46 protein-coding genes are annotated in these 57671 nt (G+C 70.4%); 31 read left to right on the top strand and 15 right to left on the bottom strand.

Translation table 11 applies throughout. The features are described 5' to 3' along the window. The first annotated feature begins 96 nt into the window (after positions 1-96). Positions 97-891: a class I SAM-dependent methyltransferase gene (locus NZH93_RS36920; protein WP_259627925.1), complete on the top strand. Its 795-nt coding sequence runs from the start codon at positions 97-99 to the stop codon at positions 889-891. Here the strand turns inward: NZH93_RS36920 and NZH93_RS36915 are convergent. Both NZH93_RS36915 and NZH93_RS36910 read right to left on the bottom strand, forming a co-directional pair. Next, on the bottom strand, positions 875-1795 hold the full coding sequence (locus tag NZH93_RS36915; protein ID WP_259627924.1) for an AraC family transcriptional regulator: 921 nt from the start codon (positions 1793-1795) through the stop codon (positions 875-877). The two genes, NZH93_RS36920 and NZH93_RS36915, sit on opposite strands and share 17 nt — an antisense overlap. Positions 1796-1833: 38 nt before the next feature. Next, positions 1834-2334, bottom strand: coding sequence for a MarR family winged helix-turn-helix transcriptional regulator (locus NZH93_RS36910; RefSeq protein ID WP_259627923.1), 501 nt, complete (start codon positions 2332-2334; stop codon positions 1834-1836). Between the two features lie 93 nt (positions 2335-2427). Between NZH93_RS36910 and NZH93_RS36905 the strand changes: the two genes are divergently transcribed. After that, the gene (locus tag NZH93_RS36905; protein ID WP_259627922.1) at positions 2428-2850 is read left to right on the top strand and encodes a Rid family hydrolase; all 423 of its coding nucleotides are present in this window, start codon (positions 2428-2430) and stop codon (positions 2848-2850) included. A 379-nt stretch (positions 2851-3229) separates the two neighbouring features. After that, entirely contained in the window at positions 3230-5887 is a 2658-nt protein-coding gene (locus tag NZH93_RS36900) for an ABC transporter substrate-binding protein (RefSeq protein ID WP_259627921.1), read from the top strand. A gap of 106 nt (positions 5888-5993) precedes the next feature. Here the strand turns inward: NZH93_RS36900 and NZH93_RS36895 are convergent, their stop codons facing one another. Together NZH93_RS36895 and NZH93_RS36890 are read right to left on the bottom strand one after the other, a co-directional pair. Beyond that, on the bottom strand, positions 5994-7205 hold the full coding sequence (locus NZH93_RS36895) for a pyridoxal phosphate-dependent aminotransferase (RefSeq protein ID WP_259627920.1): 1212 nt from the start codon (positions 7203-7205) through the stop codon (positions 5994-5996). A gap of 53 nt (positions 7206-7258) precedes the next feature. Beyond that, positions 7259-8602 (bottom strand): amidase, encoded by a 1344-nt coding sequence (locus tag NZH93_RS36890; RefSeq protein WP_259627919.1) that lies wholly within the window; start codon positions 8600-8602, stop codon positions 7259-7261. A gap of 369 nt (positions 8603-8971) precedes the next feature. Here NZH93_RS36890 and NZH93_RS36885 point away from each other — a divergent pair, with 369 nt between their 5' ends. From NZH93_RS36885 to dcsG, 11 genes are all read left to right on the top strand, one after another. Next, positions 8972-15157 (top strand): non-ribosomal peptide synthetase, encoded by a 6186-nt coding sequence (locus NZH93_RS36885; RefSeq protein WP_308214285.1) that lies wholly within the window; start codon positions 8972-8974, stop codon positions 15155-15157. Between the two features lie 49 nt (positions 15158-15206). Continuing rightward, positions 15207-19676 carry a condensation domain-containing protein gene (locus tag NZH93_RS36880; protein WP_259627917.1) on the top strand — a complete coding sequence of 1490 codons (4470 nt, stop codon included), beginning with the start codon at positions 15207-15209 and terminating at the stop codon, positions 19674-19676. Further along, the gene (locus NZH93_RS36875) at positions 19670-21175 is read left to right on the top strand and encodes an amino acid adenylation domain-containing protein (protein WP_259627916.1); all 1506 of its coding nucleotides are present in this window, start codon (positions 19670-19672) and stop codon (positions 21173-21175) included. The genes NZH93_RS36880 and NZH93_RS36875 overlap by 7 nt, the downstream gene beginning before the upstream one ends. A gap of 23 nt (positions 21176-21198) precedes the next feature. Next, positions 21199-22386, top strand: a complete 1188-nt coding sequence (locus NZH93_RS36870) for an MFS transporter (protein WP_259627915.1) — start codon at positions 21199-21201, stop codon at positions 22384-22386. A gap of 402 nt (positions 22387-22788) precedes the next feature. Next, positions 22789-23547 (top strand): YqcI/YcgG family protein, encoded by a 759-nt coding sequence (locus tag NZH93_RS36865; protein WP_259627914.1) that lies wholly within the window; start codon positions 22789-22791, stop codon positions 23545-23547. Between the two features lie 39 nt (positions 23548-23586). Next, the gene (locus NZH93_RS36860; RefSeq protein WP_308214287.1) at positions 23587-24405 is read left to right on the top strand and encodes an arginase family protein; all 819 of its coding nucleotides are present in this window, start codon (positions 23587-23589) and stop codon (positions 24403-24405) included. After that, positions 24402-25244: a diaminopimelate epimerase gene (dapF, locus tag NZH93_RS36855; protein WP_259627913.1), complete on the top strand. Its 843-nt coding sequence runs from the start codon at positions 24402-24404 to the stop codon at positions 25242-25244. The genes NZH93_RS36860 and dapF overlap by 4 nt, the downstream gene beginning before the upstream one ends. After that, on the top strand, positions 25231-26208 hold the full coding sequence (gene cysK / locus NZH93_RS36850) for a cysteine synthase A (protein ID WP_259627912.1): 978 nt from the start codon (positions 25231-25233) through the stop codon (positions 26206-26208). Before dapF ends, cysK begins: the two co-directional genes overlap by 14 nt. A gap of 48 nt (positions 26209-26256) precedes the next feature. Then, on the top strand, positions 26257-27372 hold the full coding sequence (gene metX / locus NZH93_RS36845; RefSeq protein ID WP_259627911.1) for a homoserine O-acetyltransferase MetX: 1116 nt from the start codon (positions 26257-26259) through the stop codon (positions 27370-27372). A 25-nt stretch (positions 27373-27397) separates the two neighbouring features. Further along, positions 27398-28144 carry an SDR family oxidoreductase gene (locus NZH93_RS36840; protein WP_259627910.1) on the top strand — a complete coding sequence of 249 codons (747 nt, stop codon included), beginning with the start codon at positions 27398-27400 and terminating at the stop codon, positions 28142-28144. Then, positions 28141-29040, top strand: a complete 900-nt coding sequence (gene dcsG / locus NZH93_RS36835; protein WP_259627909.1) for a D-cycloserine synthetase — start codon at positions 28141-28143, stop codon at positions 29038-29040. The genes NZH93_RS36840 and dcsG overlap by 4 nt, the downstream gene beginning before the upstream one ends. Positions 29041-29047: 7 nt before the next feature. On the opposite strand, the gene NZH93_RS36830 is transcribed toward dcsG, so the two are convergent. After that, positions 29048-30487, bottom strand: coding sequence for an aminotransferase-like domain-containing protein (locus NZH93_RS36830; protein WP_259627908.1), 1440 nt, complete (start codon positions 30485-30487; stop codon positions 29048-29050). Between NZH93_RS36830 and NZH93_RS36825 the strand changes: the two genes are divergently transcribed. Then, positions 30486-31394, top strand: a complete 909-nt coding sequence (locus tag NZH93_RS36825; protein WP_259627907.1) for a DMT family transporter — start codon at positions 30486-30488, stop codon at positions 31392-31394. The two genes, NZH93_RS36830 and NZH93_RS36825, sit on opposite strands and share 2 nt — an antisense overlap. Positions 31395-31407: 13 nt before the next feature. Here the strand turns inward: NZH93_RS36825 and NZH93_RS36820 are convergent, their stop codons facing one another. From NZH93_RS36820 to NZH93_RS36810, 3 genes are all read right to left on the bottom strand, one after another. After that, positions 31408-31968 carry a DUF2510 domain-containing protein gene (locus NZH93_RS36820; protein ID WP_259627906.1) on the bottom strand — a complete coding sequence of 187 codons (561 nt, stop codon included), beginning with the start codon at positions 31966-31968 and terminating at the stop codon, positions 31408-31410. Then, positions 31968-33302: an SNIPE associated domain-containing protein gene (locus NZH93_RS36815; protein ID WP_259627905.1), complete on the bottom strand. Its 1335-nt coding sequence runs from the start codon at positions 33300-33302 to the stop codon at positions 31968-31970. Before NZH93_RS36815 ends, NZH93_RS36820 begins: the two co-directional genes overlap by 1 nt. 81 nt (positions 33303-33383) lie before the next feature. Further along, positions 33384-33956: a TetR/AcrR family transcriptional regulator gene (locus NZH93_RS36810; RefSeq protein ID WP_259627904.1), complete on the bottom strand. Its 573-nt coding sequence runs from the start codon at positions 33954-33956 to the stop codon at positions 33384-33386. Between the two features lie 117 nt (positions 33957-34073). Between NZH93_RS36810 and NZH93_RS36805 the strand changes: the two genes are divergently transcribed. Both NZH93_RS36805 and NZH93_RS36800 read left to right on the top strand, forming a co-directional pair. Continuing rightward, positions 34074-34808 carry an SDR family NAD(P)-dependent oxidoreductase gene (locus NZH93_RS36805; RefSeq protein WP_259627903.1) on the top strand — a complete coding sequence of 245 codons (735 nt, stop codon included), beginning with the start codon at positions 34074-34076 and terminating at the stop codon, positions 34806-34808. A gap of 29 nt (positions 34809-34837) precedes the next feature. Then, positions 34838-35461, top strand: coding sequence for an NADPH-dependent F420 reductase (locus tag NZH93_RS36800; protein WP_259627902.1), 624 nt, complete (start codon positions 34838-34840; stop codon positions 35459-35461). 18 nt (positions 35462-35479) lie between these two features. Here the strand turns inward: NZH93_RS36800 and NZH93_RS36795 are convergent, their stop codons facing one another. Beyond that, entirely contained in the window at positions 35480-36313 is an 834-nt protein-coding gene (locus NZH93_RS36795) for an SCO6745 family protein (protein ID WP_259627901.1), read from the bottom strand. A 229-nt stretch (positions 36314-36542) separates the two neighbouring features. Here NZH93_RS36795 and NZH93_RS36790 point away from each other — a divergent pair, with 229 nt between their 5' ends. The 6 genes from NZH93_RS36790 to NZH93_RS50950 all read left to right on the top strand — a co-directional run bounded on the left by NZH93_RS36790 (position 36543) and on the right by NZH93_RS50950 (position 44177). Next, on the top strand, positions 36543-37487 hold the full coding sequence (locus NZH93_RS36790) for a DUF1707 SHOCT-like domain-containing protein (protein ID WP_259627900.1): 945 nt from the start codon (positions 36543-36545) through the stop codon (positions 37485-37487). Positions 37488-37569: 82 nt separating this feature from the next. Beyond that, a complete protein-coding gene (locus tag NZH93_RS36785) occupies positions 37570-39264 on the top strand; it encodes a non-ribosomal peptide synthetase (RefSeq protein WP_259627899.1) in 1695 nt (564 codons plus the stop codon). Next, positions 39261-40904: an AMP-binding protein gene (locus NZH93_RS36780; RefSeq protein WP_259627898.1), complete on the top strand. Its 1644-nt coding sequence runs from the start codon at positions 39261-39263 to the stop codon at positions 40902-40904. The genes NZH93_RS36785 and NZH93_RS36780 overlap by 4 nt, the downstream gene beginning before the upstream one ends. Then, a complete protein-coding gene (locus NZH93_RS36775) occupies positions 40895-42001 on the top strand; it encodes a condensation domain-containing protein (RefSeq protein ID WP_259627897.1) in 1107 nt (368 codons plus the stop codon). The genes NZH93_RS36780 and NZH93_RS36775 overlap by 10 nt, the downstream gene beginning before the upstream one ends. Further along, complete coding sequence (locus NZH93_RS36770) at positions 41992-42999, top strand: MupA/Atu3671 family FMN-dependent luciferase-like monooxygenase (protein WP_259627896.1); 1008 nt, start codon at positions 41992-41994, stop codon at positions 42997-42999. Before NZH93_RS36775 ends, NZH93_RS36770 begins: the two co-directional genes overlap by 10 nt. Then, positions 42996-44177 carry a cytochrome P450 gene (locus NZH93_RS50950; RefSeq protein WP_259627895.1) on the top strand — a complete coding sequence of 394 codons (1182 nt, stop codon included), beginning with the start codon at positions 42996-42998 and terminating at the stop codon, positions 44175-44177. Before NZH93_RS36770 ends, NZH93_RS50950 begins: the two co-directional genes overlap by 4 nt. Before the next feature lie 45 nt (positions 44178-44222). Here the strand turns inward: NZH93_RS50950 and NZH93_RS36760 are convergent, their stop codons facing one another. After that, complete coding sequence (locus NZH93_RS36760; RefSeq protein ID WP_259628019.1) at positions 44223-45410, bottom strand: MFS transporter; 1188 nt, start codon at positions 45408-45410, stop codon at positions 44223-44225. A gap of 126 nt (positions 45411-45536) precedes the next feature. Between NZH93_RS36760 and NZH93_RS36755 the strand changes: the two genes are divergently transcribed. Genes NZH93_RS36755 through NZH93_RS36735 form a run of 5 tightly spaced genes read left to right on the top strand, consistent with a single transcriptional unit; the run spans position 45537 to position 50277 of the window. Next, positions 45537-46532: an ABC transporter substrate-binding protein gene (locus tag NZH93_RS36755; RefSeq protein WP_259627894.1), complete on the top strand. Its 996-nt coding sequence runs from the start codon at positions 45537-45539 to the stop codon at positions 46530-46532. Continuing rightward, complete coding sequence (locus tag NZH93_RS36750; RefSeq protein ID WP_259627893.1) at positions 46525-47616, top strand: FecCD family ABC transporter permease; 1092 nt, start codon at positions 46525-46527, stop codon at positions 47614-47616. Before NZH93_RS36755 ends, NZH93_RS36750 begins: the two co-directional genes overlap by 8 nt. Next, a complete protein-coding gene (locus NZH93_RS36745) occupies positions 47613-48380 on the top strand; it encodes an ABC transporter ATP-binding protein (RefSeq protein ID WP_259627892.1) in 768 nt (255 codons plus the stop codon). The genes NZH93_RS36750 and NZH93_RS36745 overlap by 4 nt, the downstream gene beginning before the upstream one ends. 36 nt (positions 48381-48416) lie before the next feature. Next, the gene (locus NZH93_RS36740; RefSeq protein ID WP_308214284.1) at positions 48417-49226 is read left to right on the top strand and encodes a Rossmann-like domain-containing protein; all 810 of its coding nucleotides are present in this window, start codon (positions 48417-48419) and stop codon (positions 49224-49226) included. A gap of 19 nt (positions 49227-49245) precedes the next feature. Beyond that, positions 49246-50277 carry a pyridoxal-phosphate dependent enzyme gene (locus NZH93_RS36735; protein ID WP_259627891.1) on the top strand — a complete coding sequence of 344 codons (1032 nt, stop codon included), beginning with the start codon at positions 49246-49248 and terminating at the stop codon, positions 50275-50277. A 244-nt stretch (positions 50278-50521) separates the two neighbouring features. Here the strand turns inward: NZH93_RS36735 and NZH93_RS36730 are convergent, their stop codons facing one another. Further along, entirely contained in the window at positions 50522-50959 is a 438-nt protein-coding gene (locus tag NZH93_RS36730) for a DUF2750 domain-containing protein (RefSeq protein ID WP_259627890.1), read from the bottom strand. A 336-nt stretch (positions 50960-51295) separates the two neighbouring features. Between NZH93_RS36730 and NZH93_RS36725 the strand changes: the two genes are divergently transcribed. Beyond that, positions 51296-51871 carry a hypothetical protein gene (locus NZH93_RS36725; RefSeq protein WP_259627889.1) on the top strand — a complete coding sequence of 192 codons (576 nt, stop codon included), beginning with the start codon at positions 51296-51298 and terminating at the stop codon, positions 51869-51871. Positions 51872-51894: 23 nt separating this feature from the next. On the opposite strand, the gene NZH93_RS36720 is transcribed toward NZH93_RS36725, so the two are convergent. Beyond that, positions 51895-53073, bottom strand: coding sequence for a cytochrome P450 (locus tag NZH93_RS36720; protein WP_259627888.1), 1179 nt, complete (start codon positions 53071-53073; stop codon positions 51895-51897). Between the two features lie 253 nt (positions 53074-53326). Between NZH93_RS36720 and NZH93_RS36715 the strand changes: the two genes are divergently transcribed. Next, the gene (locus tag NZH93_RS36715) at positions 53327-54064 is read left to right on the top strand and encodes a helix-turn-helix domain-containing protein (RefSeq protein ID WP_259627887.1); all 738 of its coding nucleotides are present in this window, start codon (positions 53327-53329) and stop codon (positions 54062-54064) included. A gap of 13 nt (positions 54065-54077) precedes the next feature. Here the strand turns inward: NZH93_RS36715 and NZH93_RS36710 are convergent, their stop codons facing one another. Beyond that, a complete protein-coding gene (locus tag NZH93_RS36710) occupies positions 54078-55037 on the bottom strand; it encodes an alpha/beta hydrolase (RefSeq protein WP_259627886.1) in 960 nt (319 codons plus the stop codon). 125 nt (positions 55038-55162) lie between these two features. Here NZH93_RS36710 and NZH93_RS36705 point away from each other — a divergent pair, with 125 nt between their 5' ends. Next, positions 55163-55777: a TetR/AcrR family transcriptional regulator gene (locus NZH93_RS36705; RefSeq protein ID WP_259627885.1), complete on the top strand. Its 615-nt coding sequence runs from the start codon at positions 55163-55165 to the stop codon at positions 55775-55777. 44 nt (positions 55778-55821) lie between these two features. On the opposite strand, the gene NZH93_RS36700 is transcribed toward NZH93_RS36705, so the two are convergent. Continuing rightward, positions 55822-56610, bottom strand: coding sequence for an FHA domain-containing protein (locus tag NZH93_RS36700; protein ID WP_259627884.1), 789 nt, complete (start codon positions 56608-56610; stop codon positions 55822-55824). Between the two features lie 72 nt (positions 56611-56682). Next, positions 56683-57671: hypothetical protein (locus NZH93_RS36695; protein ID WP_259627883.1), on the bottom strand; the 989-nt coding region annotated here is incomplete at its 5' end.

The following is a 57671-nucleotide window of genomic DNA, read 5'->3' as shown; positions in this document are numbered from 1 at the left end:
TGGCCGCCGGTCACCGGAGCATGGTCTCCGCGGCTGCCCAGCGGTTGCATGGACGCGTCGGAACTCGACCGGCGCGTATTCAGGAGGACAACCGCGGTGCCCGCACAACACGTCACACCTACCAACGTCATGAGGCTGCTGGCCGGACTGGTCGATCGGTTGCTCGCCCCCGTGGAAGGGCTGCCGAGCGGCTCCCACGTCATGCAGTTGGCCTGCGGCACCGGCGAGCTGAGCCTTGAGTTGGCCCGTCGCCGTCCGGATCTGCGGATCACCGCGATCGACGTCGATTCCACGGTGCTGGACGCCGGGAGGGCCGCCGCGGTCGAGCGGGACCTGTCCGTCGAGTTCCGGACGATGTCGATGGCCGGGCTCGACCTCGCCGATGGCGGCGTCGACGCGGTGATCTCCCGGATGGGGATGTTCCTACCGGGAACGGCTCCGTTCGACGTGGTGGCGCGAGAAGCCGCCAGGGTCCTGCGGCCCGGCGGGCCGTTGAGCATCGCCACCTGGAGCGATCTGGCAGGCAGTCCGTACACCCGGATCGGGCTCTCCGTGCTGCGCCGCGTACTTCCGGCGGGTGCGGTTCCCGACATGGAGAGCTTCTTCAGCGACTCGGCGCGGCCCGGCGCGTTCGAGGGGCACCTCGCGGACGCGGGTTTCCAGGACGTCGAGGCCGCGTGGTTCCGCTGGGACACCGAGTACCCGGACTTCGAGGCGTGGTGGCGGTTCGTCGCGGAGTTCGGCGCGCTCAAGCCGTTGTTCGACTCGCTGGACGCCTCCACGCGGGCCACCGCGCGTGACGTGATGGAGTCGACGATGGCGGAGCACGGGACCGGGTCGGGCGGGTACCGCCTGACGGCGACCGCGCGCGTCGTCACCGCTCGGCGCTGACGGGCAGGTCGTCCGACGATGGCCTGCCCAGTGCGCGGAAGCGGCCGGGAGGGACGCCGTACTGCCGACGGAAAGCGTGGCTCAGCGCGAACTCCGTGGAGTAGCCGACTCGGCGGGCGATCGAGGCCAACGGGGCGTCGGTCTCGCGCAGCAAACGTGCGGCGCAGGACAGCCGCCACCCGGTCAGGTACCGCTTCGGCGGCCTGCCGACCGCGGTGGTGAACCGGGCGACGAAGGCCGTCCTGGAGAGCCCGACGATCGCGCTGAGCTCCGCCACGGTCCACGGGTGGCTCGGGGCCGCGTGGATCCGGCGGAGCGCCTCGGCCATCGCCGGATCGGTGGTCTCCGGCGACTCCTCGCCGCGGTTGTCCGCCAGCCACTGCTTCAGCAGGTGGGTCAGCACCAGGTCGAGCAGCGCGGGCCGGGTGACGCCCGCGCCCGGACCGGTGTCGACGAGGTTCGCTCGCACCAGGTCGAACAGCGGCCGCAGGTGGGGGTGGCGATCGTGGTCGGGGGAGACGGCGATGACGTCCGGGAGCGAACGCAGGTAGGACGGCACCGGGTGGTGGTCGAGCCAGTACGCGCCGCAGAGGAACTCGACATCGGCCTGGGCGGGCTGGGGGAGGTGGTCCTTCGCGACGGCCCGCGGCAGGGCGGACAGCGTGGCCGGAGCGTGGCTCAGGCCGTGCTCGCCGCCCGCAGGTGTGAAGACGACGTCTCCCGGCGCCAGCCGTCGAGGTGGCTCGTCGGGCGTGAGCAGCCAGGCGTCACCGCTGATCACCCAGTGGAACCCGCTGCCCGCGAACGCCGGGTACCGCCAGCCCCACGATCCGGCCTCCCGCACCGTGCAGGCCTCCGCGCGCCCGATCCGGACGTTCGCGAGCGCTTCGCCGAGGACGTCCATGCGGCAACGCTACCGCCGGGGGAACGGGCGCCCCAGGATCAGGCGAGGTCCGCTGGTCGTACCCGCAGCTTGGCGGCGATCCGCGCCAGTGCTTCCTGGTCCTCGGTGGTGAGGAGGTCGAGGACCAGGTGTCGGACGGCGCGCACGTGGGTCGGAGCCGCGGCGGCGACCACCTCGAAGCCGCTGTCCGTGAGGGCGGCCAGGGTGTAGCGGCCGTCGTCGGGGTCAGGGGAGCGGTGCGCCCAGCCGCGCTGTTCGAACCGCTTGACCACGTTCGACAGGCGGGACAGCGAACCGTTCGCCAGGTAGGCGAGTTCGCTCATGCGGAGGCTCCGGCCGGGGGCCTCGGAGATGTGGCTGAGCGTCAGGTACTCGAAGAGCGTCAACCCGGAGTCGCTGTGCAGGGGGGCTTCCAGCTTTCCCGGCAGCAGGAGGATCAGCGACACCAGTCCGGTCCAGGCGTCCTTCTCCGCGGGCGACAGCCAGCGTGGCTCGTCTTCGCGCCCCGAACCGGGCTCCGGGGAAGCGGTGGTGGCCATGGCGGGACCCTACCTGGGCCATGATCACTTCACGCGTGAAGTTATTTCGTGCTAGCTTGACTTCAAGCATGAAGTGATCGAGGAGGGACTTCCATGGCTCAGCCGCAGTTCTTCGCCACCCCTGGGTACGGCGACACCCAGTTGGCGACCATGCACTACCAGCAGGCGGTCCTCGTGGGCGACCGGATCGACACGTCGGGCCAAGGCGGGTGGGATGACGACTTCACCTTCCCGGAGTCGCTGGAGGACGAGATCGTCCGAGCGTTCGACAACGTCGAACGCACCCTGGCCACCGCAGGTGCGACGTGGCGCGACGTCATCGCCGTCGACTCCTTCCACGTCGCGAGCGCGGCGGATTCCATCGGTGACGCCCACAACCGGGTGATGGTCGAGCAGTTCCGCGAGCGGATGGGCGACCGCGCCCCCATCTGGACCCAGATCGGTGTCACGGTTCTCGGTGCACCGGGGATGCGCGTCGAAATCCGCGTCACCGCCCTGGTGGGCCGCACGGACTGAGTCGTGCTGGAGCACCGGTTCAGCGGTGAGGGAGCGACCGCTTGGCTTCAAGCACGGTGATCCGGTGCCCGCATTCCTGCGTCCTGCTCCTGAGCGTAAATGGAGGGAGTTCTGGCTTACGGGAGTTTTAACCTGATCGGGTGATTTTTCGGCTGGTGCGCGGTTGTCGGGCCTGACAGTTGGTGACGAGTCGAAATACCCGCTGAACCGACCCTGACCTGGGCTTCAGGGGCTGTTCGCACTCGTGCTGACGCATTTTTGCGGTTTGTAACGGGTTGCCTCCTTTCGCGGATAGTGCTCACGACGAGCACTATGCTAAGGGGAATTCGTGGCGAATCCTGCGTTTCTCGGTGTCGGCGCGCTGCTAACGCTCGTGCGAATGTTGATCCGTCGCCCGCGGTTGTTCGAACGCGACGGAGACCTGGACCGGCGCGGTGACCTGCCGCTACCCCTTGTCTGCTTGATCCGCGAGCCAGGGGCGAATGGCTTCCTGCTCACCCTCGACCGCGCGCTGGCCGCCAAGATCCCCAAGTCGCCGCACGTCCTGGCCACCCCGGCCGACGCGGCCAAGCACCAGGACGCCGTGCTGCCGTTGCTGCACGCGCTGCACGAGAAGTTGCGCGGTGGGCAGTTCGGCCGCACCTCCTTCAAACGCTTCGACCACTACGAGTTGGCCCACCACCTGACCGCCGTGGGGCTCACGCCCAAGCAGGTCAAGTTCGACCGGCCGATCGAGGGCGTCCTGCGTTCCTGGGGGCGGCACCGCATGTTCGGTGCGGCGGACGAACTGGTCGACAAGGCAGGCGATCGCGCTCAGCTCCTGATGGCGTCGACCAAGTTCGTCGGCAGGCTGTTCGGGCTGTACTGGGGCCGCGACCGCGTGCCGGGCTTGGGCCGGGAACGACGGTGGTTCATGCGCCAGCCGTACATGGTCCCCCGCCACTCGTCGGACTTCTTCTCTTTCGCCGAACGCCTCACCGGGGATCGGCGGGACTCGGAGAACCCCGAGCAGTTGCGCAAACTGCTGGTGCACGCGTTCCTGGAGGACCTGCGCGTCGCCTACCGGCGCACCAGGGCCGGGTTCTTCCCGCGACGCCACGCGTTGCGCCGGACCACGTACGTGCCCGTGCTGCTCAACGACGTCGATCCGGCCGGGTGGGAGTTGCTGCGCCTGGTCAACGAGGTCCGCAACGAGACCGGCGAACTCGACCCGCTGCTGTTCGTCACGGCCAGCGCTGAGTTCCCCGCGGAAATGGCCCAGCCCAGCACACCGATGACGCCGAACGTGGCGGAGGAGGCGTTCAGCACGTGGAAGGGCAGGTTGCCGCGCCGTCGCCAACTGCTCGCCGAGGACGCCCGTTACCTGTTCGTCAGTCTGCCCGCGTCCGCTCCGGAGGGAACGGCCCTGCCCGGCCGGGACCGGCACGCGTGGGAGGTGGAGTCGGGGGAGAAACCGCGCCGCGAGCCGTGGCTGGCCCGCCGTGGCATCGGCGAGATGCTCACGGTGGTCGTGCTGCTGGCCGCCTTGGCGTGGCCTGCGCGGTCCTGGTGGCAGCACTGGCAGGCCGACTGCGCGTTCTTCGACGCGGCGGCGGAGGGGATCGCGACCAAGGTGGTGCCGATCGACGGCCAGGACCAGTGCGTCGGCTACAGCGACAACGCGGGTCAGGTCTTCGGGAAGAACCCGCGGCTGCGCCTGGCCCAGGAGAACGTCTTCGCGCAGAACGCCGAAGCCGCGCGACTGCACGAGTCGTCGCCGAACCGCAGCTACTTCAGCCTGGTCTACTTCGCGGGTCTGACCTTCAACGAGAGCCTGCCCGCCTCCGAGCACTCGGTCGCCGAGGAACTGGAAGGCCTCGTCATCCGTCAGCGCGACCTGAACAGGGCGAACACCGGCAACGAGCCACTGCTGCGGATCGTCGTGGCCAACGGCGGCCGGAAGATGCAGGACGCCCACGCCGTGGCGCGCGACCTGCTGGTGCCGCTGTTCGACGCCGATCCCACGATCCTGGCGGTGATCGGCCTCGAACGCAGCGTCTCCCAGACCGAGAAGGCGATAGCCGTGCTGGGCGAGCACGGGATCACCACCCTCGGCACCAGCCTGACCAAGGTAGGACTGGACAAGCTCTCGCCGCTGTACTTCCAGTTGGCCCCGGACAACGACATGCAGGCCGAACTGCTCTGGATGTACGCGCAGAAGATCGAGGCCACCAAGGTGACGGTGTACAGCAGCGGGGAGTCGGACGCGTACGTCAGCTCCCTCGTCAAGGCCGTGCAGGCGAAGTCGGCGGAACCCGGCAAGGTCGTCTCCGACGACTGGTGGCGATCGGCACCGGTGCTGTCCCAGGTCTGCCTCGACGGAACCGACAGGAGGACGGAGATCGCCTTCTACGCGGGTAGGGAGGACGAGTTCGGCGAATTCGTGCGGGTCCTCCGCAACAACTGCAAAACCCTGACGACGTTGCCCGGCATCGTCGCGGACGACGCCGTGTCGCGGTTCGTCGCCCACACACCTGGTCGCACGGCCTCGGAGTTCAGCGGCGTCTCGATGGCGTACGTCGGGATGGGCGCGTCCGTCGTGCTCGCCGGCGCGAGTTGCGTCGCGGGCAAACACGAGGCGTTGGCCCAGTTGAAGGCCTTCTGCTCGGGCTACCGCGCGTTGCGGGAGGAGCACAGCACCAAGCTGACCGGTGACGACAAGCCGGTCGCGCCGTGGCCCGGCGAGCGGGTCGGAGGGCTCTACGACACCGCGAGCCTCTTCGGCGACGTGGTGAAGAAGTTGCGGCCGGACGGCGGACCCGCGCCCCACCGGGCCGCGGTCGCCCAGCGGCTCCGCGAGCAGCCCTTCGAGGCGGCTTCCGGTCGGATCGACTTCCGGGATGACCGGATCGCCAACAACCGGAGCCTCGCGATCCTCAAGCTCCAGGACATCCACGACATCACGGGACCGCAGGGGATCCCCACCTGTGAGCTGATGATCGCGCGCTCCCAGCGTTCCGGTCCCACTGAGGTTCGCGACTGTCCTGCTCAGGGCTGAGGTTCCGGTGGGTGGCGTCCGCCAGGGTCATCGACGTCGCCTCGTGAGTCGGCTTGTCCGCCTGATGCGCCAGGTCGCGGGGACTCCGGCGTTCTGGCGCACCGGTTCAGTGGCGATAGGTGGAGAGGAAGTCGCCGATCTGCTCGACGGCCCGCGTCAACTGCTCCACGGAAGGCAGGGAGACCAGGCGGAAGTGGTCCGGGTGCGGCCAGTTGAACGCGGTTCCCTGGACGACCAGGATGTGCTTCTCCAGCAGGAGGTCCAGGACGAAGCGCTCGTCGTCGTGGATGGCGTGCACCTCGGGGTCCAGTCTGGGGAAGAGGTAGAGCGCGCCGCTGGGCTTGACGCAGTCGACCCCCGGTATCGCGTTCAGCAGTTCCCAGGTCCGGTCGCGCTGCTCCAGGAGTCGGCCTCCTGGCAGGACGAGGTCGTCGATGCTCTGGTAGCCGTCGAGGGCCACCTGCACCGCGTACTGGGACGGGACGTTGGGGCACAGCCGCATGTTCGCCAGGATGTCCATGCCCTCCAGGTAACTGGCGGCGTGCTCGCGCGGGCCGGACACGGTGAGCCAGCCGGTGCGGAAACCCGCGACCCGGTAGGACTTGGACAGGCCGTTGAAGGTCAGGCAGAGCACGTCGGGGGCGAACGAAGCGGTCGAGAAGTGCTTCACGCCGTCGTAGAGGATCTTGTCGTAGATCTCGTCGGAGAGCAGGACCAGACCGTGCCGCCTGGCCAGTTCGCCCATGGCCACCACCACCTCCGAGGGGTACACCGCGCCCGTCGGGTTGTTGGGGTTGATGACGACGAGCGCCTTCGTGCGCGGCGTGATCAGCGACGCGAGGTGCTCCAGGTCCGGCGCCCACTGCTCGCGCTCGTCGCAGCGGTAGTGGACGGGCACGCCGCCGCACAGTCGCACGGCCGCGGTCCACAGCGGGTAGTCGGGGGACGGGATGAGCACCTCGTCGCCGTCGTCCAGCAGCGCCTGCATCGACATGGTGATCAATTCGGACACGCCGTTGCCGACGTACACGTGATCGGCGTGGGCGTTGGCGATGCCTTTGCCCAGCGCGTACCTCGTGATGGCTTCGCGAGCGATCGGCAACCCCTTGGAATTGCCGTACCCGTGCGCCTGCGAAAGGTTGGCCGAGATTTCCCGGATCAACGACTCCGGCGCTTCGAATCCGAACGGAGCCGGATTCCCGATGTTCAGGCGAAGGATGTCCCGTCCTTCTCCTTCCAGTCTCCTGGCGTGCTCGAAAACCGGGCCACGAATGTCATAGCAGACGTTCGCCAGTTTTTGGGACTGGTTGATTTGCATGGGGATATCCTAGCAACCGGCCGCGCCCCGTTCGAAAGCGTTCCGCTGGTCATTCACCAGATCGGTGGATGGCGTGACGGCCACTTCAACTCCTGTTCCAGTTGGTGCACCAATCCCAACAACGTGCCTTCCTCTCTCGCGCGCCCCGCGAGCATCACGCCGATGGGCAGGCCCTCCTCGGACCAGTGCACCGGAACGGTCACGGCGGGCTGGCCGGTGAGGTTGTACAGCGGGGCGAAGGGGTTGAAGGCCGCCTGCCCGTCCAGTTCCACGTCCGGGTGCTCGTCGTTCCGGAAGAACCCGAGCGGAACGGGAGGCAGGGCGAGCGTGGGACTGAGCACCACGTCGTGGTCGGCGAAAGCCGCGACCGCCCGGCGCGCCATCTGCTGGGCGGTCGCGATGGTCCTGGTGAGCTGGGTGGCCGAGACGGTCTCACCCTGGCCGCGCAGCCACCTGGTGAGCGGCTGGAGGAGTTGTTCCTGCGCGGGATCGAGCGGAACCGTGGCGACGGAGACGGAGAACAACGTCCGGAAGACCGCCTCGACCTCGGGCGGGAACGGGCAGTCGACGTCCTCCACCCGGTGGCCCAGCGACTGGAGCGTCGCGGAGGCGACCTCCCAGGCCTCGACGCACTCCGGCGCGACCGCGACACCCTCCTTCACCGGACGGGCGAACCGGGCGACGCGCAGCGGCCGGGACAGGGTCGCGGTTTGCTCCGCGAAGCCGGTCCCCGGAGCAGGGAGCGCGAACGGGTCACCGGGCATCGGCACGGCGAGCGCGTCGAGCATGGTCGCGGTGTCGAGCGCGGTGCGGGCGAGGACGCCGTTGGTGAACAGGCCGATGATCTCGCCGCTGAACGGGCCCGCGCTCACCCGGCCGCGCGACGGCTTGAGCCCGACCAGGCCGCAGGCGCTGGCGGGGATGCGGATCGACCCGGCGCTGTCGCTGCCCTGCGCGAGCGACACCAGGCCCGCCGCGACGGCCGCCCCCGCGCCGCCGCTCGACCCGCCCGCGGACTTCGTGGTGTCCCAAGGTGTTCGTGCGGGTGGTGCGACCGCGGTCTCGGTGTAGCAGGCCGCGCCGAACTCCGCCGTCGTGGTCTTGCCGAGGATCACCATGCCCGCGGCGCGCGCGAGGCTCGTGACGTTGTCGTCGACCTCGGGCACGAAGTGCGGGATGGCCGCCGACCCGAACGCGGCGGGCATGCCCGCGGTGAAGTTGAGGTCCTTGATCGCGGTGCACACGCCGTGCAGCGGGCTCAGGTCCGAGCCGTCCAGCACCGAGCGCTCGGCGATCTCGGCGGCGTGGAGGGCGGCCTCCGGAGCGACCGCGGCGAAAGCCCCGACCAGTGGATTGATCTTTTCGATGCGGTTGAGGTAGTGCGTGGTGAGTTCCACCGGACTGACCTCGCGCCGACGAATCGCGGCGGCTTGTTCGATGGCCGTCAGATCGTGCAAATCCGGCATCTATCCCCCTGGGTGCAGCCGCGGGAATAGCGATTTCCTGCGGCGTCTTCCAGGTCTACCCATGTCTCGGGAGCGATGTCAAGCCGAAATTCCCATCTGGTGGGAATCGGCTCGTTATGGGGCCATTGGAGATCATCGCGGGAGATTGCGGGTTGAACCCGTCGGCATTCGCACGTAGTCTACGGAGTGGCGGATCCGCTTGGGGGTGGGTGCGCAACAGGGGTGGGGGGCTTTATTTTTCTTCTCTGATTATTTCGAAATCCAAGCCGCTGCGCTTTGCGCCGTGCGGTTCGTCGTGCTGTGTCGACTTTGTGGGGTTGTCGACGTGATGGCGTTGTTTGGGGGGCTTTGGTGAATGACGACCAATCAGGTGAATCTTCCGGGCTGATCGCGCGTGACTGGCCGGACCCGACCGGGCCGCTGTCCGGCGCGCAGCAACGACTGTGGTTCTTGACCCAGGTCGATCCGACCGCGGTGGCGTACAACCTGTCGGTCGCGCTGCGCGTGCGCGGGCCTCTGGACGTGGCCCGGCTGCGCGGTGCGCTCGACGACGTCGTCGCACGGCACGAAGCGCTGCGCACCACCTTCCACGCCACGGCGGGCGTCCCGTACCAGGAGGTCCGCCCGAGCGCGCCGGTGGACCTGCGGACGGTCGAGCTGGACCCGGCCGACACGTCCGTGCTGGATCGCGAGCTGCGCGGCCTCGCCGCGACGCCGTTCGACATCACCGAGCAGGTCGTCCGGCTGACGTTGCTGCGCGTCGCGCCCGACGACCACGTCCTGTCGGTCACCCTGCACCACCTCGTGGCGGACGGCTGGTCCGCCCGGATCTTCATCCGCGACCTGGAAGCGTCCTACCGGGACGGTCGGATCGACGGTCCGAAGCCGCTGGTCGGACCGAGGGACCACGCCGTGCTGGAAGCGGAGTCGCTCGACGCGCGGGGCGGTAGCTCCGCCGACTTCTGGCGCGAGCACCTGCGCGGCGCACCGCTGGAGTCCCGCGTCCCCGGCGCCACGGTGCCGTTGCACGGCCGCCGGAGCGCGGGCGCTCGCATCCCGTTCACGGTGTCGCGGCAGACGTTCACCGCTGCGAAGGCCCTCGCGAAGTCCGTCGGCGCCGGCCCCTACAGCTTCCTGGTCGCGGTCACCCAGTTGCTGGTCGCGCGACTGTCCGCGCAGGACGACGTCGTGATCGCCACACCGATGGCCAACCGGGGCGAGCACGGGGCCCGACACCTGGTCGGCATGCTCGCGAACACCGTCCCGATGCGCGCCGCGTTCACCGGGACGACGACGTTCCGCACGCACCTCGCGCACGTGCAGGGGGTCGTGGAGGAGGCCAAACGCCACCAGCACGTGCCGTTCAACCGGATCCTCGAGCACACCGGCGCGGCGCGCGACGCCGGGCAGCAGCCGCTGTGCCAGGTGATGCTCAACCTGCTCGGCTCGCCGATGCCCGCCCCGAGGATGGCCGGTCTGGACACCGAGCTGCTCGGCCGGATCGACACCGGCGCCGCGCAGTACGACCTGGCGCTGCACCTGGAAGTCGTGCGCGGCCAAGGCCTGGACGGGTGGTTGGAGTACCGCACCTCCTGCTATGGGCCGGAGTGGGCGGAGGCCATCGGGCAGCGCCTGCACACGCTCATCGAGTCGGTGCTGGCCAACCCGGACCTGCCGGTGCACCGGCTCGACGTCGTCCCGGCCGCGGAGCGCGCCGCGTTGTTCGAGTTCACGAACGTGGTCGGCGAGGAGCCCGGTACGCGTCGGCTCGGGGATTTCGTCCTGGACCAGGCGCGTCGCACGCCCGATGCCGTCGCGGTGCGCGACGAGCACGGCGAACTCACCTACGCCCGACTGGTCGAGCGCTCGCGTTCGTTGGCCGGTGAACTCAGGTCCCACGGCGTCGGTCCTGACATCGTTGTCGGTGTTTGTGCGCAACGGTCGACGAAACTCGTGGTCGCGTTGCTGGGCATCCTCCTCGCCGATGGCGCGTACCTGCCGCTGGACGTCGAACACCCGGCGCGCCGGATCGCCGCCATCGTCGAGGAGGCACGGCCGCGCGTGCTGCTCGCGGACGACGACCGGATCGCCGCGTTGAGGGCGGCCGTCCCCGGTCAACTCGTGCTCCCGCTCACCGGGTCCGGTTCCACGGGCGACCGCGGCGGGCGGGCCGACCCGCCGAACGAGCTCGACCTGGCCTACGTCATCTACACGTCGGGTTCGACAGGCAGGCCCAAGGGGGTCGCCGTCCCGCACCGAGGCATCGTCAACCGGCTGGTGTGGATGCAGGAGCGCTACCGGCTCGGCGCCGACGACGTGGTGTTGCAGAAGACGCCGTACACGTTCGACGTCTCGGTGTGGGAGTTCTTCTGGCCGTTGATGTACGGCGCCAGGCTGGTGATGGCCAGGCCGGACGGGCACAAGGACCCCGAGTACCTCAGCGAGGTCATCACCGCCGAGGGCGTCACCACGGTCCACTTCGTCCCGTCGATGCTGGCGGCCTTCGTCGACGAGCCTTCGGTGTCGCGCTGCTCGTCGCTGCGGCGGGTGGTGTGCAGCGGTGAGGCACTGCCGTCGGCTCTGGTCGGCAGGTTCCGCACGGTGAACACCGCCGAGGTGCACAACCTGTACGGGCCTACCGAGGCGTCCGTCGACGTGACCCACTGGACGTGCCGCGACGACGACACGGCCCCGGTGGTCCCGATCGGCAGGCCCATCGCGAACACGAAGACCTACGTGCTCGACAGCACCGGCGGGCTGGCACCCATCGGCACGCCGGGCGAACTGCACCTGGGCGGCGTCGGACTGGCGCGGGGCTACCTCGGACGACCGGACCTGACCGCCGAGCGGTTCGTGGCGGATCCCTTCGCCTGCACCGTGGACGGTCGCCTGTACCGCACCGGCGACCTCGCCCGCTGGCACCCGGACGGCTACCTGGAGTTCCTCGGCAGGCTCGACCACCAGGTGAAGCTGCGCGGCCTGCGGATCGAACTCGGGGAGATCGAGGTGGGGCTGCTGGAGCACGCCGCGGTGACCGAGGCCGTGGTCGTGCTGCGCGAGGACGTCGGTCCCAGCCCCAAGCTGGTCGGTTACTTCGTCGCCGACCGGGCCGTGGAGGTCGAGCACCTGCGCGGCCACTTGACCGAGCGATTGCCCGAGTACATGGTCCCGGCGCACCTCGTACAGCTCGCCGTGATGCCGTTGAGCGGCAACGGGAAGCTGGACCGCAAGGCGTTACCCCGGCCGGAGGCGCGGCGGCGTGGGCAGCGGGCCGCCGCGGCGTTGGACAGCACCGCGCTGGTGCTGCGCGAGGTGTGGGCCGAGGTGCTGGGCGCGGACGCGGAGTCCTTCGACGCGGACGACAACTTCTTCGAACGCGGCGGCGACTCGTTGCAGTCCATCAGGGTGCGCGCCCTGCTGCGCGACCGCGGCCACGACATCGATGTGCAGGACATGTTCAAGGCGCAGCACCTCGCGGTGATGGCGCGGAAAGTCCGGCCGTCGGCCGAGGTGCGGTCGCGCACCCCCGTCGACCTGCCCCGGCCCGCGGTCCTGCCGGACGACGTGGTCGACGCCTACCCGCTCTCCTCGCTGCAAGCGGGCATGATCTTCCACTCCGAGTACTCGCCGGACGTCGCCGTGTACCAGGTGACGTTCAGCCTGCACCTGCGGATCGCGTTCGACCGCGAGCTGTTCCAGGAGTGCGTCGACGTGGTGGTGGGGCGGCACGACATCCTGCGCACCCGGTTCGAGGTGGGCGGTGTGGACGGCGCGTTCCAGTACGTGCAGCGGTCGGCGTCGCTGCCGGTGCCGGTGGAAGACCTGCGGGCGCTCCCGGAGGATGAGCGGCGGCGCCGGGCGCGGGAGGTGTTCGACACCGAGCAGGTGAAGCCGTTCGACCTCACCGCGCCCCCGTTGCTGCGCGTCGTCGTGCTGCGCCACGCCGAGGACGTCATCGATCTCGTCGTGTCGTTCCACGACTCCATCTTCGACGGGTGGAGCGCGGCGACGTTCCTGACCGAGCTGTTCGACACCTACCTCGCGCGGGTAGCGGGCACTGCGCCCGCACGCGGTGTCCTGCGGACGCGGTACCGCGACTTCGTGGCGGAGGAGCAGGCCGCGCTGGGCGACGCCGGCTCACGGCACTTCTGGATGGAGCAGCTCAAGGACGCGGTGTTCCTGCGGTTGCCGCGTCGCGATCGCGTCGAGGACGGCGCGCCCCGCAGCATCGACCTGCCGGTCCCCGTGCGGACCGAGCTGTTCGACGCGGTGAAGTCCCTCGCGGGCGATATCGGCGTCACCACGAAGGCCGTGCTGCTCACGGCGTACGTGGCGGCGCTCGCCAAGCACGGCGGGACCAGCGACGTCCTCACCGGCCTGGTCAGCGGGGGCAGGCCCGAGCTGGTCGACGCCGAACACGTGCTCGGCCAGTTCCTCAACACCGTGCCGTTCCGCGTCCGGGTGGACGGGGCGTGGACCGATCTCGCCCGTGCCGTCTTCGCCAGGGAAGCGGAGGTCTTCGAACACCGCCGTCACCCGGTGGCGGCGCTCCAGCGCGGCCACCAGGGAAAGCCGCTGTTCGAGACGGCGTTCAACTACATCCACTTCCACGTCTACCAGCGCATCACCGGCCGTTCCGACCTCGTCTACCTCGACGGCCGCTTCACCGACCCGTTCCACTTCCCGCTCACCGTCAACGCCCGCGTGCACCCGCTCACCGGCGACCTCGCGATCGTCGCGAACTACAACACCGATCAGCTCGACGAGCAGCAGGCGCTGAACTTCGCGCACGACGTGGTCGACGCGTTGCTGGCGATGACGAGCGCGCCGCACGCGCGGTGCGGCGCGTGGACCGGTCTGGGCGCGGACGAGACGGGATCCGCCGAGGCGATCGAGGCGGGCACGCGGGTGGCGGTGCGCGGTGACCGGCAGGAGGCCGGTGCGACCAGCGCGCTGGAACGCGAACTGCTCGACGTGTGGGAGTCGGTCCTCGACGTCGACGGCGTCGAGGTCCACGACGACTTCTTCGACCTCGGGGGCGACTCGATCCTCAGCATCCAGGTGTGCGCCCGGCTTCGAGTGCTCGGACACCGCGTCCGCCCGAAGGACCTCTTCGAGAACCCGACCGTGCGCCTGCTCGCGGAGCACGTCGGACGTGTCGCCGACGCCACGCGGTCAAGCCGGTCCACCGACGGGCCCGTGCCGGTCTCGCCGGAGCAGTCGTCCGTGCTGTCCGGTCAGGAGGACCGCGACTGGGACAACGTCTCGTTGGTGCTCCGGTTGAGCGCACCGCTGGACCGGACGGCACTGGGCAAGGCGGTCGCCGCGGTGTTGGAGCGGCACGAGTCCCTGCACACCTCGATCGACGCCCACACGTGGTCGCAGACCGTGCGGCCCGTCGCCGTCGACGACGTCCTCTCCCACGGCGAGGACCAGGATTTCGGTGCCTGGCTGGAGACGCTGCACCGGTCACTCGAACTCGCGACGGGACGAGTCGTGCGCATCGGCCTGCACGACGGCGACCACCCACGGCTGGTCCTCGTCGCGCACCACGCCGTCGCCGACGCCGCGTCGCTCCAGGTGGTGCTCGCCGACCTGGTCGAGGCCTACGCGGGCGCACTGGCGTTCGGGGACGCGCGACTCGACCCCGGTGTGCCGATCTCGGCGCTCGCCGGTGACGACGGCGCACCAGGGGCCGACTGGGCGGCCGTGCTCGCGAGGGGTGCTCGTTCGCTGGTCCCGGACCTGCCGGGTGGTGTGAACGACAGAGCGGGGGAACGGGTGGTCGAGCACGTGCTCGACACGGACACCACCGGACGGCTGGTCGAGCGCGCCCGGAGCGCGCGGCTCAACCCCCTGCACCTCCTGCTGGTGTCGATCGGCGACGTCCTGCGAGCCCGCTCCGGAAAGGACGCCGCGGTCGTCGACGTGATGACCGGCGGGCGATCCGACGTCGTGCTCGCGGACGCGGTCGGCTGCCTGGCCGCACCGGTCCCGGTCGTGGTCGAGTCCGGTGATCCGCTGGCCCGCGCCCGCGTGGTCGAGAGCGCGCTGCGGACGTCGCGCGAGGACGTCCGGGCCTACCTGCGCCTGCGCCGCGAGTCCGAAGTGGACCTGCCGGACGTGCTGGTGAACTACCTCGGTCGGTTCGACGACGCGCTGCCCGATCCGCTGGTGGCCGTGGAGTTCGACCACGGCGGTGACCGAGGCCCGAACCGGCCGCGGTCGCACGAGGTGGAGATCGTCGCGCTGGTGGTGGGCAACCGCTTGCGGCTGCGAGCTTTCTACAGCGAAGGGCTGCACCACGAGGTGACGTTGCGCGCGCTGCTGGACGACCTCGTCGCGCATTTGGCGACGTGGGAGACGGAGGAGCCGGTGGCCGCGCAGGTGGCCGACTTCCCGCTCGCCGGTCTGGACCAGACCGACCTGGACGAGCTGATGCGGCAGTTGTCCACCGCCGACGGAGAACCTGGGGGCCACCTGTGAACGGGTATCTCGTGCTGCGCAACGACTCCCTGCACCGGGAGGTGGCGAGGTGAGCGCCGATGTCGAGGACATCTTCCCCCTGCTCCCCGGACAACTCGGGATGCTCGTGCGCACGCTGCGCAGTCCCGGTGCGGGCGTGTACATCGAGCAGCGCACGTGCACCATCGAGGGCGAGGTGGACGTCGAGCTGCTGCGCCGGTCGTGGCAACTGCTGGTCGACCACCACGCCGCTCTCCGCACGAGCGTGCACTGGAGCGGTCTGCAACAACCCGTGCAGGTCGTCCGCCGCACCGCGGTCCCCGTCGTGCGGGTGCTGGAGGAGGGGGAAGACCGCGCGGAGGTGGTGCGCCGCGACGCGGAGGAGGGCTTCGCGCTCGACCGGGCGCCGTTGTTCCGGCTCACCGTGCTGCCCGAGGGACCCGGTCGCTGGTTCCTGATGTGGACCGTGCACCACGTGATCCTCGACGGCTGGTCGGCGACGATCCTGCTCCAGGAGTTCTTCAGCACCTACAGCGCGTTGGCGCGCGGGGTGACGCCGCTCCTCCCGCCGCGCCCTCGGCAGCGGGCGGTGGTGGAACACCTGCTCGGCCTGGACCCGGCGGCGGCACGGGAGTTCTGGACCGGGCACCTCGCCGGGTTCGGCGCCGCCGCGACGATCCGGTTCCCCGGCGCGCACGACGAGCACGGCTACGAGCGGTCGAACCGGCCGTTGCCCGCCCGCACGAGCGAGGCCGTGCGCGAGTTCGCCGCCCGGCACAGGGTCACGGCCGCGTCGGTGTACTTCGCCGCGTGGCAGTTGCAGCTCGCCGCGTACAGCGGCGCCGACGACCTGGTGACCGGCGTGGTGTCCTCGGGACGCGGGTCCGCGTTCCCCGGCGCCGACCGGGTGGTCGGCCTGCTGCTGAACACCCTGCCGGTCCGCACCACCATCGACCCGGACGTCGACCTGGCGAGCTTCGTCCGGTACTGCCACGACACGATGGCCGCGTGCGCCGAGCACGACCGGACATCGCTGATCGACGTGCACGACTGGTGCGGGCGGCCGAGCGGCCTGCCGCTGTTCGAATCGCTGTTCGTCGTGCAGAACTTCCCGTTCGACCGGGCGATGCTCGAACGGCACGACCGGTGGCGCATCTCCGACCTGGACTTCGTCGAGATCACCGACACGCCCCTCTGCATGATGATCGTGCCCGGTGGGCGCATCGGTGACGACGGCGTGGTCTACCTCTCCTACGACACGGCGCACGTGCCACCGCGACTCGCGGGCGCGGTCATCGCCGACTACGAACGGCTGCTCGACCGGGTGCTGGCCGCACCGGCGGGCACGGCGCTGCGCGACGTGCGGGCGACCGCCGCTCCGCTGCTGCTCGGCGCCGCGGCGGACTCGGACGCGCGGCCCGTCGCGGTGGTGCGGGACGAGTTCGACTCGGACACCGAGCGGGGGCTCGCCGCCGTGTGGAGCAGGCTGCTCGGGTTCCCGGTCACCTCACCGGACGCCGACTTCTTCGACCTGGGCGGGCAGTCGCTGCTGGCGATGCGCATCGTTTCGGGGGTGCGCGGGGCCTTCGGCGTCACGCTGCCCGTCGAGGTCGTCTTCCAGGCGTCCCGGCTGGCGGACTGCGCGAAGCGGATCGCCGAACTCGTGGACGGCGGATCGCCGTCCACCACCCGGATCCGAGCGGCAGCGGTGCGCTCGGAGCCGAACGGCTCGTCGGTCTACCGGGTCTCGCCCGCGCAACTGCGGTTGTGGTTCCTCGACCAGTTGTTCCCCGGCGGCACGGCCTACGCGGCGTCCGTCGCGGTCGAGATCAGCGGACCGCTCGACGACACCGTCCTGTGGGAAGCGATTTCCACGCTGACCCGCAGGCACGACGCGCTGCGCAGCACGTTCACCGACATCGACGGCATCCCGCACGTGGTGGTGCACGAGGACGTGACCGTGCCGCGGGAAGTGCGCCACGTCGACCCGGCGGGGCTGCCGAAGGCGCTGACCGAGGAAGCACGCAGGCCGCTGGACCTGCGCACCGGTCCGCTGCTGCGGGTCGTGTGCTACCCGCTCGAACCGACGCGCACGGTCGTGCAGTTGTGCCTGCACCACATGGTGTCCGACGAGTGGTCGATGAAGGTGATGCTCGACGAACTGGTCGAGCTCTACGAAGCGGGAGCGAGTGGACGGCCTCCGTCGTTGCCCGTGCTGGCCAGTCGTTACGTGGACTACGCGCAGCACCAGTGGGACCGGGCGGCCGCACTGCCCGAGGAGGTCACCGGGTACTGGCGTGACGTGCTGCGCGGTGTCGTGGTCGACCTCGCCCTGCCCGGTCGACGGCCCCGTCCGGCGGTGCCGTCGTTCGACGGCGGCAAGGTCGCCTTCGAACTCGGGGAGCAGGACGTCGAACGGTTGCGCGGGTTGGCCGACGAGCGCGGCACGACGCTGTTCGTGGTGCTCGGGTCGGCGGTGGCGATCGTGCTCGCGGCGCGGACGGGCACCACGCGGTTCGCGCTCGGCACACCGGTCGCGGACCGCCCGGAGACGGAGTTCGAGCCGCTGGTCGGGCTCATGGTCGACACCGTGCCGTTCCCCGTCGACGTCGCACCGGGGCTGCGGGTCGCGGACCTCGTCGACGAGGTCGGATCGTCGGTGGTCGGAGCGCTCACGCACGCCCACGCCGGGTTCGACCGCATCGTCGACGCGTCGCCGGACAGCCGGTCGTCGGCGACCAACCCGTTGTTCCAGGTCCTGGTGTCGCTGCACGAGATGCTGCCGTCCGCGCACGAGATGCACGACCTGGCACTGCGCTGGCTCGACGTGGACACCGGAAGTGTGCAGTTCGACCTCGGCGTGCGGGCGCGCGTGGACGACGGCGCGTTGCGCGGCGTGGTCGAGTTCGCCCGCGACCTCTACGACGAGCACGTCGTCGAGGGGATCGCCGCCGATCTCGTCTCGACGCTGCGGAGCCTGCCGGACCGGCTCGGTGACCGCGTCGACGAGCTGTTCGCCCCCGAGCCGGTACCGGGCACGACGATCGCGGACACGGTCACCGCGGTGTGGCGAGACGTGCTCGGCGCGGAGGACGTCGACGCCGAGGACGACTTCTTCACGCTGGGCGGCGATTCGATCAGCCTGCTCAAGGTGAAGTCGCGACTCGCCGCCGCCGGGCATCCGGTGTCTCTCCAGGTGTTGTACAGCGCACCGAGGCTCGCCGACCTGGCCGCCGCCATGACCTCCGCTCCCGAGGCGTTCGGAACTTCTGCGAGCGACGAGCCGTCGCCGCCGACGGGGACCCAGCGGTACATGCTGGACCAGGCGACGGCCAATCCCGACACCGGCGTCTTCCTGGTGTCGGCGGGCTACGCGGTCGACCTGCCGTTCGACGTCGGGGCCATGCGGACCGCGCTCGCGCAGGTCATCGCACTCCACCCTGCCCTGCGCACCTCCTTCCACCGCGACGACCTCGGCGGTTGGACGTACCAGGTGCACGACAGCGCGCCGCTGAGGTTCACCGAGGCCGACCTCTCGGCCCTGCCCGAGCCGGAGGCGGTGCGGCGTCACGAGGACTGGCTCGCGGCGGAACAGCTCACGGGGTTCGCGGTCGACGAGCCCGGTCTCGTGCGGTGGAGCCTGACCCGGATGTCCGATCGCGAGACCAGGCTCGGGGTGGTGATCCACCACGCGGTCATCGACGGGATGTCGCTCGCCTCCCTGGTCGCGCAGGTCCTGACGCGCTACCGCGACGAGTTGAACGGAGTCGTGACGGCCCCGCCGACCGAGGATCCGGTCTTCCCCGCCTTCACCGGCCGGACGCGTCCGGAGCGGACACTCGCCGACGCGCTGCCGTTCTGGCGCGCCGAGCTGCACACCGCCAGGCCGCACCGCCTGCACGTCGGTGGTAGTGGGCACACCGTGCTCGAACACCCGTTGCCAGACGAGGTCGTCGGACGGCTGCGGGACCGGGCCGGGCAGCTCAACGTGTCGCTGCGCCTGCTGCTGCTCGCCGCGCACATCAGCGTCGTGACCGCCACACCCCTCGCGACGCCGTGCCGCGGCGACGCGGGGCGCGTGGTGACAGGTCTGCTCCTGCACAGCAGGGACGAGGACGTGCCGGACGACGCGGTCGGCAACTTCCTCAACCCGGTTCCGCTGGTGCTGCGCGGCGAGCAGCGGAGCTGGCGGGAGCTGGTGCGGGCGGCGCAGGTCGCCGAGGCGGCGGTGTTCCCGCACCTCGGCTGCCAGTTCCCCGACGTGCAAAGGGCTTTGGGGCTGGCCGACCCGTTCGCCGCCCTGTTCAACTACGTGCGCTTCCGCCACGCGGCGACCGAGGAGGACCGCGCCGGTGTGCGCTTCCTCCCCGGTCGCGACCTGTTCCCGCACCCGGTGGTGGCGCACTTCCGCGATGACCGCGACGTCGTGCTGGCACTTCAACTCGGCGCGGGCGCACCGCTCGACGTCCACGGCGTCGCCGCGCTGTACACCGCCGCGCTGACCCGCCTTGTGGATGATCCGGAGGACACCCCGTGGTAGTGGCGACGAGGAGCGGTGCGGCGACGATCAGCGACCTCGTGGCCCGGCACGCCGTCGCGGGGGCGTGGCGCACCGCGTTGGTGTGGCAAGGCGGTTCCGTCTCCTACGGCGCGCTGGTGGACAGGGCGGCGCGGCTGGCGAACTCGTTGGTGCGACGCGGTGTCCGCGAGGCGGACTCGGTCGGCCTGTGCGGGAAGATGAGCGCAGACCTGGTCGTCGGCCTGCTCGGGGTCATGCGGGCGGGGGCGGCGTACGTGCCGCTGAGCCCGGACGACCCCGCCGCGCACCGCGACCACGTGATCGCCGACAGCGGCTGCCGGGTGGTGGTCGCGAGCCGTGCGGACGCGGAGTTGCTGAGGGGGTCGGACGTCGAAGTGGTGCTGCTGGACGGCGACCACTCGGCGGACGGGATCGCGCCCGCGCCGAGGTTGCGCGGCGACCACCTCGCGTACGTCATGTACACCTCGGGTTCGACCGGACAGCCCAAGGGCGTGCGGATCGAACACCGCTCGATCGTCAACCTCGTCAGCGGTGGCTTCGCGCCCACGGGTGTCGGGCAGACCTACTGCGCGATAGCGCCACCGACGTTCGACGCGGCCACGTTCGAGATCTGGGGCGCTCTCTGCAACGGCGGCACGCTGGTGGTGCCGCCACCGGGTCTGCTCGACCCGTACCGCATCGCCGATCTCGTCGCGCGCCACCGGATCAGCGTGCTGCACCTGACCAAGGGGCTGTTCAACGTCGTGGTGGACGACGCCGTCGACGGGCTCGCGGGGGTCACCAGGCTGATGACCGGGGGAGACGTCCTGTCGCCGCCGCACGTGCGCGCGGCGCTCCGGAGCCTGCCCGGCACCACGGTCTCGAACTGCTACGGCCCGACCGAGGCCACCACGTTCACGACGATCCACCAGGAGATCACCGAGGCCGACACCGAGGGGCAGATCCCCATCGGACGGCCGATCCCCGGCGCGTACGTCCGCGTCCTCGACGGAGACCTGCGTCCGGTGCCGGACGGGGAGGTGGGGGAGTTGTTCATCGGTGGCGCCGGACTCGCCCGCGGGTACACCGACCACCACCTCACGGTCGAGCGCTTCCTGCCGGACCCGCTGGCGCAGGGCGCGCGGGTGTACCGCACGGGCGACACCGTGCGCAGGCGACCGGACGGGGTGCTGGAGTTTCTCGGCCGCTTCGACAACCAGGTGAAGATCCGCGGGTTCCGCGTGGAGCTGGACGCCGTCGAGATGGCACTGCTGGAGACGCCCGGTGTCCGCCAGGCGTGCTGCCTCACGCACACCGATCCGACCGGCGAGAAGTGGCTGACCGGATACGTCGTGTTCGACAACGGGGGCACGGTCGCCGCGGTGCGCGAGCACCTGCGGCGCGTCCTGCCGCCGTACATGAACCCGACGTGGTTCGTCGAGCTGCCGAGCCTGCCGCTGAAGAGCAATGGGAAGATCGACCGCAGGTCGCTCCCGACTCCCAACCCGACAGTCCACTGACGAGGAGAGGCGACTACCGCACCATGAACGCTCCGGCCGAGGTCTCGCTCTGGCGGCTCACCCCACTCGTCGTGGGCGCGTTCGCCATCGGCGTCGACGCTTCCGTGCTGTCCGGCATCCTGCTGGCGGTCAGCTCCGACCTCGGTACGGATCCGAGCACCGTGGGACAGGCGCTGGCGGTGTTCCCGCTGGTGTTCGCCATCGGTGCCCCGATCGTCGCCAGTCTGGTGGCCGGGCAGTCGCAACGCCGGATCGGTATGGCGGGCCTGCTGCTGTTCTCCGCCGGGAACCTGGTCGCGATGTCCGGCTCGGTCGCGATGCTCGTCGCGGGCAGGCTGATCGCCGCGATCGGCGCGTGCGCCTACCTGCCGAACGCCACCGCCACCGCGGGCGCCTCCGTGCCGAGCGCGCGCAGCGGACGGGCGGTCTCGCTGGTCCTGTCGGGAGTCACGGCGGCGACGGTGATCGGTGTTCCGCTCGGTGTCCTGGTCTCCTCGCTCGTGGGGTGGCGCTGGGTGCTCGTGGCCATCGCGGTGATGGGGGTCGTCGCCGCGCTGCTGCAAGGCCGCGGCGGGCTGGCTGACCCGAGGACCCAGCCGGTGCCGATCCGGGAAAGGCTGCGCCTGCTGGGCCAACCGGGTCTGCTCGTCGTGCTCGCGCTGACGTTGCTCGCGGTGGCGGGGGAGTACGTCGTGTACTCCTACCTCGCGCTCGTGGTGCGGGACAACGTAGGCGCGGGCACGGAAGTCCTGATGCTGATGCTCACCGTTCTCGGTGTCGGCACGCTGATCGGGACCATCGCGGGCGGGGTGCTGTCGGACCGGTTCCGCTGGCGTCCGCTGTTGGCCACCACCGTCACGACGGTCGGCCTGCTGCTCCTGGTCCTGCCGGTCGCGTCCGGACTCGTGGCGACGCTGGTCGTGCTGTTCGCCTGGGGTGTGGTCGGCTGGACCATCGTGCCGACCCAGCTCAAGCGACTACTCTCCGTCTACCCGTCGGCCGGGACGCTGGTCGTGTCGCTCAACTCGTCGTCGGTGTTCCTCGGCGCCGCGCTCGGCGGGCTCGTCGGCGCACGGGTGATCGACGGGTACAGCACCACGGTCTTGTGCGTGGTCGGCGCGGTGGGCGTGTGGTGTTCGTTGATCTTCTTGTTCGCGGCCGCGCGAACGGGTGCGGACAAGTCGCCCGGACGGGACCGCTCGACGGTCTAGCAGGAGATAGTGCATTCGGGTTCCACTCTTTCGGGGTATGTCCGAGTGGTATGCCCTCGTGCATATCTGAATTCTCTGCGAAAGGGAATTTCCTATGAATACTGTTAAATGGTCAATAGTGATCTGCGCCACATGTAATCTGGTTGACACCTGATGGTAAAAGGAAGTAACTTCGGTAGCGTCGATGCTCGGGGGGCTTCTCATGGGGTGAAAAAAGGCCCGTATTCTGATTCCTTCTATACTTGACGCCGGACTCCTGTGTGCCTGGGTGTAGTGTTTTCGCACCGTTCCGGTGGTGATTGCCTCTCACTTTTTGCCATTCCTATTCTTGATGATCGCAGATTTACCGACGTGCGCACCGAAGGTCGTGGCAGATCGAATCAAGCTTGCACTTGTTGATGGATGGACATCCCTGTGGTCAAGTCAGACGAGAACACCAAGCTGATCTCCCAGACGTGCATCGATGACGCGAGAGGATGGCATCGTGTTGCTTTCGACGAGGTCGAGTCCAGACTTGTCGACCCTGATTTCCCGTGTGTTTTCTCGAAGAACGCCTTCCGGAAGAAGATCGTCAAGTTCATCTTCGTCGAGGACGCCGGGAGTGACGGTGTCCGCCACCTGGCGGAGGGCCTGACGGAGTACGTCGAGCTGTCCCGGCAGTGGGACGGCCGTCTGGACACGGCAAGTCCGCTGGTAGTGGCGTTCTCGCTGGACGCCGTGAAGGTTCGGACCGTCGACGACTACCACGCGTTCGGCTGGCGGGTGCTCGCGGCTCTGCACGAGGTCGACCCGGCGCCGTGGCCGGAAGGGGTCGGCAGGGACCCCGATTCCGAGGCCTGGTCCATGTGCTTCGACGGTATGCCGTTGTTCTTCAACATGAGCAGTTTCGCGCATCGCGTTCGACGTAGTCGAAATCTTGGCGAGTATTTCAAGCTGATCGTCAACCCGCGCGAGCGGTTCGACGTCTTCGCCGGCGATACTCCCAGCGGGCGGCGGGTTCGGACGAACATCCGCAATCGCATCGAGCGTTACGACGGCACGCCGCACTCGTGGCAACTGGGGTCATATCACGGCGGCGCGCTCGAATGGCAGCAGTACGGATTGGTCGAGGAAAATGCCGATCGGGCGGACAAGTGTCCATTTGCTTTTCCTGGTGCGTGAGTGCTTTTTGTCGGCGAAACAGATACGGAGTTCCGTTCGATGATTGATCTTATTGTCTCCCAGGGGCGGGTGGCCGACCGGGCGGCGCGAATGATCGAGGGTGCGGCTCGCACCGCTCGGGCGTTGGAAGACCGCTACGGGATCAAAGGTGAATTTATCGGAGAACCCGCGCCCGCGGTCGTGGACGACTGGACCGTCAGCCTCGCTCAAGCGGAAAAGACACTGGTGGGACTCCAGCAGGCGGTGACAGCCGCCTTCGAAGCCGGGAATACACCGGTGATGGTCGCCAACACCTGTTCCGCGAGCCTGGCCACGTTGCCCGTCGTGGCTCGGGAGCACCCGGACGCGGTGGTGCTGTACATCGACGCGCACGGCGATTTCAACACACCTGAGACGAGTTCGGGATACCTCGGCGGCATGGTGCTGTCGGCCGCCTGCGGGCTGTGGGACAGCGGGCACGGGGCCGGGCTTCGACCGGAGCAGGCCGTGCTGGTCGGGACGCGGGACATCGACCCGGCCGAGCGCGAGCTGCTGGACGGGGCGGGCGTCCGGGTCATCCCGCCCGCGGAGGCGACCGCGGAGAACGTCATGAAGGCCGTCGGCGGATCGCCGGTGTGGGTGCACATCGACTGGGACGTGCTCGACCCGCAGTTCCTGCCCGCCGACTACGTGGTCCCGAACGGCATGTCACCCGCCCAGATCCGGGCGATCTTCGAGGCCATCCCGCCCGGCAGGCTCGTCGGCGTCGAGGTCGCGGAGTTCAACGCGCCGGTCGACGAGAAGAGCAGCGCCGAGGGGGTCGCCACGATCCTCGGCATGCTCGGACCCGTGTTCGAGGCCTCGGCAGGCCATCGATGAACGTCCTGCCGTTCACCAAGATGCACGGTGCGGGCAACGACTTCGTCGTGCTCGACCTGCGCGACGCGAAGGACCCCTCGCCGGAGCTGTGCCGCGCCCTGGCGGACCGGCACTTCGGCGTCGGCTGCGACCTGGTCCTCGGCGTCAAGGCACCGCGCACCGAGGAAGCCGTTGCCTCCTACGAGATCTGGACCGCGGACGGCGACCCTTCTCCGCAGTGCGGCAACGGGGCCCGTTGTGTCGCCGCCTGGGTCGTCCGCGCCGGTTTGGCACGGGGCCCCCGGTTCTCGCTCGACAGCCCGTCGGGCACGCACGAGGTGGACGTGCTGGACGGAGGTGCCTTCCGCGTGGCACTGGGGGTGCCGCAGTTCGCGCCGGACCGGGTTCCGCTGTTCGGCCTCGACGACGAGCAGGACCTGTACGAGACCGAGGTGGGTGGGGCGCGAGTGCGCTTCGCCGCCGCGTCGGTCGGCAACCCGCACGCCGTGATCGAGGTCGGCGACGTCGACACCGCGCCCGTCGCCGAGGTCGGACCAGCACTGCAAGGATCGGGCCTCTTCCTGCCGACGGTCAACGTCGGTTTCGTCGAAGTCGTTTCACCCCAACGCGTTCGCCTGCGCGTCTTCGAGTACGGCGCGGGCGAGACCCTGGCCTGCGGCAGCGGTGCCTGTGCCGCAGCCGCGGTGCTGATGAGGCAGGGGCGGGTCGAGCGCGACATCGCCGTCTCCCTGCCCGGCGGAGAACTCCGCATCGAGTGGCCGGACGCCGCCGCTCCCATCCTCCTCGCAGGCCCAGCCACGTTCTCCTTCGAAGGGCAGTTCTCCCATGCCGCTGTATGACAGCATCCTCGACACGATCGGCCGCACGCCCATCGTCAAGCTCCACCGGCTCGCACCCGACCACGTCACCGTCTACGTGAAGGTGGAGTCGTTCAACCCCGGCGGTTCGGTCAAGGACCGGCTCGCGCTCGCCGTCATCCTCGACGCGGAGAGGAAGGGGCTGCTCAAGCCCGGCGACACGATCGCGGAGTGCACCTCCGGCAACGTCGGCATCGCGCTGGCGATGGTCGCCGCGGCGCGCGGCTACCAGTTCGTGGCGTTGATGGGCGACACGTACTCGGTGGAGCGGCGCAAGCTGATCCGCGCCTACGGCGGCAAGGTCATCCTCTTCCCCGGTGCGGAGGGCAGCGCGGGCGGGAACCGCAGGGCGGACGAACTCGCGGAGAAGCACGGCTGGTTCCGCGCCAACCAGTTCGACAACCAGGCGAACCCCGCCTACCACCGCGAGACCACCGCGTCGGAGATCCTGGCCGACTTCGCCGGGAAGCGGCTCGACTACTTCGTCACCGGCTTCGGCACCACCGGCACGCTCACCGGCGTCGGCCAGATGCTGAAGCTCGCGCGACCCGAGGTGCGCGTCATCGCCACCGAGCCCGACAACGCCGCGGTGCTGGCGGGCAAGGAGTGGAACGTCCACAAGATCCAGGGCTTGGCCCCCAACTTCGTGCCGAGCCTGCTGGACCGGACCGTCATCGACGAGCTGCACACCATCGACGAGGAGACGGCGCGCGACACCACGCGACGTCTCGCGGGCGAGGAGGGGATCTTCGCGGGCATCTCCGCGGGCGCCACGCTCGCGACGGCGTTGCGCGTCGCGGAGACCGCGCCGGAAGGCTCCGTGCTGCTCTCGATGCTGCCCGACACCGGTGAGCGCTACCTGTCCACGTACCTGTTCGACGGGGTGAACGAAGGCTCCGACGACGAGTGGTTGGCCTCGCTGGAGCCCGCGCCCCGCGACGCCTGACCGAAGACCCGCCCTGACCGAGGACCTGCGCAGAACGGGAGTAGACGCGTGGGAGAGTTCGTTCCCCCGGCGACTCGTTTCGTGGACCTGCCTGCCGGTTTCGCGATGAAACTCGGCGGTGAGCTGCACGGCGCGCGCATCGCCTACGAGACCTTCGGCGAGGTCAACCCGGCACGTGACAACGTCGTCCTGATCCTCACCGGGCTGTCGCCCAGCGCGCACGTCGCCGCGCACCCGGACGACCCCACCCCCGGCTGGTGGGACGCGATGGTGGGGCCGGGCAAACCGATCGACACGAACCGCTGGCACGTGGTCTGCGTCAACTCGCTGGGTAGCTGCATGGGGTCGACCGGGCCGCCGTCGTCCGACCCGGCCACCGGCGGGCCCTACCGACTGGGGTTCCCCGACCTGGCCGTCGAGGACATCGCGGACGCGGCGGCGTGGACGGTGCGCGCGTTGGGGTTCGAGCGCCTCGCCTGCGTCGTCGGGGCCTCCATGGGCGGCATGAGCGCGCTGGCGCTGCTGGCCCGGCACCCCGACCTGACGCGGAACCACATCAACATCTCCGCGGCGGTGCACTCGCTGCCGTTCGCCATCGCGGTCCGCTCCCTCCAGCGGGAGGCGATCCGGTCCGACCCGCGGTGGGACCAGGGCCGCTACGACGAGGAGAACTATCCCGACGAGGGCATGCGCACGGCGCGCAAGCTGGGCATGATGACCTACCGGTCGGCGGAGGAGTGGGAAGTCCGATTCGGACGGTCACGGGTGCGGTCGGAGCCGCCCACGGGGTCCGCGCGGTTCGGCCTGGAGTTCGAGGTGGAGCTCTACCTCCACCGCCACGCCCACCGCTTCGTGCGCCGGTTCGACCCGAACAGCTACCTCTACCTCAGCCGTTGCGTGGACTGGTTCGACCTCGGGGAGTCGTGCGGCGGTACCGAGGAGGAAGCCTTCGCGTCGATGCGCCTGGAGAAGGCGCTGGTGATCGGCGTGCAGACCGACCTCCTCTTCCCACTGCGGCAGCAGGGTCGGATCGCCGACGGGCTGAGCGCGGGCGGCGCCGACGTCGGGTTCCTGGCACTGGAGTCGCAGCAGGGGCACGACGCGTTCCTGGTCGACACCGCCCGTTTCGGACCGCCGGTGTCGAAGTTCCTGTCCGAGCTGTGACCCCTCAAGACGTGGAGAGTCGGAATTGACCGCACACCAACCGAAAACAGCACTCGTCACCGGCGCCAACCGCGGCATGGGCCTGGAGATCGCGCGCCAGCTCGCCGGTCACGGGATCCACGTGCTGCTCACCGGGCGCGACCACGAGGCCGTCGTCGAAGCGGCGCGATCGTTGGGCGCCGAGGGCCTCGACGTCGAACCGCTCGTCCTCGACGTGACGAGCACGGAGAGCATCCGGGCCGCCGCCGAGGACGTCACGCTCAGGCACGGCAGCCTGGACATCCTCGTCAACAACGCGGCCATCCGGATCGAGGAGTACGGCAAGAAGCCGTCGGAGCAGCCGCTCCGGCAGTGGAGGGAAACGTTCGACACCAACCTGTTCGGCGTGGTCGAGACGACCATCGCCTTCCTGCCGCTGATCCGCAGGTCGCCCGCCGGGCGCGTCGTCAACGTCTCCAGCCTGCTCGGTTCGCTGACCAGGCACAGCGACACGACGTCGTACACCTACAGCGACACGTTCAAGTCGTTGCCCGCCTACAGCGCCTCCAAGAGCGGGGTGAACTCGTGGACCGCGCACCTCGCGTACGAACTGCGCGACACCCCGATCAAGGTGAACGCGGTGCACCCCGGCTACACCAAGACCGACATGAACGAGGGCGAGGGTGACCTCGAGATCCCGGTCGGCGCCAGTACCAGCGTCAGGATGGCCCTGCTCGACCAGGACGGACCGACCGGCAGCTACGTGCACATGGACGAGGTGGTGCCCTGGTGAAGACCGTCGCGCTCGTGACCGACCAGGTGAGCCTGCCCATCGACTACGACATGCCACCGCTGCTCGCCGCGTGCCGGGAGGTGGGCCTCGCACCGGAGGTGTGCGACTGGAACGACACTTCCGTCGACTGGTCGCGGTTCGACGTCGTGGTGCCGCGGTCGCCGTGGACCTACGTGGACCGGCTGCCGGACTTCCTCGCGTGGTGCGAGGCGGTCGAAGCGTCGACGCGCCTGCTGAACCCCGTGTCGATCGCGCGGTGGGTGCTGGACAAGCACTACATCGCCGATCTCGCCGCCCGCGGCGTTCCGGTCGTGCCGACCAGGTACGTCCACCGCGACACCGACCGGGCCCAAGCGGTGCGCGAGTTGCTCGCCGAACACCCGGAGGCGAAGGAGATCGTCGTGAAACCGACGATCGGCGCCTACTCCAAGGACGTCCAGCGGTTCGCGCGGTCACTGGCGGACGAGGCCGTCGGCTACGTGGGCAAGCTGCTCGACAACGGCGCCGAGGTGATGCTCCAGCCGTACCTGGAGTCGGTCGACCGCCGGGGGGAGACCGATCTGACCTTCTTCAACGAGGAGTACAGCCACGCCATCCGCAAGAGCGCGATGCTCATGCCGGACGGCACGGTGAACGTGCCGACGCTGGACACCCGCGCGGCGCGCGTCGCCGACCCCGACGAGCAGGAGGTCGCGTTGGCCGCGCTCGACGCGGCGGCATCGCACCTCGGCATCGAGCGGCCGTTGCTGTACGGGCGCGTCGACCTGATCCGCGATGACGACGGTGGACCGGTGGTGCTGGAACTCGACCTCTGCGAACCGTCGCTGAACCTGCCCTTCACCGACACCGGTGCGACGCGGTTCGCCCGTGCCCTGCTGAAGCGGTTGGAGGTGTAGGGCCCTGTCACTCCTCCGCCACGAGACGGGCCAGGCGACGCACCGCGTCGTCCACCTCCGCGGCGGAGGGGGCCGCCACGTAGCTGAGCCGCACGTGCGGAGCGCTGCCGCCGGTGGTGGGGTAGAAGTTCTCGCCAGGGGTCAGCGCGACGCCGTGCGCCAGTGCGGCGGCCTCGAACTGCCTGCTGTCCAGGTGGCCCGGCAGCGACACCCACAGGTGGTAGGCGCCGCGCGGCCGGACGGCGAGGGCGTGCGGGCCGAAGGTCGCCGTCACCGCGGTGACGGCGACCTCCCGGCGGTGAGCCAGAGCGGAGCCGAGCGTGGCGAGGGACCGCTTCCAGCCCGGCGCGGTCACGACCTCCAGCGCCGTGTACTGGAGGGGCGCGGGCACGAACATCGTTTCGACGACGTGCGCGGACCGCAGCCTCGCCATGACCGGGCCCCGCGCGGCGAGCGCGCCGACGCGGAGGTTCGGCGAGGTCACCTTCGTCAGCGACCGGATGTGGACCACGGTGCCGTCCGGGTCGTCGGCGATCATCGGCGGCGGCACCGGTCCGGCGTCCGGGTGTGCCATGTGGCGGGCGAAGTCGTCCTCGACCACGAACGCCGCGTGCCTGCGGGCGATGGCGAGGATCTCCTGCTGCCTGCTCGTCGTGAGGCTCGCCCCGGTGGGGTTCTGGAACAGCGGCTGGATGACGACGATTCGGGCACCGGTGCGGACGAGTGCCTGTTCGAAGTAGTCGGTGCGGAGCCCGTCGCCGTCGAGCGGGATGGGGATCATCCGCAGTCCCGCGGCCTGAGCCGCCGCGATCGTGCCCGGATAGGTGGGAGACTCGATGATGACGGGATCACCCGGTTGGCCGAGCGCGCGCAACGCGGTCGCCAGCGCGCTCTGCCCCGCGCTGCACACGAGGATGTCGTGACGGCCGAGGCCGCCGCCGATGTCCGCCGCGAACCAGTCGCGCAGTTCGGGCATCCCGCCCACCGGAGGCCGGTCCCACGACTCCGCGCGCCGGGCGGCGCGGGCCAGTGCGGTGCCGAGCGCCTTGAGCGGTTGCAGGCTCGGGTGGAGGTAGCCGCCGTTGAGGTCGGCGACGTCCGGTCCCGACGGCGAGAGCGCGTGCAGCAGTCCGGGTGTCTTGAAGCCGCGGGGAGTGCTGGTCGGCGAGCCGATGTGGTTGGACAGTTCGAGCGCCGCCTCCTGCCACGACGTGTCGCCCGCCCGCGTCACGGGCCGCACCTCGGTGCGGTAGGTACCGGCGCCGGGGCGAGAGGTGATGAGCCCTTGCTGCGTGATGATGGCCAGCGCCTGCGAGACGGTAGTAGCGCTCACCCCGAAGCGTCGCACCAGCTCGCGGTGAGTGGAAATGCTTGTCCCGGAAGGAAGAGCTTCGATCTCCCTCGCGAGGAGCGAGGCGAGTTCCTGCGAACTGCTACGGTGGACCATGAAGAGTGATAGTAGCGCTACTACTGCCGCGCCAGTATCGCCACTGCCGAACGCCAACGGCACGCTGTTCGCCGCGCTCGGCGTGCTGACCTTCTCCTTCAGCTTCCCCGGAACGGTGTGGGCGCTCGACGGGTTCGGTCCCTGGAGCGCCGCGGGTGTGCGCGGTGTCCTGGCCGCGCTCATCGCGGTCGTCGCGCTGCTGGCGACGCGCGCCAAGCTCCCGGCGCGCTCCGACTGGCCCGCCCTCGCGGTGGTCGCGGGCGGTTGCGCCGTCGGGTTCCCGCTGCTGACGACGCTGGCGTTGCAGACGTCCTCGACGGCGCACTCGGCGGTCGTCATCGGCGCGCTGCCGATGGCCACCGCGGTGATCTTCGCGCTGATCACCAAACGCTACCCGTCCAGGCTGTTCTGGGTCGCGGCCGGGACCGGCGCGGCCACCGTCATCGTGTTCACCCTGTCGCAGAACCACGGCCTGCCAACGGTCGCCGACGTCTACCTCTTCGCGGCCCTGATCGTCTGCGCGGCCGGGTACGCCGAGGGCGGGCGGTTGTCGGCGCACATGCCGGGCTGGCGGGTCATCGCGTGGGGCGTCGTCCTCGCCGCACCCGTGAACCTCGTCGTGTCGGCTTTCGCGCTCGCGCACGAACCGGTGCACTTCACGACGAAGGCCCTCGCCGGGATGGCCTACATCGCGGCGATCTCGCAGTTCGGCTCGTTCGTCGTCTGGTACCGCGGGATGGGACTCATCGGCGTGGCGAGGGCCAGCCAACTCCAACTCGCCCAACCCCTGCTGACCCTCGTGTGGTCAGTCCTGCTGCTCGGCGAAGACCTCAGCCCCGCGGTCCCCGTCACGGCGGTCATCGTGCTCGCCTGCATCGTGGTGACGCAGCGGACGAAGGCCTCGTGAGCGGGCGGTTCGATCAGACGATGTCGAGCCGAGGAGCTGCCGAGGCGAACTGCGCCGCGTGGGCCACGGCCTGCGCGTCCGAGAGGTTGCCCACGCGAACGGCCAGAGCGGGCACGGCGCGCTTCGTCGGTTTCACGGTGTAGACCGCGAAGATCCTGGTGTTCCGGTCGTAGGTGACGCCTTTCGCCTGGTTCCAGTGCACGTGCAGGAACTGCCTGCGCAGCAGGCCGACGAAGAGGAAGAGCAGCCGCTGGTCGGTGCAGGCGAGCACACCGATGCCCTCGCCCTGGGCACCGGTCAGCGCCAGTACCCGTTCCTCCGGGCCGAGGTAACCGCCGAGGAGGTTGACCTCTTTCATCGACCCGACCAGCGCGCCGCGCACGCGTTCCAGGGCTTGGGCCACATCGGGTCGCAGTGTCGGGGTCACGGGCGGTGGCGCGGCTTGGACGACCGGTCGCACCACTTCGACCTGCCGCACGACCGTGTGGAACGTCCAGCGGAAGCCGTCCCAGTAGCGCAGCAGCGCGTCGTCCAGCGGATCGGGCAACCACGTGGCGGGGCGAGGCGCCGTCATCACTCACCACCGTCGTCGGACAGGTCCCCGTCAGCGTCGACCTGCGCCCCGACAGTGCCCGACCCGCCGCGCCGACCGGGGTCCGACGCCCGCCACTCGACCGCTTCGGCGATGTCGTTGTACTCCAGGACGTGGTCGTTGCCCAGCGACACCAGCAGGTCCCGGACCTCCGCGGGTGTGGCGTAGAAGAACTCGCGGCGCGGGTTGACCAGGTTCAAGCGCCGGTGGCTCAGCTTCTGGTGCAGGCTGGTCTCGAGGGCGACGGCGTCCTCGGAGAAGAACAAGGCGTGGGTGTCGAAGCGGAACGGCACCGACGCGTCACCGAGTTCACGGACCCGGTCCATCGGCTCCAACCTGCGGGTCATGCCGATCTTGACCACGTCGGGGCCGAACGCGCCGATGTTGGAGATCACGTAGACGTACCCGGCACGCACGTTCGCCGCCCGCTGCTCGACTCCGGCGATCGCGCTGTCGACCGACGCCAACTGCTCACGCGCCCGTTCCAGCCCTTCCAGGTCGCCCTTGGCCTCCAGCCTCGCGACGATGGTCGTGTAGTGCGTGCGCTCCTTCGCCAGCCGCGCCCGTTCCCGCTCGATCTCCTTGGAGACCTTGGCCTCCTCGCGCAATCGTTCGCGCTCGGCCCTGGCCTGCTCGCGCTCGGCCTCGACCTTCACCAGGTAGTCCGACGTCAGGTCGATCTCGCGCAACCGCAACCGGTGGTAGTCCGGCGAGATGACGATCCGCATCAGCACACCGAGCCTGCCGACCGTGTCCCGCGTCGTCGTCAGCCGCTTCTTCACGGCCTCGCGAGTGTGCGGCTTCACCGCGCGCACGGCGTTGTCGGCCTCGGCGTTGTAGGCGCGCAGCATCAGCTTCGCCATGTCCCGCCCGAGTTTCTGGCCTTCCTTGAGCGACCCGTTCACCGCCCAGTCAACCTGGCAGGTCACCGCGTCGCCCTTGGCCGCTTCCTTGATCCGCTGCTTCAGGGCCGCCAGGGAGTCCTTGTACGCCAGGGCGTCGTCCAGGGGATGTGCGTACTCGTAGACGCCGATCTCCTGGAGCAGGGCCAACTCCCGCGTCTCCACGAGCTGCGCGCGCCACGAGTCGACCTCGCTCCGCACCTGCTGCTGCTCCGCGGCGAGTGCCGTCCGGTCGCTCTTGGCCTGCTCCACCGACGACCGCAGGTGCCGCAGTTCAGCCTCCAGCGCCCCGGTTTCCGCGCCGCGCAACTGCCCCACCCACCCGCGCAGTTCGGCGATCGTGGAGTGCGCGGCCGCCACCTGCTGCTGGAGCGCGACGACTTCCGCGTTCTCCTTGCCACCGAACAGAGCCACGGCTGGTCCTTCCCCCTGCCCCGTCGACGCCGACGGGTCGTGTCCCCCTACGTCGGGCGGTCGGCCGTCCGCGTTACATGATCAGGACGGGATCGCGTTGTCGATGAGCACGGCGGCGATGGTGGCTGCGGTGGGGAAGGAATCGGTGTCGAGTACTCGGGTGCGGGCTGAGGCGCCGTCGATGAGCAGTGCGAGTTGTTCGCCGAGTTGTTCGGGGTTGGTGGCGCCTGCTTTGCGGGCGGTTTCGGTGAGGCGCTTGGCGATGGCGGTCTTGTAGTCGCGCGCGTACTGGGACGCGGGGTGTGCTGGGTCGTGGAGTTCGACGGCCGCCGCGATGTAGGGGCACAGGGGGGTGGTCGCGGGGATCTCGAAGGCGGCGAGCAGGCGTTCGCGGGGGGTGAGGTCGGGGCGGTCGAAGACTCCTGGCATGACGTCCGGGTCGAAGCGGCGCAGGTATTCGGTGACCAGGTCGTCCTTGGTGGCGAAGTGCTGGTAGGCCGTGCGCTTGGACACCTGGGCCTCGGCGCAGAGCTGGTCCATGCCGGTGCGGTTGATGCCCTTGTCGCGGAACAACCGCTGTGACGCGCTGAGGATGCGCTCGCGTGCGCCCCTGCCGCGGCGCTGGCCCAGCGGGCCCTTCTCCAACTCCGTCATACCCCGAGCATAGGCCGTTGGGTACGGATCGGTCTACATAGCTTGCGCCCTCGAGCACCCGTCGCGTACGTTACGTACACAGTCTGGTGTACATAACCATCAAGTTACGGAGTGGTCGTGGGAAAGCTCGATGGCAAGGTCGCGGTGATCACCGGCGGGTCCACGGGGATGGCGCTGGCGGGCGCCAAGCTGTTCGTCGAGGAAGGGGCGCACGTCTTCATCCAGGCCCGGCGGCAGGAAGCGCTGGACGACGCCGTCGCGCTGATCGGCCGCGACGTCACCGCCGTCCAGGGTGACGCGGCCGACCTGGACGACCTGGACCGCTTGTACGACACCGTCAAGCGGGAGAAGGGCTCGATCGACGTGCTGTGGGCCAGCGCCGGGATGGGTGAACCCGCCGCGCTCGGCGAGATCACCGAGGAGCAGTTCCACCAGGCCTTCTGGCTCAACGCGCGCGGCACGCTGTTCACCGTGCAGAAGGCGCTGCCGCTGATCAACGACAACGGCTCGATCCTCATGACCGGGTCGAACGCCTCCCTCGGCGCCTTCCCCGGCTGGAGCCTCTACGCGGGGAGCAAGGCCGTCCAGCAGGCCTGGGCCCGCGTCTGGCTCAACGAGCTGCGCGACCGCAAGATCCGGGTCAACGTCCTGACCCCCGGCCAGGTCGCCACCGCCAAGCAGGAGGAGCTGTTCGACGAGGCGACCAAGGCCGCGTTCGAGTCCCTCATCCCGCGCGGGGAGATGGGCCGTCCCGAAGAGATCGCGACCGTCGCGTTGTTCCTCGCCTCCAACGACTCCAGCTACGTCAACGGCCTGGAACTGGTCGCCGACGGCGGCACCACCGCCATCTGAACCACGCCTCGCTCAAGAACAGGAACCTCATGAACAGCATCACGCTCATCGGCACGGGGAACATGGCCCGCGCCATCGGCACGCTCGCGGTGGCGGGCGGTTACACCGTCGAGGTCATGGGCCGCGACCAGGCCAAGGTCGACGACCTGGTCAAGGCTCTGGGCGGCGGCACGACGACGGGCAAGTGGGGCGCCGTCCCGAACGGGGACATCGTCATCACGGCCCTGTTGTACAACGGTGTCGTGCCGGTCGTCGCAGAGTACGGGGACGCCCTCGCGGGCAAGGTCGTCGTCGACATCAGCAACCCCTTCAACGCCACGTTCGACGGGCTGGCCCACAGCGAGGAGACCTCGATCGCGCAGGAGGTCGCCAAGGTGGCCCCGGCGAGCGCCAACGTGGTGAAGGTGTTCAACACCATCTTCCGCGGCGTCCTGGAGAAGGGGCGCCCCACCGCCTTCATCGCGGGCGACGACGCACAGGCCAAAGTGGACGTCGCGACGTTCGTCGAGAGCCTCGGGCTGCGGCCGCTGGACGTCGGCGGCCTGAAGATGGCGCACTGGCTCGAAGGACTGGGCGTGGTCACGGTGGGACTCGCCAACAACGGGGTCGGCCACTGGGACTTCGCCCTCGGCGTCGACGAGTTCACCGGCTGAACCCCGGACGTCGAACACCTACGACGGGAAGACGGCTCGGATGGCGGCCGAGATCGGGTCGAGGTCGGCGGCCAGGAGTTCGAGTTCGTCAGGGGACAAGGCGTTGTAGGGCGCTTCCGCGAGTCGGTCGGTCGTGGCCTCGACCCGTTCCTTCGTGGCGTGCCCGGCGGCGGTGAGCCAGCCGTCGGTCCCGATCAGGCCGCGGGAGCGCATGCCGTCGATGACCGCGGTCAACTGCGCCGAGGGCAGGTGGCCGACTCGGCCGAACTCCTTGGCGGGCATGGAGACGGACAGGGCGTGCAGCACGTGGGCTTCGGTCCCGCCGATGTCCTCGGTCAGCAAGGCGGCGTTGTGGCCGTCGCCGCGGTGCTCACGCAGCAACGTGGCCGCGTGCCACAGTCGGGCCACGGGCTCCCGCGGTACCGGGAGGGTGCGCAGGGCGGCGTAGAGGACGCGTCCCTGCACCGGTGCGCTGGTCGCCGCCGTCAGCAGGAGGTCACCGGCGCGTGCGACGCCGGGGGCGTCGGCGCGGTCGCCCAGGATTCGCCGCAGGCCCGCGACGCAGCCCCGTTCGCGGGCGGCCAGTGCCGCCTCGGGCGTGGTCAGGTCCCAGACCCGCGGGAGGTGGCGGGCGACCTCGCCGGGGGCGAAGTTGTAGAAGACCGCGTGGACCACCTCGGCGGGCACCGTGCGGCCGAGCGGCGCGGCGCGTCCGGCGAAGTAGGCGTCCCACGGGTTGCGCAGACCCAGCGCCATCAGGGCCTGGTCGGACTCGTCGGCGAAGTAGGGCACCAGGCCGATGGGTTCGACCAGGTCGTACATGCGGCGGGCCACGGGCTGCGGGTGGGACATCTCATCTCCTGCGATCACCGGAACGCCCTCGTGGCGGCCCGCTCACCTCCTCCACGAACGGCTCGGGCCGGATCCGACACCGACCTCGACACGATTTTCGGATGTCTTGATCCGCCTCGTCGCCACCCGTCACACTCGGGGTGTCCAGCTAGCTGCCAAGGGGATGCGGACGTCGTTGAACGAGTGGTGGAGCGCCCAAGCGCGGAGGGGTGCCCGGCGGAAGCACGCCATGGCGGTGGTGGACTTCGCGTTGGCACGTGGACTGCTGGACCAGGATCGCTACGAGGATCTTCGGCAGGCGGTGGCGAAAGCCGACTACCAGGACCTGCCCGCGGTGGTGGCCGACCTGCCCGCGCCGAGGTGGGACGCGGTGCCCGTCACCACGCCCGTCGACGACCTCCAGCGCGAGTTCGCGATCACCCTCCTGGACATCGCCGCGCAGTACGACGTGCTGAGCGGCGCGGACCGCAAGTGGCGGACCGCGTTCGCGGCCAGAGCGCGAACCGCGGCCGATCTGCTAGTGCTGTTCCTCGACGTCGAACCGCACCTGCGGCGGCGGCGGAACGATCCCGCGATGCTCGCGGGCCTCGAACGGCTCGCGTTCGTGTCGGAGATCCTCCAGGCCAGGGGCCGCGGCGGGCTCAGCAGGGAGGGGTTCGACAGCTTCCTCGACCGCGCGGCCTTGGGGGAGGACCTCGACACCCTGCGCGCCGAGTTGGACAGCCCGAATCGGGACGACCAGCCTCGCACCGCGCGCCCGGCAGGTCTGGTCTTCACCGGCCCCGCGGTCGCCGATCCGCCTGCGCTCGACCTCGACCGGGCCCGGATCGCCAAGTACCTCGAACAGGCGTTGTCCGAAGGACGACTCGGTCCGGGTGAGCACGCGGCCCGGACCATTCTCGTGTGGTCGGCCACCACGGCCCGCGACCTGGCGAAGGTGGTGGTCGACCTGCCCCTGCCCGCCGACGAGCCGCTGCGCGACCCCTCGTCCAACCAGCGAGCCGACCACCTCGTCAGCCCGGTCGAACGCCAGACCGCGTTCGACTGGCTCGACCGCGCGATGGCGGGCGGCGCGCTCACCCTGTGGGAGTACGAGACCCGGCTGGACGTGGCGGTGCGAGCCCGTACGGTCCGGGAGCTTGCGCGGGCGACGGCCCACCTGCCACCCGGCTGACCTGCTGAGACGGGGAGTTGCCCGTTCGCTCGGCCGTGGGTGAAGGTTCCGGCGGTGGTCGAACCGAGTGGGAGGAGCCCGTGTGCTCTGCGACGTCGTGACGAGGTGGGCTCGGCACGCGCCGGATCACGTGGCGGTGGCGGACGGCGCCGCCACGGTGACCTACCGCGAGTTGGACCGCAGGACCGACGGCCTCGCGGCCGCTCTGCGCGCGGAAGGCGTTGGGCCGGGTCACGTCGTCGCGCTGGTGGTCGATCGGGGACTTGAGCACGTCGAAGCCGTGCTGGCCGTGTGGAAGGCGGGCGCGGCGTTCCTGCCGCTCTCGGACTCGTACCCGCGGGATTGGTCGCTGGCGCTCGCCGAACGGGCGGGCGTCACGGCGGTGCTCGCGGGGACCGCGGTCGGCAGGCTGCCCGGACTGCCCCACCTGGACCTCGCCCGCCTCGACGCGGTGCCGGGCGCCGGGGACCTGCCCCGACCCGCGCCGGAGGACCTCGCCTACGTGATGCCGACGTCGGGCACCACCGCCGAGCCGAAGCTCGTCCTGGTCGAGCACGCGGGAGTGCGGAACCTGGTCGACGTCCAGCGCGAGCACTTCCCGGACCTCGGGCCCGGCGCCCGCGTGCTCCAGTTCGCCTCCCCGGCGTTCGACGGCGCGGTGTTCGACCTGGTCATGGCGCTCGGGCACGGTGCCCGACTCGAGGTGCCACCGCGGGAGGTCGTGGCGGGGGACGACCTCGCGACCACGCTGCTCGACCGGCGGGTGAGCCACGCCGTGCTGCCCGCCGCGGTGGTCCGGACGCTGCCCGACCAGCCGTACCCGGACCTACGCGTCCTCGTCAGCGTGGGGGAGGTGTGCTCGCCGTCCACGGCCGAGAGGTGGCGGGACCGGGTGGCCTTCGTCAACGGCTACGGGCCCACCGAGACCACGGTGTGCGCGACCCTGCACACCGTGACCGCCGCCGACCCGGCCGCGCCCGAGGTGCCCATCGGGCGTGCCGTGGCCGGGACCACGGCGCTGGTGGTCGACGAGCACCTGCGGCCTGTCGCCGACGGCGAGGTGGGGGAGATCGTGCTCGGAGGACCGCACGTGGGCCGCGGTTACCTCGGTGACGCGGCCCTGACCGCTCGGCGGTTCGTCGCCAACCCGTTCGGTGCGGGGAGGCTGTACCTGACGGGAGACCTGGGCCGTCGCTCGCCCGACGGCGTGCTGACCTTCCTCGGTCGCGGCGACGACCAGCTCAAGGTGCGGGGTGTCCGGGTCGAACCGGGTGCCGTGGAGCACGCGCTGACCGCGCTTCCCCCGGTCCGCGAGGCGGTGGTGTCCGGGCGGAGCACGACCGAGGGCACGACCCGGCTGGTCGCGCACGTCGTGCTCGACGACGGCCCGCCGGTGACCGGCACCGCGATCCGGGTCGCGCTGGCCGGGGAGGTCCCGCGCCACCTGGTGCCGGACGAGGTGCACGTCCTGCCGCGGCTGCCCCTGACGGCCAACGGCAAGGTCGACCGCTCGCGCCTGCCCGTTCCGGTGACCGACGACATCGCCCGCACCACGACCGAGCAAGCGCTGTCCCGGATCCTGGAAGGGCTCCTCGGCGTGGACGGCGTCGGCGTGCACGAGCACATCCTCGACCTGGGCGGGCATTCGCTGATCGCCACCCAGCTCGTGGCGCGGTCGCGCGCGGCCTTCGGCGGCGTGGTGGACCTGAAGCTCGTGCTGGGACGGGGCACCGTCGCGGCCATCGCCGAGGCGGTCGACCGGGCGCGTGCCACGTGACCGTCCCCGAGGTGCTGGAGGACCGCGCTCGTGAGCCGGGGCGTCCGGCGATCCGGCAGACCGACGGCACGGTGCTGACGTTCGGCGCGTGGCACGCGAGGGCGATGTCGTTCGCCCGCAGGCTGCGTGCTTCGGGCGTCGGCGCGGGGGACCGGGTGGGGCTGCTGTTCGGTGAGGACGAGTGGACCGACTACGCGGTGGCGTTCTGCGCCGTGCTGATCGCGGGCGCGACGGCGGTCCCTCTCTCCACGCGCGTCCCGGACGTGCTGAGGAACGCCCTGCTGACCCGCTGCGAGGCGCGAACGCTGGTCCACGGCCGGACGGCGGTGGAGTTCGCGGGCGGCACGACGACGGAGGCGGCGGACGGGCCCGCCGCGGAGTTGGACGTCGTCCCGCCCGAGGCCGCCGCGCAGGTCCTGTTCACCTCCGGCACCGACGGGAGTCCCAAGGGTGTGGTGGCCACCCACGCCAACCTCATCCACGGCTACGAATCGCGGCGACGGTCGTGGGGGCGTTCGCGGTACTTCGCCCACGCCTTCCCGATCGGCACGAACGCGGGCCAGACGATGCTGCTCAACGCCCTGACCGCGGAAGCGGCCGCGCTGGTGGCGGCGCGCCCGGACGTGGCGGAGCTGTGCGCCGCTGTCGAGCGGTACCGGGCGGGCTCGCTGTTCCTGGTGCCCGCGACCGCCATCGAGCTGGTCAACTCCGCGGCGTGGTCGCGGCACGACCTCACGTCGTTGGCGCTGGTGGGGTCCACCGGGGCCGCGTTGCCGCCCGCGGTCGCGCTGGAGCTGTCCCGTGCGCTGCCCGACGCCACCCTGGTGAACTACTACAGCTCCACGGAGGCAGCTCCCGGCCACGTCGCGATGGCGTTCGACCCGACCAGGCCGACCGCGCTGGGCACGGGTGACGTGCGGGTGGTCGGGGAGGAGGTGTGGTTGCGCGCACCGGTGGCGCCGCGAACCCCCTTGCACGACAACGGTTCCCCGGCTCCGGTCGACGGGTGGATCCGCACCGGGGACCTGGGGCGGCTCGACGACGACGGGTACCTGCACCTGATCGACCGCGAGTCCGACCTGGTGAAGGTCGGCGGGCACCGGGTGTCCACCCTCGCCGTGGAGGCGGCGCTGCACGAGCATCCCGGTGTGCTGGACGCCGCGGTGCTCGGACTGCCCCACCCGAGGTCCGGCACGGTGCTCGCCGCCGCGGTCGTGGCCACGGCGGCGGACGTGGTCGAGGGGCTGCGGGTGTTCCTGGCCGAGCGGCTGTCCCCGGCGGAGGTGCCCGCCCGGTTGCTGCGGGTGGACCTGTTGCCGCGCAACGCCGCGGGCAAGGTGGTCAAGCGCGACCTGGTCGGCCTGTTCGCCGTCGAGGCGGTGCTGCCGCTGACCTCGCCGGTGGAACGCGCCCTGGGGCGGGTGTGGAGCACGCTCCTGGGCCTGCGCGAGGTGCACGCCGACGATGACTTCCTCGCGCTGGGCGGCGATTCGCTGCTGACGCTGCGGCTGGCCAAGCTCTGCTCGGAGGAGTTCGACGTCGACCTGTCCGCCGCGGCCCTCTTCGCCACCCCGGTGCTGGCCGAGCAGGCCCGGTTGGTCCTCGACCGCCTCTCCCCGCAGGACGTGCGGTGGAGGTGATCGGGCGACCCGCCACCGCCGCGGAGGCGGGCGTCTGGTTCATGGAGCAGGCGGGTGTCGCGGGCCTCGCCTACACCCTTGGTCTCACGGTCTCGTTCGGGCCCGGCCTCGACGTCAACGCGCTCCTGTCGGCCTGCCGCGCGGTGCTCGACCGCCACCCGGTGCTGCGCGGCGCCATCGAGGACCGCGACGGACTGCCGTGGCTGGTGCCCGCACGGGAACAGCCCGTGGTGCGGCACGTCGAGCGCGTATCGGCGGTGGAGGAGATGGCCAGGGGGTTCGCCCTCGACACCGGACCGCTGTGCCGGTTCGCGGTGGCCACCGGTGAACGGCCGCTGCTCGTGTTCACCGCCCACCACTCGGTCTTCGACGGGCACTCCAAGGACGTGCTCGTGCGAGACCTGGCCGCGTTCTACCGGAAGACGCCCCTCGCCCCACTCCCGGAGCCCCGACGGCCGCCGCCCACGGCCGCGCGGGAGTTCCGGCGGACGCGTCCGCACCGTGCCACCGAGTTCGTCGCGGGGCCGGGGGAGGAGTGGTCGGGCGTCCTGACCCGCGAGGCCTCGGCGCGGCTGGACGTGGTGGCGGACGGCTTGGGGGTGACGCGGTTCGAACTCCTGCTCTCGGCGTTCCGCTTCGTCGCGGGCGGTCTCGGTGACCTCACCATCGCCCTGTCCACCAGGACACCGGGCGAATCGGACCACATAGGACTCTTCGTGAACGAACTCCCGCTGCCCTGCGCGACGCCGCACGACGTGCCCGTGCTGGACCAGGTCCGCGCGGTGCGGCGGGACCTGCGCGCGCTCTACCCGTTCCGGGCCACGCCGTTGAGCGGTGCGCGACCGTCGTTGTCACCCACGGCGATCTCGTTGAGCTACCGGCGTCGAGTCGAACCCCCGTCGTTCGCGGATTCGCGCGTCGACTGGACGACCTCTACCGGCATCGCCCGCAACCTCCTGCACTTGACCGTCGTCGACGGTCCTACGACGGTGGGGAAGATGCTCCACCCCCGCGGGACCCGCGCACCCGTGGAGGAGTTCACCGAGGCGCTGCGCGACGCGATCGGCCTGAACTCCGCGGAGCCGCTGTGGACCTGAGCCTGTTCTACTTCACCGCCGACGCGGGGGAACAGTCCACACCGGACGCCTACCGGCTGCTGCTCGAAGGCGCGAAGTTCGCCGACGACAACGGGTTCGACGCGGTGTGGACGCCGGAGCGGCACTTCCACCCGTTCGGCGGCCCCTACCCCAACCCGTCGGTCACCAGTGCCGCCATCGCCGCGGTGACCACGCGGATCGGGATTCGCGCGGGCAGCGTCGTGCTGCCCCTGCACGACCCGCTGCGCGTCGCCGAGGAGTGGGCCGTGGTCGACCAGCTCTCCCGCGGCAGGGTCGGGCTGGCGTTCGCCTCGGGCTGGCACGCGGTCGACTTCGCCCTGGCGCCGCAGGCGTTCGACAACCGGCGACGCGACTTCGTCCGGCTGCTCGACGAGGTGCGCACGCTGTGGCGGGGCGGAACGGTGCGTCGGGTCGACGGGCGCGGAGCCGAGGTCGACCTGGCCGCCTACCCCCGTCCGGTGCGACCGGACCCACCTGTCTGGATCACCAGCGCGGGCGACCCGGCCACGTTCGAGCTCGCGGGCAGGCTCGGGGCCAACGTCCTGACGCACCTGCTCAACCAGGAGGTCGACGACCTCGCGGCCAAGATCCAGCGCTACCGGACGACGCGCGGTGCCGGGGGCCGGGTGACCCTCATGCTGCACGCGTTCGCGGGCCCCGACGACGCCTCCGTGCGGGACGTCGTGCGCGACCCGATGCGGCGGTACCTGCGGCGCTCGCTCGACCTGTCGGCCCGGTTGGTGGGCAGGGACCTCGACGAGGACGACGTCGACTTCCTGGTCGACCGGGCGTTCGAGCGCTACCTCACCAGGGCGGGCCTCTTCGGCGGACCCGAGACCTGCCTGGCCTTCCTCGACCGGCTCACCGGGATCGGCGTCGACGAGGTCGCCTGCCTGATCGACTTCGGCGTCGACACGGCCACCACCCTGCACGCGCTGCCGCACCTGGCCGCCGTGCGCGAGAGGAGTTCCCGGTGAACGCGCCCGCTTTCCCCTTCCCGTCAGGCAATCGGCTCGCGCCGGCCCCGGAGTTCGCCGAGCGCCGGAAGACCTGCCCGTTCGGCACGGTCACCCTGCCCAGCGGGGACGAGGCGATCCTGCTGGTCCGGCACGAGGACGTCGCCGCGGCGGCGGCCGAGCCGAGGTTGTCGCGCAACCACGTCCTGCCCGACGCGCCGCGGAACAGCGCCGAGCCGAACTTCCTCTACGACCCCGAACTGCTGATCAACCAGGCGGACGAGGCGCACGACCGCGTGCACCGGATCGCAACGCAGGCGCTGAACAACACCCGCGTGGCGCGGTACGTCCCGGTGGTCGAACTGGTGGCGGGCAGGCTGCTCGACGCGATGGGGCCGACCGCGGACCTGGTCGAGGAGTACTGCGCCAAGCTCCCGCTGCTCACGATGTGCTCGCTGCTGGGCATCCCCGAGGCCGACGCGGACCGCGTCCGACGGTGGTCGGGCGCCTACACCCTGGCCACCCCGGTGCCACCCGACGAGCGGGCCGCGCTGGTGGCGGAGTTCACCGCGTACCTGCGCGAGGTCGTCGCCGCACCACGCCCGGACGCTCCGCTGCTGCTCGACCTCGTCACGCCGCCGGACACCGACGCGCGGCTCGACCGGGACGAACTGGTCAGCATCGTGCGACTACTGGTGTCCGCCGGGGTCGAGGCCCCGAGCGGGGTGCTGGGCCGGTCCGTGCTCGCCCTGCTGAGCGACGACGCGGCGCACTGGACGGCGCTGGTCGAGAGCAGGGAGTCCGTGCCCGCGGCCGTGGACGAACTCCTGCGCCACGTGCACATGGGCAACGTCGCCGCGCTCCGGGTGGCGACCGCCGAGGTCCACCTGCCGTCCGGCACCGTCGCCGAGGGCCAGGCCGTGCTGCTGGCGTGGATCGCCGCCCTGCACGACCCGACCGCCTACGACGACCCCGACGTGTTCCGGGTGGACCGGCCTGCCCGCAAGAACATCGGGTTCGGCGGCGGACGGCACTACTGCCCCGGCGTCGGCTTCGCCCGAGCCCTGCTGGCGGTCGCCCTCGACGCCCTGCTGGACCGGGCACCGGGACTGCGGCTCACCGTGCGACCGGACGAGATCGTCTTCGCCGAACGCGACATCGGCACCCTCGTGACGTCGCTCCCGGTCCGGTTGGGGTAGCGGGCGTGAGCCGGTCCACTCACACTGGTTGCCCGGCGGGCAAGGTCACCGGACCGCCCGAAAGTCGCGTGAGGACGGCACGAGCGCGGCCGCGGCGGGGGCGGTGAAGCAGATGGCCGCGCAGATCGCCAGCACGGGTTCCGGGCCGAAGTGGGAGATCGCGGGGGCGATCAGGGCGAGGCCTACCGGGGCGAGGCCGTAGGACAGCAGGAAGTCCAAAGAGGACACCCGTGCCAGCATCCTGGGGTCGACCTCCCGCTGGGTGGCGGTGAACCACGGCACGTTGAACAGTTCGATGCCCACGCCCGCCAGGACGTAGGCGGCCACGACCACGACGGCCGGGACGGGCAGTAGCAGGCTCAGCGGCGCGAAGCCGTAGCAGGCCAGGCCCGCGAGGGCGGTCCACCCCTGCGCGCGGGGCGTCCAGCGCGCGACGAGGACCGCGCCGACGAGCGCGCCGAGGGTGTAGGCGGTGAGGGCGGCGGCCAGCACGGCCTCGGTGCCGTAGCGGTCCCGGCTCACCAGCGGCAGCACCACACCGGTCGCGGAGTAGCCGGTGGCGATCACGGCGGTGAGCGCGCCGAGACCGGCCAGGAACCACGGATGCCTGCGGGCTTCGCGAATCCCGTCGAGGAAGTCCGCGGTGAAGCGAGTCCCGGCCCCGTCCGTTGTGATCGGGGTCCGGCCCGCGCCCGCCGGGGGGATGAGCGCCGCGCCCAGCCACAGCACGCCGGTGGCGATCAGTAGGACCCTCGTGTCGACGACCACGGCGAGCAGCGCGGTGAGCCCCGGCGCGACGAGCGTGGTGACCCGCACGGAGAGGGTGAGCGCAGCGTTCGCCTGCTGCCGCTGGTGTTCGGCGACGACCTCGGCGGTCAGGGCCTGGAACGCGGGACGGCAGGCGCCCTGCCCGGCGCCGACGACCGCGGCGGCCATCGCCATCACGACGACCGATCGGCCCATGCCCAGGGCGATCACCGGTGCCGCGAGCGCGGCGACCAGGCCCGCCCACAGGACCACCCGGCGCCGGTCGTGCCGGTCCGCCAGCACCCCGGCCACGGGGACGGCGGCGAGGAAACCGGCTGTGCGGGCGGCGAGCACGATGCCCAGTTCCACGGCGGTGACGGACCGTTCGAGCACGGCCAGGCCGAGGATGAACGGCAGGGACCAGGTGGCGACGCCGGACGCGGTCGTCCCGGTCCAGAGCCGCAGGAAGGACAGGCTGCGGAACACCGACGCCGATCGCGCGTCAGCAGGGGTGACGTGGGGCACCACACGAACTCCTCTTCACCGGGGGGCTTGATTTGGTAATGATAATCATTCAAGGTAACGGCATCGATGTCGAGCAGTGGAGGGTTCATGTCTCGTTCCGCCCGGTTGGTCCCCGTCCTCGCGGCGGCGGTGCTGGCCGCCGCGTGCGCCACACCGGAAAGCGCTCCGAGCACCCCCGCCTCGTCCGGCGCGGTCGCGATCGATAGCTGCGGCAAGCGACTCACCTTCGACGGCTCGCCTGGACGGGTGGTGGCCCTTGACCAGTCCTCCACGGAAACGCTGCTGGCGCTGGGCGTCGGCGACCGGCTCGCGGGCACGGCCAACCTCAAGACCAAGGTGTCGCCCCAGTACACCGAGGTATACGCGAAGATCCCGGTGCTCTCGCCGAAGGTCCTCACCGCCGAACCGCTGCGCGCGGCCAACCCGGACCTGGTGGTGGCCTCGTTCAAGGAGCTGTTCACCGCGGACCGCGCGGGCACCCGCGACGAACTGGAGCAGCTCGGCGTGCCGACGTTCGTCAGCGCGGTGAACTGCCCTGACGGCAAGACCGAGCCGTTCGAGCGGATGTTCCGCGACTTCGAGGACCTGGGCGCGGTGCTGGGCGTCCCCGACCGTGCGGGTCACCTGGTGTCCGAGCAGCGGGCGGTCCTGGACCAGGCCCGCGCCGCGGGGGAGAAGCGCCCCGACGGGCTGAAGGTCGTGTGGGTGTACTCCGTGTTCAACGGAATCCCTTACGTGGCGGGCAAGAGCGGCATGGCCAGCCACATGAGCCGACTGGCGGGTGTGACCAACGTCTTCGACGACGTGGACCAGGAGTGGCCGGAGGTGTCCTGGGACGAGGTCGCCAAGCGCCAGCCCGACGTCATCGTCGTCGGTGACCTGTCCGAGCGCGGCAACCCCGGCGACAGCGCGGCGGAGAAGCTGGCGATGATGCGCGAGCACCCGGCGGTGTCGCAGTTGGCCGCCATGCGCGACGCGAAGATCATCCAACTGCCGGGCATCGAGATGGACCCCTCCGTGCGCACGGTCGACGCGCTGCGCACCCTCACCGGCAAGCTCGACGAGATCGCTCCCCGTGGCTGATCCGGTGGCGCTGCTGGACCCCGCGGTCGAGCCGGTCGTCGCGCCGTCCTCCGCCGACGAACCCCGTGACGCCGGCGGACGCCGGGTCGTCGTGCTGCTGTTGTGCGTCCTCGTTTTGTTGGTGTCGTTGGTCATCGCCCTGCGCGTCGGTCTCGGCGGCGGGATGGGGTGGGCGGAGATCGGCCGTTCGGTCGGCACGCGGTTCGGCCTGCCCGTGCAGCCGCTGCCCCGACTGGCCGACTCGTTGATCTGGGACCTGCGCGTGCCGAGGGTGCTGCTGGCCGCACTGGTCGGGGCGGCGCTGGCGGTGTGCGGCGCGGCCTTGCAGAGCGTGACCCGCAACGCGCTGGCCGATCCCTACCTGCTCGGCGTGTCCTCCGGCGCGTCCACCGGCGCGGTGGTCGTGGTGCTCCTGGGTTTCGCCGGTTCCCAGTTGGGGATGACCGGCGGCGCGTTCCTCGGTGCCCTGCTGTCCTTCGCACTGCTGATGCTCCTGCTGCGCCGCCGCGGCCTGGACTCGGTGCGCATCGTGCTGACCGGTGTCGTGGTCGGACAGTTGTTCACCGCCATCACCTCGCTGGTCCTGATGTCCTCCGGCGACGCGGACAGCACCCGCGCGCTGACCTACTGGCTGCTGGGCTCGATGGCCCCGGCCCGGTGGCAAGCGGTCGTGCTGTGCGCCATCGCTTGCGGGGTAGGTCTCCTGGTCGTCTGGCTGCATTCGGCGGCACTGGACGGGTTCGCCTTCGGCGTGGACACCGCGGCGTCGCTGGGCATCGACGTCCGCACGGTGCGGATGGTCCTGCTGGTCACCACGTCCCTGCTGACCGCCGTCGCGGTCGCGGCGGTGGGCGCCATCGGGTTCGTGGGCCTGATCGTGCCGCACGGCGTGCGGTTCCTCGTCGGGCCGCTGCACCGGTTCCTGCTGCCGCTGTCCGCGGTGGTAGGCGCGACGTTCCTGGTGTGGACCGACGCGCTGGCGCGCGTGGCGTTCGCGCCGCTGGAAGTGCCGGTCGGTGTCTTCACCGCGTTGATCGGCGTTCCGCTGTTCCTGCTGATCCTGCGCGAACGAGGGGAACTGTGAGGATCGAAGCACGACACCTGTCCTGGGGCGTGCCCGGCCGGACCATCGTGCGCGAGGTCGACCTGGTCGTGGAACCGGGCCAGACGGTAGGACTGTTGGGCCCCAACGGATCAGGCAAGTCCTCGCTGCTGCGGTGCCTCGCCGGGCTGCGCTCGCCTACCGCGGGACACGTCCGTTACGACGGCGCCGACATCGCCGGGTGGCCCGCGCGCACCAGGGCGCGGCACGTGGCGTTCGTCGAGCAGACCGCCGACACCGACAGCGACCTGACCGTCGGCGAGGTGGTCCTGCTCGGCCGCACCGCTCACGGTTCGCCGTGGCGTGGACCGGACGCCACCGACCGGGCGGTCGCCGCGGCCGCGCTCGACCGCCTCGACCTGGCCGCGTTGGCCGACCGGCCGTGGAAGCAGCTCTCCGGTGGCGAACGGCAGCGCACCCACCTCGCCCGCGCACTGGCGCAGCGCACCTGGGGCCTGCTGCTCGACGAACCGACCAACCACCTCGACGTCCGCCACCAGCTCGAACTGCTGGAACTCGTGGCCACCACGCGGCAAACCGTGGTCGTCGCCCTGCACGACCTCACCCTGGCCGTGCGCTACTGCGACCGGCTCGTGCTGCTCCAGCACGGAGTGGTCGTCGCGGACGGCTCCGCCGAGCAGGTGCTGACCCCGGAGCTGCTGCGCGAAGTGTTCGAAGTGGACGCCGATGTCGGCCGTGACGACGTGGGTCGCCTCGCTGTCGCCTATCGGGGTCCTGCTCGCTGAGCCGACGTCGTCACCACCACTCATCAGGAGGATCGCGTGAAAGCTGTGTCCACAGTGGACGAACTCGTGGATGCCGTGCGTGCGGGTGAACACGGACCCGACCCGCACGACACCGCTGCCACCAGTGTGTTCTGGGTGCACCACGGCACCCGGTTGGCAGGCGGTACCACCACCTACCGCAACCAGTACGTGCTGGCCCGTGTCGGCGGTGCGATCGGCGGTTGCGCGTTCGCCGACGGTGAGGTCGATCCCGCGGTCTGCGCCGAGGCCTCCGGTGCTTCCGTGGCCGATCTCCTCGTGACCGCACCAGGTCCGGTCCGCGTCGCGGTCCTCGACGCCTACCTCGCCAACGCCCGCCCGCACCGCGCCAGCGATGCCGAGCAGGTGCGCCTGCCCGCCGGGACACCGGAGAGCAGGGCCGTGGCCAGGGACACCGCGGTGGCCGGGCTGCTCGACGTGCCGTCCGGTGCGAAGGTCGCGCTGATCGGTGTGGTCAACCCGCTCGTGGCGGCCATCCGGGACCGCGGCGCGGAGTGCCTGCCGTGCGACCTGGTGCTGCGCACCACCCAGTGGGGCGACCCGGTGACCACCGACATGCGCCAGGTGCTCGACATCGCCGACGCCGTCGTGGCCACGGGCATGACCATCGGCAACGGGACGTTCGACGAGATCCTGACCACCTGCCGAGACCGCGGCGTCCCACTGGTGGTCTACGCCCAGACCGGCAGTGCCGTCGCCCGCCACTTCCTCGGCGCGGGCGTGACCGCGCTGTCCGCGGAACCCTTCCCGTTCTCCCAGTTCAGCGCCGAGGAAACGGTGCTGTACCGCTACCGCGCCCACTACTGACGGACCGAGGTACGACGACGTGGACGACCACATCACCGACGCGCTCAGCCGTCCGGCCCTGCTGCGCCTGGACGAGCACACCACCTGCGTGCGCTTCGAGACCATGAAAGTCGCCTCGGCGCTCACCGCCGTGCGGCACCTGCTCGACCGGGGCACGATCACACCGGGCGACACCCTCGTCGACAGTTCCAGCGGCATCTACGCGCACGCCCTCGCGCTGGCCTGCCACCGCCACGGCCTGCGCTGCCACATCGTCGCGTCCACCACCGTCGACACGACGCTGCGCCTGCAACTCGAGGTCCTCGGCGCCACCGTGGAACCGATGCCGTCGACCCCCAGCCTCAAACTCGACCAGAACCGCCGCGTGGCGCGCGTCCGGGAGATCCTGCGCGACAACCCGCGCCACCACTGGATGCGGCAGTACCACGACGAGACCCACTACCTCGGCTACCGGCCGATCGCGACCCTGCTCCGCGCCGAACTGGCCACGGCCCCGCTGACCCTCGTCGGCGGCGTCGGCACCGGCGCCTCGACCGGCGCCCTGGCCCGCTACCTCCGCGAGACCGATCCCGACACCGCGCTGGTCGGCGTCCAACCCTTTGACAGCGTCACGTTCGGCAGTGAACACGTGTGCGACCCCGAGATCATCATCGCGGGCATCGGCAGCTCGATCCCGTTCGCCAACGTGGACCACACGCTCTACGACACCCTGCACTGGGTCGGCTTCGACGCCGCGCTGACCGGCAGCATCGCCCTGCTGCGCGACCACGCCGTCTTCGCCGGCCTGTCCGCGGGCGCGGCCTACCTGGCGGCCCGCTGGGAACGGCGCTCGCAGCCCGACCGCCACGTCGTCTTCCTCGCCCCCGACACCGGCCACCGCTACGTCGACGCCGCCTACTCCCGCCACCAGGACGCGCAACCCCTGAACCGCTTGCGCCCCCACCAGATCGAGGACCTCGACGACATGTCCCTGCCGTGGTCCCGCATGCCGTGGAACCGCGCCCCGGCACCACCGGCGGCCGTATCCGGTCCTGCCGCGGCCTGTGCTTGACTCAGGGGGTCTCCTGGAAGTGTTCGAGGGCCTTGCAATCACACGAGCACAACACCTTCACTGCGGATCGGGACGACAGCGCCCACGACAGGCCTCGGGCTTCGATCCACTCGCGGGTGGCGGGGAAGGTGAACCGGTGGTCGCAGTCCCTGTCCGCCAGGCGTTCTCGTAGGTGTGCCACCAAGGCACGGCGGTCGTTCCGGTCCAGGTCGAGTCGTCGGTCCGCACGCCGCTTCCGGTCCGCTTAGAACTCGTTCCGGCGGGTGCGGGCGGTCTCGTCGGTCAGCCCGGCGGTGCGCAGTCGGGCTTCGAAGACCTCCACTCGGAACCGTTCGAGTGAGCGGATGGTGGTGAACTGACCGTTGGTGGGCAGAACAGCGATCTCGTGCCCTTCCCGGTGGAACCGCTCGTACACCTCGTCCAGCAGCACGTCGACCCCGACCGGGACCGCCGGGCCCACATCCTCGAACCCCATCGCCTCGGCCGCCATCTCGGCCAGTCGGGGGTGCGGCCACAGCGGGACCAGGGCGTTGTCCTGGTCGTCGATCTCCAGCAGTCCGGTCTCGAAGTCCCACGCCCACACCGTCGCGCTGACGGCGACGGCGCTGAAGAAGTACTCATCACGCTCGGCTCGGCTACTCGCCCACAGACGCTGAGCCTCGTCCTCCGACAGCGTGGTCATCGGACCGTGCTCCTCGCCGCTCGCGGGTGTCGACGAGGAAGCCTAACCGGCAGGCAACGACGAACTCCGCCGAGTCGGCTTGGTTCGTTCACTCATGACAGGCACGACCCGCGGCACGGCCGGATGTTCGGTTGGTCTCGAACCGGTGATATCCGCAGTTGTGCGTTGTCGTGGGGCGGTGGGGTCGGTTTGGTGGCGGTCGGCTGGAGGGCCGGCCGTTGAGGCGTGGGGTGGGTGTTGGTCGATTCTGAGTCTGATGGTGTGCCGGGCCCGGTCACTCAGGGTGGCACGGCCTCGGCTGGAGGGCACGTTTATCAGGCGGCGGGGGATCTCACGGTGAACACCGTGCCGGTATCACCGCGAAAGAAGTCGGTGTCTTGGACCGCGGTGGTTTCGTTGGCCGCGGTCGCGGCGCTCGCGATTGCCCTGCTGGCCTGGCTCAATCCTCAAGCGCCAACGGGATCGCCTCGCGGCAATGAGTCAACCAGTCAGGCCCAGACGAGCGTCGCGCCCATGGTGTCGCTGCTCGACGACGAGTGGAAAGGCGCAGACTTTCACCAGCCATCCGGAACGGTCAACGGGCAGAGCTATCCGCGCGCGATGTCGGCGAAACTGGGCTGCGTGCGAGGGCTGAACATTTCGCACCAACTCCCTCAAGGGCATCCCCCGTATTTCAAAGCCTCCATCGGAATCGTCGACCCCAAACCCGGAGAAATAACCGGCGTCACCTTTCGGTTTGTCGTGGACGGTCAGGGGCGTGAAGGCTCGACCGCCAGCTCGGGCCAGCCGCCGACGCTAGTCACGATTCCGGTCGACTCGGCCACCTTGCTCACCATCGTGGCGACCACGAGCAACGGCAAGTACTGCGAGTCGGTGACGGTGGCTCTCGTCGATCCGGAACTGGCCCATTGATCGCAATCCGGCGTTGTCGCTCCTCACCAGGTGACCGGAAGTGTCGTCACGCCGTAGATGTCCGCTCCTTCGCGCAGCACGACGTCGTCGGCGGGGACGGCCAGGCGCAAGCTCGGGAATCGCTTGGCCAGTGCTGGGAACGCGACGCGCATCTCCACGCGGGCCAGTTGGTGGCCGAGGCACAGGTGCGGGCCGTGGCCGAAGCCGATGTGGCCGACGGCGTCGCGGCGCAGGTCCAGAGCGTTCGGATCGGGGAACTTCGTCGCGTCGCGGTTGGCCGCCGCCATCGCCAGCACGACCGTGGACCCGGACTTGATCAGGTGGCCGTCGAACTCGACGTCCTCGAGTGCCACGCGCGCCAGGGTGGGAACGATGCTGAGGAAGCGCATCAGTTCCTCGACCGTTGGACCGACCGAGTCCGGATCCGTGCGCAGCGTCGCCCACTGTTCGGGATGCCGCAGCAGTGCGAAGGTCCCCAGCGCGATCATGTTGGCGGTGGTGTCCAGGCCCGCCGCGAGGAGAAGTCCGCCCATGGCGGCGAGTTCGTCGTCGGTGAGGTCGCTGGTGGTGAGTTCGCTGAGCACGTCGTCGGTCGGGTCGGCGCGCTTGGCCGTGATCAGCTCTCGGACGAAGGAACTCAGCGCCTCGAACGCCTCGTACTTCCCCACGGGGGTGGTGTTGGGCCCGAAGAGCTTGGCGGCGTCGGCCTGGAAGCGGTCGCGGTCGGAGTAGGGGACGCCGAGCAGTTCGCAGATCACCATGGCGGGGATCGGCAGCGCGTAGGCGGCGACTAGGTCTATCGGTCCGCCGTGTCGCTGCATCGCGTCGAGGTGTTCGGTGGCGATCAGTTCGATCCGCTCGGTGAGTTGCGCCATCCGGCGCGTGGTGAACTTGCCCGCCAGGAGTTTTCGGTACCGGGTGTGGTCCGGCGGGTCCATCTTGAGGAAGTCCCCTGGCTGCGCGGGTGGCGCCGTCATCCCCGCGTGTTCCGGCAACGGTGAGTGCTGGAGTTCGCTGCGATTGCTGAAGCGCGGGTCGGCCAGCACGCGGCGCACGGCGGTGTAGCCGGTGGCCAGCCACCCCTCGTGCCCATCCGGGAAGCGCAGAGGGGTCAGCGGCGCGTCGGCGGTCAACCTGGACAGGTCCGCGGGCGGGTCGAACGGACGGCCGGGAGTGCGTTCGGTGGGGAGTTCGACGGTCATGCTGGTACCTCGCTTGTTGGTGGGAGGTCGCCGAAAACCGTTGTCCGGCTCCCTGATTCGAACGTTAGGCGGAGCCCGAAACCGGGGGCAATCGACGCGGGGTCGATATGGCGCCGTTCGCGCTGGTCAAACCCATGATCGACGATTGCAATGAGGGTGCTGGTTAATGCACGCGGAAGGGCAGTGCATTGCAACGGTGGACGGCAGGCACGCATACTGCGCGGCAAGACGACGAAGCGGAGGAGCCGGAGGGATGCCGGGACGCAGGCTGACGGGAGCCGATCGGCAGCGGATCGCCGCGGGGTTGGCGCAGGGGCTGGATTTCGCCGAGATCGCCCGGCGTCTGGGACGTCCTACCTCGACGGTGGGCCGCGAGGTCGCGCGCAACGGCGGGCCGGGCCACTACCGCGCGGAACTGGCCCAACTCGCGACCACCCACCGCGCCCGGCGCAGGCCGCGCCCGCAGGCAGCGGCGCGGTCGGTCAGCGATGTCGATCTCACCGCGACCGCCCCGTTCGTCACCGATCTCACCCTCGCGCTCATCGAGACCGGACTGCCGCGCAGTGCCGCCGGTGTGATGGCCTGCCTGCTCACCTCGGAGACCGGCAGCCGTACGGCCGTCGAGTTGGCGCGACACCTCCAGGTCAGCCCGGCGACCATTTCGCTCGCGGTCGGCCTCCTCCAGGAACAGGGCCTGATCCGCCGGGGCCGTGACGAGCGGAGCAGGCGCCACCGGTACTTCATCGACGAGAGCGCGGGCTTTCGCTCCGCGGTGGTCGGGGTCCGCGCCAACCAGCGACTCGCAGCCACAGCACTGCGCGGAGCCGACCTCTTCGGAGCCGACACCGCCACCGGAGCCCGGCTCGCGGCAACGGGCGACTTCCTCGAACGACTCGGCCACGACATCATGCGCTCGGCAGAGGAGCACTGGCGCGCCACGACCAGCGCGGGTCTCGCGGACTCGCAGGACGAGCACGCGTCGACAGCGTGATCACGTGAGCGGATCAAGAGTTGGCGGTGCTGGTGGCCGCCGGAGCGCGGTGCTTTTTGAGGAAGTGACGCTGTTCAGCGGCGGCTTCCCGGTCTTCAGGGCTGTCGCCCCCGAACCCGCCGTGCGGCATGGCCTCGAACACGTGCAGTTCGGCCTCCACGCCCGCGCCGCGCAGGTTGCGGTGCAGGCGGACGGTGTTGGAGAGGAACAGGTCGCGGGTGCCGCTCCGCAGGAACGTGGGTGGGAAGCCGGACAGATCGCCCAGGAGCGGGGAGAGGTACGGCTCCCGCACATCAGCTCCCGCCGCGTAGAGGGCGTTCGGCTCGCGCAGGCTGCGGAGGACGTTGTCCACGCCCGCGAGGGTCTGGAAGGTGTCGCCCGCCTCGGTGAGGTCGACCTGCGGGCTGTTGAGCACCAGGGCCGCGGGCATCGGCAGCCCGGCGTCCTTGGCGCGCAGCAGGAGGGCCGTGGCGATGTTGCCTCCCGCGGAGTCACCGCCGACGAACACCCGCGACGGACCGCGCTCCCGCACCAGACGTCGGTACACGGCAATCGCGTCGTCGAGCGCGGCCGGGTACGGGTGCAGTGGTGGCAGCCGGTAGTCCAGGCCCCACGTGAGCACGCCCGTGGACAGCGCGGTCCTGGCCGTCGTCGCGCGGCACGCGTCCCCGCCGCCGACCAGCAGCCCTCCGGGGTGCATCCAGAGGAACACCGGCTCGTCCGCCTCCTCCTCGACCTCGTGGGGCCGCGCGGCGTACACGGTGGCGCCGTCCACGTCGAGGTCTTCGACGGTGACCGGCAGCTCGGCGATCGGGAATCGTCGGACCGTGGACCGGTTCGCCTGCTCGGCCATCGCGAGCCACGCCTCGGTGTCCTCGGCGGCCGGGTAGGTCAGGTCGCCGCCGTCGAAGGCGAGCCAGGTCCGTGCCTGCTCGCTGACCGTGGACGGGGCGGGGAACGTGCGCTCGCCCATGTGCTGCTCTCCCCTCGGTCGACGCGGCTCGCCGGGGCCGCGTCGACCATCATGTTCGTGGCGTGGTGCTGGACCGAGCACTAGGTTAATGGACTAAATTTAGTCACACAAGAGAGTGATGGCTCATGCCCAGAACCAGCGAACGCGGTGGCCCGAAGACGCGCGCACGGATCCTGGAGGTCGCGAACCGGTTGTTCCTCGAGCACGGGTACGAGGCCGTCACCGTCGCCGAGGTCGCGCGCGAGGCCGGGGTCTCGAGCGTGACGGTCTTCAACCACTTCCCGCGCAAGGAAGACCTCTTCCTGGACCGCGCGGCCGACGCGGCCGATCTGCTGCGCTCGACCGTCCGCGACCGCGCGCCAGGCGTCGACGTGCTGACGTCCTTGCGGGACACGAGTTCCCGCCTCCTCGACACCCGACACCCGCTCTCCGGGGTCTCCGACCGTTCCGTGCCCTTCTTCAGGACGGTCGCGGGATCACCCGCGCTCATCGCCCGCGCGCGGGCCATCACGTCCGAACTCCAGGGGGAGTTGGCCGAGGAACTCGATCGCGACCCGACCTTCGAGGGCGACGCGGTACTGCTCGCCGCGTTCTTCATCGCCGGTTACAGCGCGGTGCTGGTGGAGACCGCCCGCCGCCGCATCGCGGGCGAACCGACGGACACCGTCGTGCAGGGCCATCGCGTGCGCCTCGAGCGGCTGTTCAGCGCGCTGCGCGACGGAGTCATCGGGAGGTCGTGATCCAATAGACAGGCACGAGCGGGGAAAGCTCCCACCGTGAGGTCTCAGCCGTCGTGGTCGAGGACGCGTAGGTCCGGGGGTACGAGGGTGGTGCTCTCCAGGAGTTCGCGGATGAGGTTGTGGTTCAGCGTGTTGCCGATGGGTTCGCCCACCTCCTCGCGGGTCAGGCCGGAGACGCCGTTGCCGCTCAACCGGTTCCGCACCTCGGTGACGACGCGTTCGACCTTCTTGTGGTTCCAGTTGTCGTCCGGGCGGATCTCGTTGAGGTGTTCCGCGACCTGGCGCCAGGACAGGGGGATCGGGTGCATCTCGTGCAGCAGGTACCGCTGGGCCAGCACGACGATCACGCGCTTCTCCGCGGGGCTGAGGTGCCAGGTGCGCGGTGGTCGGGTCGGGGCGTGGTGGTCGGCTGGTGGGCGGTCGCCGTCCTTGGGCTGGACGTGCACTTCGAGCAGGTGCAGTCGGTCGTGGGAGCCGCGGACGAACAGCGGGGTGTAGCCCGTTCGGAGCGGGATCGGGTCGTCCTGGCGGAACAGCAGGCGAGATTCGGGCAGGCGCAACGGGAGGCGGCCCAGCGTGCTGATCCACCACTGGTCGCCGCGGCGGGTGAGCGCCCCGTGTTCCCGGCTGATGCGCAGGTCGTCCTCGCCGACGCAGACGTGCACGTCCGGCCTGCTCCGTCCGAAGAGGACGGTCCGCCCCTCCTTGGGGCCGAGGGTGATGCCGCCGGTCGCCGCCAGCACGTGCAGCATGCCGGGCGCGACGCCCGCGGAGACGCCGAGGGCGAGGCTGTGGTGGGTCGCCGGGAGTTCGTCGGGCCGTTCTTCCGCCATGTTCGCCTCCTGGCGCCTCGTGCGGGCAGCACGCCCGTCAGCCTGTCCCAGACCCGCGGGAGGGTTCCCGCGTCACCGTGGTGGGAAGAAGGAGGTGGCCAACTGCGTCGCGATCCTGCACCGCTCGTCCGAGGGCAGTCCCTGGCCGATGACGTTGGCCTCCAGCACCTCGTCCTTGGGGTAGCCGTAGGCGTCCACGTAGGTCAGGTTGTGCACTTCGACCTCGCACGTGTCGTCGCCGGGCGCGTCTCCGGGGTAGCCGATCACGGCGTACCGGCCGTCGATGGTCAGCTTCGTCGCGCCGGACTTGTTCAGCGGCTTCGCCCTGGTGAAGCGCAACTGGTAGACGATCCCGTTCGCGGTGCCGGTCCAGGTGCACTTCCACCGCCCGAAGCCGACCTCCGGATTCGCGCGGTCGATCCCGGCCCGGTCGGGGAACGACGGCGAGTCCTTGGCCCGGCACGCGTCCGTCCCGCTGAACGAGTCCGGCCGCAGCGTCGGGTTGTCGGGTCGGCGCTCCGGGATCGGCCCCCTGGTGATCACCGCGTCGGCGCTCCGGACGGCGACATCGGCCATGGTGCACGCGTCGGCGTCGATCGCGTTGGCCCTGGTCACCTCGATCTGGACCTCGTAGCGGTCGGGCAGCAGCAACCGGCGCCTGCACGACCCCTCGCCCGCCGGTTCGGTCACCAGCCGGTACCGCCCCTTGTCCTGCGCCTGCACGGGTGACTGCTCGCCAGGGGTCTTGTCGATCAACGCCAGGACGTTCGCCTCCTTCCCGCGCTTCTTGACGATGACGTTGCACTGGTTGAACCCGGAGTCGTCCGACACCGGGTTGGGGTTGCCGAACGTTTCCAGCGCCGCGTCGCGAATCAGCGAACACGGATCGGCGGTGCGCTGGTCGGCGCCGAGCACGGGCCCTGACGGCGTCGTGGGCTCACCGGAGAACGCGGTCCAGCTCACCACCGCCGCGACCACGACCAGCACCCCGGCGGCCACGAGAAGTCCGCGGCGCCGTAGGGAGTTCGGGCCGGGTGCGCGTCGGGCCGCCTTCACACCGG

Source organism: Umezawaea endophytica (assembly GCF_025061645.1).
Classification (GTDB): domain Bacteria; phylum Actinomycetota; class Actinomycetes; order Mycobacteriales; family Pseudonocardiaceae; genus Umezawaea; species Umezawaea endophytica.
This window is presented reverse-complemented; position numbering and strand designations above follow the sequence as displayed.

Bases quoted from the DNA above. Each gene is read 5' to 3' on its own strand.
- NZH93_RS36915 (WP_259627924.1), bottom strand. From the start codon at position 1,795: ATGGACGTCCTCGGCGAAGCGCTCGCGAACGTCCGGATCGGGCGCGCG.
- NZH93_RS36910 (WP_259627923.1), bottom strand. From the start codon at position 2,334: ATGGCCACCACCGCTTCCCCGGAGCCCGGTTCGGGGCGCGAAGACGAG.
- NZH93_RS36905 (WP_259627922.1), top strand. From the start codon at position 2,428: ATGGCTCAGCCGCAGTTCTTCGCCACCCCTGGGTACGGCGACACCCAG.
- NZH93_RS36900 (WP_259627921.1), top strand. From the start codon at position 3,230: ATGTTGATCCGTCGCCCGCGGTTGTTCGAACGCGACGGAGACCTGGAC.
- NZH93_RS36895 (WP_259627920.1), bottom strand. From the start codon at position 7,205: ATGCAAATCAACCAGTCCCAAAAACTGGCGAACGTCTGCTATGACATT.
- NZH93_RS36870 (WP_259627915.1), top strand. From the start codon at position 21,199: ATGAACGCTCCGGCCGAGGTCTCGCTCTGGCGGCTCACCCCACTCGTC.
- NZH93_RS36865 (WP_259627914.1), top strand. From the start codon at position 22,789: ATGGACATCCCTGTGGTCAAGTCAGACGAGAACACCAAGCTGATCTCC.
- NZH93_RS36860 (WP_308214287.1), top strand. From the start codon at position 23,587: ATGATTGATCTTATTGTCTCCCAGGGGCGGGTGGCCGACCGGGCGGCG.
- dapF (WP_259627913.1), top strand. From the start codon at position 24,402: ATGAACGTCCTGCCGTTCACCAAGATGCACGGTGCGGGCAACGACTTC.
- cysK (WP_259627912.1), top strand. From the start codon at position 25,231: ATGCCGCTGTATGACAGCATCCTCGACACGATCGGCCGCACGCCCATC.
- NZH93_RS36825 (WP_259627907.1), top strand. From the start codon at position 30,486: ATGAAGAGTGATAGTAGCGCTACTACTGCCGCGCCAGTATCGCCACTG.
- NZH93_RS36830 (WP_259627908.1), bottom strand. From the start codon at position 30,487: ATGGTCCACCGTAGCAGTTCGCAGGAACTCGCCTCGCTCCTCGCGAGG.
- NZH93_RS36820 (WP_259627906.1), bottom strand. From the start codon at position 31,968: ATGACGGCGCCTCGCCCCGCCACGTGGTTGCCCGATCCGCTGGACGAC.
- NZH93_RS36810 (WP_259627904.1), bottom strand. From the start codon at position 33,956: ATGACGGAGTTGGAGAAGGGCCCGCTGGGCCAGCGCCGCGGCAGGGGC.
- NZH93_RS36800 (WP_259627902.1), top strand. From the start codon at position 34,838: ATGAACAGCATCACGCTCATCGGCACGGGGAACATGGCCCGCGCCATC.
- NZH93_RS36795 (WP_259627901.1), bottom strand. From the start codon at position 36,313: ATGTCCCACCCGCAGCCCGTGGCCCGCCGCATGTACGACCTGGTCGAA.
- NZH93_RS36790 (WP_259627900.1), top strand. From the start codon at position 36,543: ATGGCGGTGGTGGACTTCGCGTTGGCACGTGGACTGCTGGACCAGGAT.
- NZH93_RS36755 (WP_259627894.1), top strand. From the start codon at position 45,537: ATGTCTCGTTCCGCCCGGTTGGTCCCCGTCCTCGCGGCGGCGGTGCTG.
- NZH93_RS36730 (WP_259627890.1), bottom strand. From the start codon at position 50,959: ATGACCACGCTGTCGGAGGACGAGGCTCAGCGTCTGTGGGCGAGTAGC.
- NZH93_RS36720 (WP_259627888.1), bottom strand. From the start codon at position 53,073: ATGACCGTCGAACTCCCCACCGAACGCACTCCCGGCCGTCCGTTCGAC.
- NZH93_RS36715 (WP_259627887.1), top strand. From the start codon at position 53,327: ATGCCGGGACGCAGGCTGACGGGAGCCGATCGGCAGCGGATCGCCGCG.
- NZH93_RS36710 (WP_259627886.1), bottom strand. From the start codon at position 55,037: ATGGGCGAGCGCACGTTCCCCGCCCCGTCCACGGTCAGCGAGCAGGCA.
- NZH93_RS36705 (WP_259627885.1), top strand. From the start codon at position 55,163: ATGCCCAGAACCAGCGAACGCGGTGGCCCGAAGACGCGCGCACGGATC.
- NZH93_RS36700 (WP_259627884.1), bottom strand. From the start codon at position 56,610: ATGGCGGAAGAACGGCCCGACGAACTCCCGGCGACCCACCACAGCCTC.